General features: G+C 73.8%; 55 protein-coding genes and 1 tRNA gene (2 of these 56 running past the window's edge). 21 read left to right on the top strand and 35 right to left on the bottom strand.

The annotated features are described in order from the left end of the window. The 13 genes from atpD to rpmE all read right to left on the bottom strand — a co-directional run. On the bottom strand, positions 1-294 hold the beginning of the coding sequence (gene atpD / locus ACLQ14_RS13540; RefSeq protein ID WP_425813807.1) for a F0F1 ATP synthase subunit beta. 1,188 nt of this gene lie to the left of the window's left edge; 294 of the gene's 1,482 nt are visible here — the first part of the coding sequence; the start codon lies at positions 292-294; its stop codon lies off the left edge, out of view. 13 nt (positions 295-307) lie between these two features. After that, the gene (locus tag ACLQ14_RS13535) at positions 308-1,204 is read right to left on the bottom strand and encodes a F0F1 ATP synthase subunit gamma (protein ID WP_425813805.1); all 897 of its coding nucleotides are present in this window, start codon (positions 1,202-1,204) and stop codon (positions 308-310) included. A gap of 3 nt (positions 1,205-1,207) precedes the next feature. Continuing rightward, positions 1,208-2,836, bottom strand: coding sequence for a F0F1 ATP synthase subunit alpha (atpA, locus tag ACLQ14_RS13530; protein ID WP_425813803.1), 1,629 nt, complete (start codon positions 2,834-2,836; stop codon positions 1,208-1,210). 79 nt (positions 2,837-2,915) lie between these two features. Next, entirely contained in the window at positions 2,916-3,764 is an 849-nt protein-coding gene (locus tag ACLQ14_RS13525; protein ID WP_425813801.1) for a F0F1 ATP synthase subunit delta, read from the bottom strand. Then, positions 3,761-4,372 carry a F0F1 ATP synthase subunit B gene (locus ACLQ14_RS13520; protein ID WP_425813991.1) on the bottom strand — a complete coding sequence of 204 codons (612 nt, stop codon included), beginning with the start codon at positions 4,370-4,372 and terminating at the stop codon, positions 3,761-3,763. The genes ACLQ14_RS13525 and ACLQ14_RS13520 overlap by 4 nt, the downstream gene beginning before the upstream one ends. Continuing rightward, positions 4,372-4,602, bottom strand: coding sequence for an ATP synthase F0 subunit C (gene atpE, locus ACLQ14_RS13515; RefSeq protein ID WP_425813799.1), 231 nt, complete (start codon positions 4,600-4,602; stop codon positions 4,372-4,374). Before atpE ends, ACLQ14_RS13520 begins: the two co-directional genes overlap by 1 nt. A gap of 92 nt (positions 4,603-4,694) precedes the next feature. Then, positions 4,695-5,498 (bottom strand): F0F1 ATP synthase subunit A, encoded by an 804-nt coding sequence (atpB, locus tag ACLQ14_RS13510; RefSeq protein WP_425813797.1) that lies wholly within the window; start codon positions 5,496-5,498, stop codon positions 4,695-4,697. Positions 5,499-5,755: 257 nt separating this feature from the next. Further along, positions 5,756-6,214: a hypothetical protein gene (locus ACLQ14_RS13505; RefSeq protein WP_425813795.1), complete on the bottom strand. Its 459-nt coding sequence runs from the start codon at positions 6,212-6,214 to the stop codon at positions 5,756-5,758. Next, on the bottom strand, positions 6,211-7,332 hold the full coding sequence (locus ACLQ14_RS13500; RefSeq protein ID WP_425813793.1) for an MraY family glycosyltransferase: 1,122 nt from the start codon (positions 7,330-7,332) through the stop codon (positions 6,211-6,213). The genes ACLQ14_RS13505 and ACLQ14_RS13500 overlap by 4 nt, the downstream gene beginning before the upstream one ends. After that, on the bottom strand, positions 7,329-8,018 hold the full coding sequence (locus tag ACLQ14_RS13495; protein ID WP_425813989.1) for an L-threonylcarbamoyladenylate synthase: 690 nt from the start codon (positions 8,016-8,018) through the stop codon (positions 7,329-7,331). The genes ACLQ14_RS13500 and ACLQ14_RS13495 overlap by 4 nt, the downstream gene beginning before the upstream one ends. A gap of 14 nt (positions 8,019-8,032) precedes the next feature. Beyond that, on the bottom strand, positions 8,033-9,031 hold the full coding sequence (locus ACLQ14_RS13490) for a N5-glutamine methyltransferase family protein (RefSeq protein WP_425813791.1): 999 nt from the start codon (positions 9,029-9,031) through the stop codon (positions 8,033-8,035). Then, on the bottom strand, positions 9,024-10,133 hold the full coding sequence (prfA, locus tag ACLQ14_RS13485; RefSeq protein WP_425813789.1) for a peptide chain release factor 1: 1,110 nt from the start codon (positions 10,131-10,133) through the stop codon (positions 9,024-9,026). Before prfA ends, ACLQ14_RS13490 begins: the two co-directional genes overlap by 8 nt. Before the next feature lie 122 nt (positions 10,134-10,255). Beyond that, positions 10,256-10,474 (bottom strand): 50S ribosomal protein L31, encoded by a 219-nt coding sequence (rpmE, locus tag ACLQ14_RS13480; RefSeq protein ID WP_425813787.1) that lies wholly within the window; start codon positions 10,472-10,474, stop codon positions 10,256-10,258. Positions 10,475-10,642: 168 nt separating this feature from the next. On the opposite strand from rpmE, the gene ACLQ14_RS13475 reads away from it, so the two are divergent. Continuing rightward, a complete protein-coding gene (locus tag ACLQ14_RS13475) occupies positions 10,643-11,893 on the top strand; it encodes a glycosyltransferase family 4 protein (protein WP_425813785.1) in 1,251 nt (416 codons plus the stop codon). Between the two features lie 108 nt (positions 11,894-12,001). On the opposite strand, the gene rho is transcribed toward ACLQ14_RS13475, so the two are convergent. The 4 genes from rho to ACLQ14_RS13455 form a co-directional block, all read right to left on the bottom strand. Beyond that, the gene (gene rho / locus ACLQ14_RS13470) at positions 12,002-14,023 is read right to left on the bottom strand and encodes a transcription termination factor Rho (protein ID WP_425813783.1); all 2,022 of its coding nucleotides are present in this window, start codon (positions 14,021-14,023) and stop codon (positions 12,002-12,004) included. A 296-nt stretch (positions 14,024-14,319) separates the two neighbouring features. Continuing rightward, on the bottom strand, positions 14,320-15,270 hold the full coding sequence (gene thrB, locus ACLQ14_RS13465; protein WP_425813781.1) for a homoserine kinase: 951 nt from the start codon (positions 15,268-15,270) through the stop codon (positions 14,320-14,322). A 26-nt stretch (positions 15,271-15,296) separates the two neighbouring features. Beyond that, positions 15,297-16,397 carry a threonine synthase gene (gene thrC, locus ACLQ14_RS13460; protein WP_425813779.1) on the bottom strand — a complete coding sequence of 367 codons (1,101 nt, stop codon included), beginning with the start codon at positions 16,395-16,397 and terminating at the stop codon, positions 15,297-15,299. Then, positions 16,397-17,752 (bottom strand): homoserine dehydrogenase, encoded by a 1,356-nt coding sequence (locus ACLQ14_RS13455; protein ID WP_425813777.1) that lies wholly within the window; start codon positions 17,750-17,752, stop codon positions 16,397-16,399. Before ACLQ14_RS13455 ends, thrC begins: the two co-directional genes overlap by 1 nt. A gap of 347 nt (positions 17,753-18,099) precedes the next feature. Between ACLQ14_RS13455 and ACLQ14_RS13450 the strand changes: the two genes are divergently transcribed. Continuing rightward, positions 18,100-18,759: a hypothetical protein gene (locus ACLQ14_RS13450; protein ID WP_425813775.1), complete on the top strand. Its 660-nt coding sequence runs from the start codon at positions 18,100-18,102 to the stop codon at positions 18,757-18,759. A gap of 26 nt (positions 18,760-18,785) precedes the next feature. Here the strand turns inward: ACLQ14_RS13450 and ACLQ14_RS13445 are convergent, their stop codons facing one another. From ACLQ14_RS13445 to argS, 4 genes are all read right to left on the bottom strand, one after another. After that, positions 18,786-18,941: a hypothetical protein gene (locus ACLQ14_RS13445; protein ID WP_425813773.1), complete on the bottom strand. Its 156-nt coding sequence runs from the start codon at positions 18,939-18,941 to the stop codon at positions 18,786-18,788. Positions 18,942-18,992: 51 nt separating this feature from the next. Next, positions 18,993-19,907, bottom strand: coding sequence for an alpha/beta hydrolase (locus ACLQ14_RS13440; protein WP_425813771.1), 915 nt, complete (start codon positions 19,905-19,907; stop codon positions 18,993-18,995). An 80-nt stretch (positions 19,908-19,987) separates the two neighbouring features. Next, a complete protein-coding gene (gene lysA, locus ACLQ14_RS13435; protein WP_425813987.1) occupies positions 19,988-21,316 on the bottom strand; it encodes a diaminopimelate decarboxylase in 1,329 nt (442 codons plus the stop codon). 59 nt (positions 21,317-21,375) lie between these two features. Further along, positions 21,376-23,052 (bottom strand): arginine--tRNA ligase, encoded by a 1,677-nt coding sequence (gene argS, locus ACLQ14_RS13430; RefSeq protein ID WP_425813769.1) that lies wholly within the window; start codon positions 23,050-23,052, stop codon positions 21,376-21,378. A gap of 129 nt (positions 23,053-23,181) precedes the next feature. On the opposite strand from argS, the gene ACLQ14_RS13425 reads away from it, so the two are divergent. Continuing rightward, positions 23,182-23,254 (top strand) — tRNA-Arg (locus tag ACLQ14_RS13425). 398 nt (positions 23,255-23,652) lie between these two features. Continuing rightward, on the top strand, positions 23,653-24,396 hold the full coding sequence (locus ACLQ14_RS13420; RefSeq protein ID WP_425813767.1) for a DUF899 family protein: 744 nt from the start codon (positions 23,653-23,655) through the stop codon (positions 24,394-24,396). A 25-nt stretch (positions 24,397-24,421) separates the two neighbouring features. On the opposite strand, the gene ACLQ14_RS13415 is transcribed toward ACLQ14_RS13420, so the two are convergent. Continuing rightward, the gene (locus tag ACLQ14_RS13415; RefSeq protein WP_425813765.1) at positions 24,422-24,934 is read right to left on the bottom strand and encodes a mycothiol transferase; all 513 of its coding nucleotides are present in this window, start codon (positions 24,932-24,934) and stop codon (positions 24,422-24,424) included. A gap of 103 nt (positions 24,935-25,037) precedes the next feature. Between ACLQ14_RS13415 and ACLQ14_RS13410 the strand changes: the two genes are divergently transcribed. After that, complete coding sequence (locus ACLQ14_RS13410; protein ID WP_425813763.1) at positions 25,038-25,682, top strand: hypothetical protein; 645 nt, start codon at positions 25,038-25,040, stop codon at positions 25,680-25,682. Positions 25,683-25,703: 21 nt separating this feature from the next. Here the strand turns inward: ACLQ14_RS13410 and ACLQ14_RS13405 are convergent, their stop codons facing one another. The 3 genes from ACLQ14_RS13405 to ACLQ14_RS13395 form a co-directional block, all read right to left on the bottom strand. Then, positions 25,704-27,104 (bottom strand): D-alanyl-D-alanine carboxypeptidase family protein, encoded by a 1,401-nt coding sequence (locus ACLQ14_RS13405; protein WP_425813761.1) that lies wholly within the window; start codon positions 27,102-27,104, stop codon positions 25,704-25,706. 218 nt (positions 27,105-27,322) lie between these two features. Further along, positions 27,323-28,381, bottom strand: coding sequence for a hemolysin family protein (locus ACLQ14_RS13400; RefSeq protein ID WP_425813759.1), 1,059 nt, complete (start codon positions 28,379-28,381; stop codon positions 27,323-27,325). Beyond that, positions 28,378-29,742, bottom strand: a complete 1,365-nt coding sequence (locus ACLQ14_RS13395; RefSeq protein ID WP_425813757.1) for a hemolysin family protein — start codon at positions 29,740-29,742, stop codon at positions 28,378-28,380. The genes ACLQ14_RS13400 and ACLQ14_RS13395 overlap by 4 nt, the downstream gene beginning before the upstream one ends. Positions 29,743-29,966: 224 nt before the next feature. Here ACLQ14_RS13395 and ACLQ14_RS13390 point away from each other — a divergent pair, with 224 nt between their 5' ends. From ACLQ14_RS13390 to ACLQ14_RS13365, 6 genes are all read left to right on the top strand, one after another. After that, positions 29,967-30,755: a response regulator transcription factor gene (locus tag ACLQ14_RS13390; RefSeq protein WP_425813755.1), complete on the top strand. Its 789-nt coding sequence runs from the start codon at positions 29,967-29,969 to the stop codon at positions 30,753-30,755. Then, the gene (locus ACLQ14_RS13385) at positions 30,752-31,855 is read left to right on the top strand and encodes a HAMP domain-containing sensor histidine kinase (RefSeq protein ID WP_425813753.1); all 1,104 of its coding nucleotides are present in this window, start codon (positions 30,752-30,754) and stop codon (positions 31,853-31,855) included. Before ACLQ14_RS13390 ends, ACLQ14_RS13385 begins: the two co-directional genes overlap by 4 nt. 272 nt (positions 31,856-32,127) lie before the next feature. Next, a complete protein-coding gene (locus ACLQ14_RS13380) occupies positions 32,128-35,973 on the top strand; it encodes a multifunctional oxoglutarate decarboxylase/oxoglutarate dehydrogenase thiamine pyrophosphate-binding subunit/dihydrolipoyllysine-residue succinyltransferase subunit (protein ID WP_425813985.1) in 3,846 nt (1,281 codons plus the stop codon). 166 nt (positions 35,974-36,139) lie between these two features. Next, positions 36,140-37,150: an aldo/keto reductase gene (locus ACLQ14_RS13375; RefSeq protein WP_425813751.1), complete on the top strand. Its 1,011-nt coding sequence runs from the start codon at positions 36,140-36,142 to the stop codon at positions 37,148-37,150. A gap of 11 nt (positions 37,151-37,161) precedes the next feature. Continuing rightward, entirely contained in the window at positions 37,162-38,142 is a 981-nt protein-coding gene (locus ACLQ14_RS13370) for an aldose 1-epimerase family protein (protein ID WP_425813749.1), read from the top strand. A 170-nt stretch (positions 38,143-38,312) separates the two neighbouring features. Then, positions 38,313-38,903 (top strand): GDSL-type esterase/lipase family protein, encoded by a 591-nt coding sequence (locus tag ACLQ14_RS13365; RefSeq protein WP_425813983.1) that lies wholly within the window; start codon positions 38,313-38,315, stop codon positions 38,901-38,903. An 83-nt stretch (positions 38,904-38,986) separates the two neighbouring features. On the opposite strand, the gene ACLQ14_RS13360 is transcribed toward ACLQ14_RS13365, so the two are convergent. Next, positions 38,987-39,616 (bottom strand): helix-turn-helix transcriptional regulator, encoded by a 630-nt coding sequence (locus ACLQ14_RS13360; protein ID WP_425813981.1) that lies wholly within the window; start codon positions 39,614-39,616, stop codon positions 38,987-38,989. After that, entirely contained in the window at positions 39,616-40,458 is an 843-nt protein-coding gene (locus ACLQ14_RS13355; protein ID WP_425813747.1) for a DUF4097 family beta strand repeat-containing protein, read from the bottom strand. Before ACLQ14_RS13355 ends, ACLQ14_RS13360 begins: the two co-directional genes overlap by 1 nt. A 138-nt stretch (positions 40,459-40,596) precedes the next feature. Here ACLQ14_RS13355 and ACLQ14_RS13350 point away from each other — a divergent pair, with 138 nt between their 5' ends. Next, positions 40,597-40,671 (top strand): 50S ribosomal protein bL37, encoded by a 75-nt coding sequence (locus ACLQ14_RS13350; RefSeq protein ID WP_098459088.1) that lies wholly within the window; start codon positions 40,597-40,599, stop codon positions 40,669-40,671. Between the two features lie 90 nt (positions 40,672-40,761). On the opposite strand, the gene rsrA is transcribed toward ACLQ14_RS13350, so the two are convergent. Together rsrA and ACLQ14_RS13340 are read right to left on the bottom strand one after the other, a co-directional pair. Further along, positions 40,762-41,121 carry a mycothiol system anti-sigma-R factor gene (gene rsrA, locus ACLQ14_RS13345; protein WP_425813745.1) on the bottom strand — a complete coding sequence of 120 codons (360 nt, stop codon included), beginning with the start codon at positions 41,119-41,121 and terminating at the stop codon, positions 40,762-40,764. Beyond that, a complete protein-coding gene (locus tag ACLQ14_RS13340; protein WP_425813743.1) occupies positions 41,118-41,798 on the bottom strand; it encodes a sigma-70 family RNA polymerase sigma factor in 681 nt (226 codons plus the stop codon). Before ACLQ14_RS13340 ends, rsrA begins: the two co-directional genes overlap by 4 nt. Positions 41,799-42,085: 287 nt before the next feature. Here ACLQ14_RS13340 and ACLQ14_RS13335 point away from each other — a divergent pair, with 287 nt between their 5' ends. The 4 genes from ACLQ14_RS13335 to rsgA all read left to right on the top strand — a co-directional run bounded on the left by ACLQ14_RS13335 (position 42,086) and on the right by rsgA (position 46,446). Then, on the top strand, positions 42,086-42,589 hold the full coding sequence (locus tag ACLQ14_RS13335) for a DoxX family membrane protein (RefSeq protein WP_425813741.1): 504 nt from the start codon (positions 42,086-42,088) through the stop codon (positions 42,587-42,589). 240 nt (positions 42,590-42,829) lie between these two features. Beyond that, the gene (locus ACLQ14_RS13330; protein ID WP_425813739.1) at positions 42,830-43,927 is read left to right on the top strand and encodes a hypothetical protein; all 1,098 of its coding nucleotides are present in this window, start codon (positions 42,830-42,832) and stop codon (positions 43,925-43,927) included. A gap of 61 nt (positions 43,928-43,988) precedes the next feature. After that, positions 43,989-45,353: a 3-phosphoshikimate 1-carboxyvinyltransferase gene (gene aroA / locus ACLQ14_RS13325; protein WP_425813737.1), complete on the top strand. Its 1,365-nt coding sequence runs from the start codon at positions 43,989-43,991 to the stop codon at positions 45,351-45,353. Between the two features lie 4 nt (positions 45,354-45,357). Then, positions 45,358-46,446 carry a ribosome small subunit-dependent GTPase A gene (gene rsgA, locus ACLQ14_RS13320; protein ID WP_425813735.1) on the top strand — a complete coding sequence of 363 codons (1,089 nt, stop codon included), beginning with the start codon at positions 45,358-45,360 and terminating at the stop codon, positions 46,444-46,446. A gap of 339 nt (positions 46,447-46,785) precedes the next feature. Here the strand turns inward: rsgA and ACLQ14_RS13315 are convergent, their stop codons facing one another. Next, positions 46,786-47,772, bottom strand: coding sequence for a phosphotransferase family protein (locus tag ACLQ14_RS13315; RefSeq protein ID WP_425813733.1), 987 nt, complete (start codon positions 47,770-47,772; stop codon positions 46,786-46,788). A 77-nt stretch (positions 47,773-47,849) separates the two neighbouring features. Here ACLQ14_RS13315 and hisN point away from each other — a divergent pair, with 77 nt between their 5' ends. Then, positions 47,850-48,632 (top strand): histidinol-phosphatase, encoded by a 783-nt coding sequence (gene hisN, locus ACLQ14_RS13310; RefSeq protein WP_425813731.1) that lies wholly within the window; start codon positions 47,850-47,852, stop codon positions 48,630-48,632. Positions 48,633-48,674: 42 nt separating this feature from the next. On the opposite strand, the gene ACLQ14_RS13305 is transcribed toward hisN, so the two are convergent. After that, a complete protein-coding gene (locus tag ACLQ14_RS13305) occupies positions 48,675-49,163 on the bottom strand; it encodes a DUF6912 family protein (RefSeq protein ID WP_425813729.1) in 489 nt (162 codons plus the stop codon). Positions 49,164-49,167: 4 nt separating this feature from the next. Then, on the bottom strand, positions 49,168-50,517 hold the full coding sequence (locus ACLQ14_RS13300; protein WP_425813727.1) for a hypothetical protein: 1,350 nt from the start codon (positions 50,515-50,517) through the stop codon (positions 49,168-49,170). Between the two features lie 71 nt (positions 50,518-50,588). Here ACLQ14_RS13300 and ACLQ14_RS13295 point away from each other — a divergent pair, with 71 nt between their 5' ends. Continuing rightward, positions 50,589-51,524 (top strand): glycoside hydrolase family 6 protein, encoded by a 936-nt coding sequence (locus tag ACLQ14_RS13295; RefSeq protein WP_425813979.1) that lies wholly within the window; start codon positions 50,589-50,591, stop codon positions 51,522-51,524. A gap of 148 nt (positions 51,525-51,672) precedes the next feature. Here ACLQ14_RS13295 and ACLQ14_RS13290 read toward each other — a convergent pair whose 3' ends face one another. Further along, positions 51,673-52,476, bottom strand: a complete 804-nt coding sequence (locus tag ACLQ14_RS13290; protein WP_425813725.1) for an HAD family hydrolase — start codon at positions 52,474-52,476, stop codon at positions 51,673-51,675. A gap of 237 nt (positions 52,477-52,713) precedes the next feature. Beyond that, a complete protein-coding gene (gene guaA / locus ACLQ14_RS13285; RefSeq protein WP_425813723.1) occupies positions 52,714-54,318 on the bottom strand; it encodes a glutamine-hydrolyzing GMP synthase in 1,605 nt (534 codons plus the stop codon). 67 nt (positions 54,319-54,385) lie between these two features. Here guaA and ACLQ14_RS13280 point away from each other — a divergent pair, with 67 nt between their 5' ends. Both ACLQ14_RS13280 and ACLQ14_RS13275 read left to right on the top strand, forming a co-directional pair. Continuing rightward, the gene (locus ACLQ14_RS13280) at positions 54,386-54,661 is read left to right on the top strand and encodes a hypothetical protein (RefSeq protein WP_425813721.1); all 276 of its coding nucleotides are present in this window, start codon (positions 54,386-54,388) and stop codon (positions 54,659-54,661) included. Positions 54,662-54,702: 41 nt separating this feature from the next. After that, complete coding sequence (locus tag ACLQ14_RS13275; RefSeq protein ID WP_425813719.1) at positions 54,703-55,524, top strand: DUF1206 domain-containing protein; 822 nt, start codon at positions 54,703-54,705, stop codon at positions 55,522-55,524. A 19-nt stretch (positions 55,525-55,543) separates the two neighbouring features. Here the strand turns inward: ACLQ14_RS13275 and thiE are convergent, their stop codons facing one another. Then, positions 55,544-56,206, bottom strand: coding sequence for a thiamine phosphate synthase (thiE, locus tag ACLQ14_RS13270; RefSeq protein WP_425813717.1), 663 nt, complete (start codon positions 56,204-56,206; stop codon positions 55,544-55,546). On the opposite strand from thiE, the gene thiO reads away from it, so the two are divergent. Further along, a protein-coding gene (gene thiO / locus ACLQ14_RS13265) for a glycine oxidase ThiO (RefSeq protein ID WP_425813715.1) crosses the window boundary here: on the top strand, positions 56,205-56,375 show its 5' end (the start). It continues 1,182 nt past the right edge of the window; only the first 171 of its 1,353 coding nucleotides appear in the window; its start codon is at positions 56,205-56,207; its stop codon lies beyond the right edge, outside the window. The two genes, thiE and thiO, sit on opposite strands and share 2 nt — an antisense overlap.

Genomic DNA, 56,375 nt, shown 5'->3' with positions numbered 1-56,375 from the left:
CGCCCCCGTGTCGGTGACGACGGCACCGCGGACGAGGCCGTCGGTCGGCTTGAGCGCGATGGCGCGCACGAGCGAGTCGCCGAGGTGCTGCGCGACCTCGAGCTTGAGCGTGAAGGCCTTCTCGCCCTCGCCCTGTGCCGAGAGGTCGATCTCGACCGTCAGCGCGTTGTAGATGTCGGGGATGGCGTCGACGGGGAACTCGATGTCGACGACGGGGCCGATCACGCGCGCGACGCGACCTGTGGCGGGTCCGCTGGCGTGCTGGGCCGTGGCTTCCACGGTGGTGGCGGTCATGATGTCCTCTTCCTCACGACGCAGCGAGTGCGTCGGCGCCCGACACGATCTCGCTGATCTCCTGGGTGATGTCTGCCTGTCGAGCCTGGTTCGCGAGCCGCGTGTAGGTGCGGATCAGGTCCTCGGCGTTCTCTGTCGCGGTGTGCATGGCCCGCTGGCGCGCGGCGAGCTCGGACGCCGCCGCCTGCAGCAGGCAGTTGAAGATCCGGGTGCGCACGTAGCGCGGCAGGATCTCGTCCAGCACCGCCTCCGCGGACGGCGCGAAGTCGTAGACCGGGAGGATCTCACCCTCCTGGGCGGGCACGACCTCCTCGACGACCTCGAGCGGCAGCAGCCGGATCACGCGCGGGGTCTGCGTGACCATGTTGACGAACTGGGTGTAGACGACGTGCAGCTCGCTGACGCCGCCCTGGTCCGCGGGAGCGCGGAACGCGCGCAGCAGCTCGGTCGAGATCTCCTCGGCCGTCTCCGGCGTCGGAGCGTCCGAGCCCCCGGTCCACTGGCCCGCGAGCTCACGCCCGCGGAACGCGTAGTAGGACACGGCGCGGCGACCCGCGACGTAGAGCCGCACGGTCTTGCCCGAGGACTGCAGGTGGTCGATCAGCCGCTCCGTCTCGCGGATCGCCGACGCCGCGTAGGCGCCGGCCATGCCGCGGTCCGACGTGACGACCAGGACGGCGACGGCGTCGGTGTCCGTGCGCGGCGTCGTCAGCGGGTGCGAGACGTTCGCGTGCGTCGCGACCGCGGACACCGCGCGCGTGATCGCGCGGGCGTACGGGGTCGAGTCCGCGACGCGGTCACGCGCCTTGCCGATGCGCGAGGCCGCGATCAGCTCCATCGCCCGGAAGATCTTCTTGAGCGACTGCGTCGACTTGATGCGTGCCTTGTAGACGCGCTGTGAACCTGCCACGGGTCACGCCCTCTTCTGGCGGACGATCTGCTCCTGCTCGACCTCGGGCACCTCGTCCTCGGCGGCGTCGCCGACGAGCGGCGTGCCGTCACCCTTGAGGAACGTCTCGCGGAACGCGTCGACGCCGGCCGCGAGGGCCTCCTCGGTGTCCGACTCGAGCTTGCCCGTCCCACCGATGGTGCTCAGCACCTCGGTGTGGCGGCGCAGGTGGTCCAGCAGCTCCGACTCGAACCGACGCACGTCCTCGAGCGGGACGTCGTCGAGCTTGCCCTTGGTGCCGGCCCAGATGGAGGCGACCTGGTCCTCGACCGGGTACGGCGAGTACTGACCCTGCTTGAGCAGCTCGGTGAGGCGGGCGCCCCGGGTGAGCTGCGCGCGGGAGGCCGCGTCGAGGTCGGACGCGAACATCGCGAACGCCTCGAGCGAGCGGTACTGCGCGAGGTCGAGCTTCAGCGTGCCCGAGACCTTCTTCATGGCCTTGACCTGCGCCGAGCCGCCGACGCGCGACACCGAGATGCCGACGTCGACCGCCGGGCGCTGGTCCGCGTTGAAGAGGTCCGACTGCAGGAAGATCTGGCCGTCGGTGATGGAGATGACGTTCGTCGGGATGTACGCCGACACGTCGTTCGCCTTGGTCTCGATGACCGGCAGACCCGTCATCGAGCCCGCGCCCAGCTTGTCCGAGAGCTTCGCGCAACGCTCGAGCAGGCGGGAGTGCAGGTAGAAGACGTCGCCCGGGTACGCCTCGCGGCCCGGCGGGCGGCGCAGCAGCAGCGACACGGCGCGGTACGCCTCGGCCTGCTTCGACAGGTCGTCGAAGACGATGAGGACGTGCTTGCCGCCGTACATCCAGTGCTGGCCGATGGCCGAGCCGGTGTAGGGCGCCAGGTACTTGAAGCCCGCGGGGTCGGACGCCGGGGCCGCGACGATCGTCGTGTACTCGAGCGCGCCGGCCTCCTCGAGGGCGCCGCGCACGCCCGCGATGGTCGAGCCCTTCTGGCCGATGGCGACGTAGATGCAGCGGACCTGCTTCTCGGGGTCGCCCGACTCCCAGTTGGCCTTCTGGTTGATGATCGTGTCGATCGCGATCGCCGTCTTGCCGGTCTGGCGGTCACCGATGATCAGCTGGCGCTGCCCGCGGCCGATCGGGATCATCGCGTCGATCGCCTTGAGGCCCGTCTGCAGGGGCTCGTGCACCGACTTGCGGTCCATCACGCCGGGAGCCTGGAGCTCGAGCGCGCGGCGTCCCTCGGTGGCGACCTCTCCGAGCCCGTCGATCGGGTGGCCCAGCGGGTCGACCACGCGACCGAGGTAGCCGTCCCCGACGGCGACCGAGAGCACCTCGCCCGTCCGACGGACCTCCTGGCCCTCCTCGATGCCGGTGAACTCACCGAGCACGACGACACCGATCTCGCGCACGTCGAGGTTCAGCGCGAGACCCAGGGTCCCGTCCTCGAAGCGCAGGAGCTCGTTCGCCATGGCGCCGGGCAGGCCTTCGACCTGCGCGATGCCGTCCCCGGCGAGGGTCACACGGCCGACCTCTTCGGCGACCGCGTTCTCGGGCTCGTAGGACTTCACGAAGCTGTCCAGCGCGGCCCGGATCTCGTCGGGCCGGATCGTCAGCTCAGCCATGGGTTCTTCTCCTGTCGTGACCGCACGGGCTGCGCGGCCTGAGTTCTGTCGGGGTGCCGTGAGGCGGTGTGCACCCGGGTCAGCTCACGAGCCGCCGACGGGCGTCGGCGAGGCGCGAGAGCATGGTCGAGTCGATGACGTCCGAGCCGATCTGGATCCGCAGTCCCCCGAGGACAGCGGTGTCGACCGTGACGTTGAGCTGGACCGCGCGACCGTACGCACGCTCGAGGATCCCGGCGAGCCGGTCGAGCTGTGGTCCGGTGAGCTCGACCGCCGTCGTCACGCCCGCGACGAGACGGCGGCGCCGCTCGGCCGCGATGTCCGCGTAGGAGAGCAGGTTGGGCACGAACCGGCGGTGACGCAGGTTCGTCGTCGCGCGCCGCGCGAGCAGCAGCGTGACGTCGTCGACCTTGCCGACGAGCAGCGCGTCGACCAGCGTGACCCGGTTCTCCACCGTGGCCTGCAGGTCGGACAGCGCGGTCCGCAGCTCGCGGTCGCCGGACAGCAGCCGCGTGAGGCGGAACAGCTCGTCCTCGACGGTCTCGAGCGCGCCCCGAGCCTGCGCCGAGGCGAGCACGGCCTCGAGGGCCAGGTGCTCGACGGCGTGGCCGAGGTCGAGCTCGCGGGCCCAGCGGCGCTCGACGAGGTAGCCCGCGAGGTCGCGGACCCGCTCGTCGAACGCGCCGAGGAGCTGGCGCACCACGGCTGCCTTGGCGTCGCCGGGCAGCGACGGGTCCGTGAGCGTGCGACGCAGGCTCCCGGAACCGTCGAGCGCGTCGGAGAGCGCGAAGAGCTGGTCACCGAGCGCCTGCGCGTCCGCGCCGGCCGCGGCGAGCACCGGCTCGAAGCGCTCCTGGGCGCCCGCGAGCGAAGCGCCCGACTCGCCGCGCATGACGGCGTTCGTGGTGCTCGTCGCGTCCGCGGTCATCGCGCGTCCCCACCCGTCGTCGCAGCGTCGGTCGCCTCGACCTCGGCGGCGCCGCTCTCGAGCTCGTCGAGGAAGCGGTCGACCACGCGGGACCGGCGCGCGCTGTCGGCGAGCGACTCGCCCACGATGCGCGACGCGAGATCGGTGGCCAGCTGCCCGACGTCGTTGCGGAGAGAGACCGACGCGGCCTGACGCTCCGCCTCGATCTGGCGCTGCGCGGACTCCGCGATGCGCTGAGCGTCGGCCGACGCCTTGCGGCGGAGGTCGTCCACGATGGCGGACCCCTCGGCGCGCGCCTCCTCGCGGATGGTCGCGGCCTCGGCGCGGGCCTCCTGCAGCTGCTGGTGGTACTGCGCCAGCAGTGCGTCGGCCTCCTCCTGAGACTTCTCGGCCTTCTCGAGCCCGCCCTGGATCTTCTCGGCCCGCTCGTCGAGCACGACCTGGAACTTCGGCAGGACGTACTTGATGAAGACGAAGCCGATCACGAGCACGATGACGACCGACCAGACGATGTCGTACAGCTCCGGGAGGAGCGGGTTCTGGTCGGAACCGGAGTCCTCGGCGGCGAGCGCGAGGCCGCTCGCGGCGGAGGAGAGGTGCGCGCCGATCACTTCAAGAAGAACGGCGTCACGATGCCGAGGAGCGCGAGCACCTCGATGAACGCCAGGCCGATGAAGGTGAACGAACGCAGCTGCCCGGCCATCTCAGGCTGGCGCGCCATGCCCTCGATCGTCTTGCCGAACAGGATGCCGAGGCCGATGCCCGGGCCGATCGCGGCGAGGCCGTACCCGACCGTCGAGAGGCTACCCGTGACGGCGGCGAGGTTCGTCGTGTCCACTGGTTCTGTTTCCTTTCGTCAGCGCGCCGCGCGGCGCGTCGAGTGGTGCGCGACGGCCCGTCCGTCGGCCCGTCGTTGTGTCTGGCGAGCCGTCAGTGCTCGGACTCGATCGACATGTTGATGTACACGGCGGCGAGGATCGCGAAGACGTAGGCCTGCAGGCAGGCCACGAAGATCTCCAGGAGGAACGCCGCGAAGCCGCCGGCGAACGTGACGAGCCCGAAGAACTTGAGCGCGGGCGTCGCGGAGAAGAGCAGGTACTGGGTCGCCGCGAAGCAGAGCGCCAGCAGCAGGTGGCCCGAGATCATGTTCGCCAGGAGCCGGATGACCAGCGTCGCGGGCCGGATCACGAAGACCTGGAGGAACTCGAGCGGCGTCAGCAGGATGTAGATCGGCCACGGCGTGCCGGCCGGGAAGAGGTTGTTCTTGAGGAACTTGGCCACGCCGAACTTCTTGACGCCCGCCCCGAGGTACATCCCGTACACCCAGAGGGCGAAGACGAGCGGAAGGCCGACGACGCCCGTGCCGGCGATGTTGAGGAACGGGATCACGCCCGTGAGGTTGAAGAAGAGGATCCCGCAGAAGATCGTCGTGATCACGGGGACGTACTTCTTGCCCTCCTTCTCGCCGAGGATCTCGTAGACGATCTGGCGTCGGGCGAAGTCGAGCACGAACTCGACGCTCGCCTGGAACCGGCCCGGGACGAGCTTGGCCCGCTTGGCGGCGAGGACGAAGACGAGGAGGAGCGCGGCGAGCGCGATGAACCGGACCAGCATGATCCGGTTGATCTCGAACGGCGTCCCCTCGAAGAGGAACCCGTTCGGGAAGAAGTCGTCCAGGCTCGGGGCATGGAAGCCGTCCGCGGCGAGGGTAGGCGTCGTCGCAAGGAAGGACAAAGCATGCTCCCGGTTGGTCGTGCGGTCCGGACAAGAGTGCAGCCTGTCCCGGTACACACACCTCGAAGGAGGGGATCAGCGTTCACGGGATGGCACGACGTCGGACCTAGGCCGTCATGGATTCGGGCATCATCCTAACCCATGCTGTGCCTCGGTCATGACGAGATCCCGACCCTTCACGGCCGTCCCCGCGCCGATGTGAGCCACCCCACAGGCAGGCCCTCGAACGGGCCAAAGCCCCTTGCCAGAAGGCAAAGTCACTGGGGCTCGACGTACGGGATGCGCGCGCGCTGGTAGTTGACCGTGTCGAGTGCGACGGACCCCAGGACGCCCACCAGGACCACGACCAGGAAGACGGGCTTCGAGTAGAAGTCCTGTCCCTGGAGCACCACGAGCGCGACCACCAGGACGACCATCTTCGCGAGCCACGAGCCCGCCACGATACCCAGCATGGCCGCCGGGGTGCTGTGGGACGACCTCCACATGGACCACACGGTCGTTCCCGAGAAGACGAGCGCCACCGCTGCCCCCAGCAGCGCTCCCCAGACGCCCTCCGAGCCCGCGACGATGCCGCCGACGACGACGCCGACGACCGTCACCGCGGTCAGGAACAGCAGGACGTCCCGCAGCGCGCGCCGGAACAGCGCGGTCGCGGCCTCGGAGCTCACGACCTTGCGCACGGGCTTGGGTGCCGGGGTCTCGTCGGGTCGGCTCATCGGATACCTCCGGGGCTGGTACGGCGGGCGCGCCCGCGCAGCGGGCCGAGGGTCAGGAGGAGGGCGACGGCGACGGCGACCACGAGGCCGACGGCCACCTCGCGCGCGGGCCACACCGCGAGCGCTGCGGCCCCGAACGCGAACACCGCCGTCCACAGGTACATGATGACGACCGCCCGCTGGTGCGAGTGGCCGAGCGCGAGGAGCCGGTGGTGCATGTGCAGGCGGTCCGGGTGGAACGGCGACTTGCCCGCCGCGAGCCGGCGGACCACCGCCATCGTCATGTCGACCAGCGGGAGCAGGATCACCGCGAGCGGCAGGAGGATCGGGATGAACGCGGGAAGCTGCTGCCCCACGGACACCTTCTCCGGGTCGATCTGGCCCGTCACGATGATCGCCGCCGACGCCAGGACGAGCCCGAGCAGCATCGAGCCCGAGTCGCCCATGAAGATGCGCGCCGGATGCATGTTGTAGGGCAGGAACCCCAGGCACACGCCGACCAGGCCGGCCAGCACGAGGGTCGCCCGGTTCGAGTAGTCGCCCGGGTTCTGCGCCTGGGTCAGCAGGTAGGTGTAGAGGAAGAACGCGGTGCCGCCGATCGCGATGATGCCCGCCGCGAGGCCGTCGAGCCCGTCGACGAAGTTCACGGCGTTCATCGCGACGACGATCACGATGACCGTGGCGAAGAGGCTCAGGCGGGCCGACGCGATCGTCACGCCCCCGATCGGCACCGTGATGAGCTGCACGCCCCGCCACGCCACGAACGCGGCCGCCAGGACCTGGCCGACCAGCTTCGTCAGCCAGTCGAGGTCCCAGATGTCGTCGGCCATGCCGAGCGCGCAGACCATGCCCGCGGCGATCACGATCGCCCAGAGCTCCTGGCCGCCGGGGCCCGCGAACGTCGACCGCAGGAACGGCGTGCCCGACGCGAACGTCATGGCCACCGCCAGCCCGCACCACATCGCCAGCCCGCCGAGGCGGGGCGTCGGGATGGTGTGCACGTCACGGTCGCGCACGGCGGTGATCGCGCCCGTGCGCAGCGCGACCCAGTGCGCGAGGGGGACCGTCATGAGCGTGACCGCGAGGGCGACGAGCAGGACGAGCAGGTAGACCCTCACGCGCCCGGGGCCCCCACCCCACCGGCGGCGGTGTCGTCGGTGCCCACCGGCTCGTCGAGGCCGAGCACGCCCGGCACGACGGCCCGCAGCGCCTCGAGCGTCAGCGCGCCCTGGCGCACGACGCGCGGACGTGCGCCCGTCGCGTCCACGATGGTCGATGCGACGCCGCCGGGCGCGCGGCCGCCGTCGAGGTAGAGCGCGACCGGGTCGCCGAGCTGGTCCCGGGCCTCCTGCGCGGTCATCGCGGCGGGGTTGCCGGTCCGGTTGGCGCTCGAGACCGCGAGCGGGCCGGTGCGGCGCAGGAGCGCGAGCGCCACCGGGTGGTCGGGCATGCGCAGCGCGACGGTCCCGTGCGTCTCCCCCAGGTCCCACATGAGCGAGGGCTGCGCCGGGAGGATGATCGTGAAGCCGCCGGGCCAGAACGCGTCCACGAGCGCGCGCGCGTCGTCGGAGACGTCGGTCGCCAGTCCGTCGAGGGTCCGGGCGTCGGGCACGAGGACCGGGGGCGGCATCTGTCGGCCGCGGCCCTTGGCGGCGAGGAGCGCCGCGACGGCCTCGGGGCTGAACGCGTCGGCGCCGATCCCGTACACGGTGTCGGTCGGCAGCACGAGCAGGCCGCCCCGGCCCACGACGTTGACGGCCTCGTCGATCCCGGGGCCCCGCGAGGCCTCGTCGCTCACGTCCATCAGGGTGCTCGAGGTCACGGTGCCCAGTCTCCCACGCCGTCGGCGGTCGCCGTGCGCCGGTTCGCCGGATTCGTCCCGGCCGCCCGCCGCGCGACGACCGCCCGCGGGCGACCGGTGAGGTCGGGGACGGTCCGGGCGTCCAGGAGGACGCCCGTCGCCTCGACGAGCGCACGCACCGCGGTTGCCTGGACCTCGGCGTGCTCCATGACGAACAGCCCGCCGGGCGCCAGCAGGCGTGCCGCCGCGCGCACGACGGCGCCGGGGACCGCCAGGCCGTCGGCCCCTCCCCCGTAGAGCGCGAGGTCGGGGTCGTGGTCGCGGACCTCGGGCTCGCGCGGGACGGCGTCGGGCGGGATGTAGGGCGGGTTCGAGACGAGCACGTCGACCGTGCCGTCGAGCTCGCCGAGCAGCGCCGGGTCGCGGACGTCGCCCAGCAGCGTGCGCTGCGTCCCCGACCCCACCGCCGCGGCGTTCGCCGCCGTCGCGCGGACGGCGGCCTCGGACGAGTCGACCGCGACGACCCGGGCCCCCGGTACCTCGACGTCGACGCTGATCGCGATGACGCCCGAGCCGCAGCACAGGTCGACCACGAGCGGCCCCGCCACGTCCGTGCCCGCGCGTTCCGCGACCAGGCGGGCCGCCTCGTCGACCGCGAGCTGGGCCACGGTCTCCGTCTCGGGGCGCGGCACGAACACGTCGTCGACGACGCGCACCGTGACGTGCCGGAAGACCGCGTGCTCGACGATCCGCTGCAGCGGCTCGCGCGACCGCCGCCGCTCGACGGCCTCCGCCAGCTCCGCGAGGAACCGCGGGGCGTCGTCGTCGGGCACGACCACGCCGGTGGCCGGGAGCCGCACCCACTCCAGGCGCGGGAGGCCCAGGCACCAGGCGACCAGGGCCTCGGCGTCATGGCGCGGCGACGGCACGCCCGCGTCCTCGAGCAGCCCCGCGACCTGCGTGACCAGCCGGCGCAGCCCCACCGCCGACAGGTCGACGGCCCCCTGCTCAGGCATCCGCCGCGCCGCCCGCCGCAGCCAGGCGCGCGGCCTCGTCGGCCTCGATCGCCGACCGGACCACCGGCTCGAGGTCACCGTCGAGCACGTGGTCCAGGTTGTACGCCTTGTAGCCGGTGCGGTGGTCCGCGATCCGGTTCTCCGGGAAGTTGTACGTCCGGATCCGCTCCGACCGGTCCACGGTGCGCACCTGCGAGCGCCGGATGTCCGCGGCCGCCGCGGCCGCCTCCTCCTGCTGCGCAGCCAGGAGGCGCGCCCGCAGCACGCGCATCGCCTGCTCGCGGTTCTGCAGCTGCGACTTCTCGTTCTGCATCGACACCACGATGCCCGTCGGCAGGTGGGTGATCCGCACCGCCGAGTCCGTCGTGTTCACCGACTGCCCGCCCGGTCCCGACGACCGGAACACGTCGATCCGCAGGTCGTTCGGGTCGATCTCGACCTCGCCCGGATCGTCTACCTCCGGGAACACCAGCACCCCCGCGGCCGACGTGTGGATGCGCCCCTGCGACTCCGTCACCGGCACACGCTGGACCCGGTGCACGCCGCCCTCGTACTTCAGGCTCGCCCACACGCCGTCGGCCGGGTCGGCGGGGACACCCTTCGACTTCACCGCGACCTGGACGTCCTTGTACCCGCCCAGGTCCGACGGCGTCGCCTCCAGGACCTCCGTCTTCCAGCCCCGCCGCTCCGCGAACCGCAGGTACATGCGCAGCAGGTCGCCCGCGAACAGTGCCGACTCCTCGCCGCCCTCACCCGCCTTGACCTCCAGGATCACGTCGCGGGCGTCGTCGGGGTCGCGCGGCACCAGCACTCGCCGCAGGCGCTCCGCCGCCGCCGACTCCGCCTCGCGCAGCGCGGGCAGCTCCGCCGCGAGCTCCTCGTCCTCGGCCGCGAGCTCCGCGGCCGCGGCCGCATCGTCCGTCGCGGCACGCCAGGACCGGTACGCCCGCACCACCTGGTTCAGCTCCGCGTAGCGGCGACCCAGCCGACGCGCCCTCGACGCGTCCGCGTGCACCGACGGGTCGGCCAGCTGTCGCTCGATGTCCGCGTGCTCGGACAGCAGCGGCTCCACGGCCTCGAACGGACCGGTCGCTTCAGGCACGGGGGACTCCTCGGTGGGGCGGCGCTGGCAGGGTGCGGACAAAGCAACAGCGCCGGCGGCGACGGCGTCCGACTGTCCCTGGAGAGATTGTCGGACGCCGCGCCACCGGCGCTGCGAGGTCGCTACTTGCCGGCGTCGCGCTTGCCGTAGCGAGCCTGGAACCGGGCCACGCGGCCGCCGGTGTCCAGGATCTTCTGCTTGCCCGTGTAGAACGGGTGGCACGCGCTGCACACGTCGGCGTGGATCTCGCCGCTGTCCGACGTGCTGCGGGTGGTGAACGTGTTGCCGCAGGTGCAGGTGACCTGGGTCGTCACGTACGTGGGGTGGATGTCAGCCTTCACGGTTCTCCTCGGTTCGTTCCCCCCGGGTCGGTCCGCGCGTCTCGCGCGACCGTGAACCGGAGGCAGCCAACGGGTCATTCTGCCAGATCGTCGCTCGTGGTCCCAATCCCCGGGTTGCGGGTCCGGGGCGGGAGGGGCGACGTGGGCGGCGTTCGTAGGATGGGGGCGATGAGCACCACGCCCCGCACCAGCGCCCACGGCACGACCCGCAGCGGGGAGCCCGACCACGTGCCCGCGCCGGAGGAGCGCGCGCCGCTCACGGTCGGGCTGCTGATCGACGACTCGCTCGACCGGCCCGACGGCGTGCAGCAGTACGTGCTCACGCTCGGGGCGTGGCTGGCCGCGCGCGGGCACACCGTGCACTACCTCACGGCGTCGAGCGAACGGACCGACCTCGAGAACCTTCACGTGGTGGGCCGGACGGTGAACGTGCGGTTCAACGGCAACCGGCTCGGCACCCCCCGGCCGGTCCCCCGCGCCGAGGCCCGCGAGCTCATGGAGCGCCTCCGCCTCGACGTGCTGCACGTGCAGATGCCGTACAGCCCCTTCCTCGCGGGGCGGGTCGTGGACGCGGCGACCCGCGAGGAAGGGGCGCGCTCCGCCGTCGTCGGGACGTTCCACATCTACCCGCAGTCGCGGCTCGTGTCCGCGGGCACCCGCGTGCTCGGTGCGCTCGAGCGGAGGCGGCTCGCCCGCTTCGACGCTGTCCTCGCGGTCTCCGAGGCCGCGCAGGAGTTCGCGCAGCAAGCGTTCGGCATCGACGCGCGGGTCGTCGGCAACCCCGTCGACACCGCCCGTTTCGTCCCGCCGCCGGACGCGCCCCTCGTGCCCCACCGGCGCTCCGACGCCGTCCCGCACGTCGCGTTCCTCGGGCGGCTGGTCGACCGCAAGGGCCCGCGCGAGCTCGTGGACGCGCTCGTGCGCCTCCATGACGACGTCCCGGCGCTCGGCTGGCGCGCGACGATCGCGGGCCGCGGGCCGCTCCTCGACAGCCTCCGCGCCGCCGTCGAGCGGGGCGGCGTCGCCGACCGCGTCGCGTTCCCCGGGTTCCTCGCCGAGGAGGACAAGGCGGAGTTCCTGCAGGACGCCGACGTCGTCGCGCTGCCGTCGACCGGCGGCGAGAGCTTCGGCATCTCCGTGGTCGAGGCGCTCGCCGCGTCGCGCGGCGTCGTGCTCGCGGGCGACAACCCGGGCTACCGGACCGTCATGCGCGGCCTCGAGGACCAGCTCGTCGCGCCGCGCGACACCGCCCGGCTCGCGGGCATCCTCGCGACCTGGCTGACGGACCTCGACGACGACGTCACCCGGGAGCAGACCGTCGCCCGGCAGCGCGCCGCCGCCGCCCGGTTCGACGTCGACGTGATCGGCGCGCAGGTCGAGGACGCGTACCGCGCCGCCCTCGCGACCGTCACGCGCTGACGCCGGGACCGCACGCCGGCCCAGCGCTGCGACCACCGTGGGCCGCCGCAGACACGACGACGGCCGCCCGGATCGGGACCCGGGCGGCCGTCGTCGTGTGCGGGGACGTCAGATGGTGCGACCCGCGTCCTCCTCGCCCAGCGACCCGGGGGTCGTCTTCTGGACGTGCAGGAGGAACTCGACGTTGTTCTGCGTCTTCTTGAGCTGGCCGAGCAGGAGCTCGATGGCCTGCTGCTGGTCGAGCGCCCCGAGCACGCGGCGCAGCTTGTAGACGACCTGGAGCTCGTCGCGCGGCATGAGGATCTCCTCGCGCCGGGTGCTCGAGCTGTTGACGTCGACGGCCGGGAAGATCCGCTTGTCCGCGAGCGAGCGGGAGAGCCGGAGCTCCATGTTCCCGGTGCCCTTGAACTCCTCGAAGATGATCTCGTCCATCTTCGAGCCGGTCTCCACCAGGGCCGAGCCGAGGATCGTCAGCGAGCCGCCGTTCTCGATGTTGCGCGCCGCGCCGAAGAACCGCTTGGGCGGGTACAGCGCCGCGGCGTCCACGCCACCGGACAGGATGCGGCCCGACGCCGGCGCCGCCAGGTTGTAGGCGCGCGACAGGCGGGTGATCGAGTCGAGCAGCACGACGACGTCCTGGCCGAGCTCCACGAGACGCTTGGCGCGCTCGATGGCGAGCTCCGCGACGATCGTGTGGTCGGAGGCCGGGCGGTCGAACGTCGAGGCGATGACCTCGCCCTTGACCGTCCGCTCCATGTCGGTGACCTCTTCGGGGCGCTCGTCGACGAGCACGACCATGAGGTGGACCTCGGGGTTGTTAGCCGTGATCGCGTTCGCGATCTGCTGCATGATGATCGTCTTGCCGGCCTTCGGCGGCGCGACGATCAGGCCACGCTGGCCCTTGCCGATCGGGGCGACGATGTCGATGACGCGCGGCGTGAGGCGCGTGTTCTCGGGGTTCTCGAGGCGCAGGCGCTCCTGCGGGTACAGGGGCGTGAGCTTGTTGAACTCGGCGCGCTGCCGCGCCTCGTCGGGCGTCTGGCCGTTGACCGAGTCCAGGCGCACCAGCGCGTTGAACTTCTGCCGGTTGGCGCTGCCACCCTGCTGCTCGCCGTCGCGCGCCTGGCGCACCGCGCCCGTGACGGCGTCGCCGCGCCGCAGCCCCGACTTCTTGACCTGGCCGAGCGACACGTACACGTCGTTCGGGCCGGGCAGGTAGCCGCTCGTGCGGACGAACGCGTAGTTGTCGAGGATGTCGAGGACGCCCGCCACGGGGAGCAGGACGTCGTCCTCGGCGATCTCGACGTCGTCGAGGCTCGCGAGGTCTGCCGGGGCGCCGCCGCGACCGCGGCCGCGCTTGCTGTTGCGGTCGCGGTTGCGCTCACGCGCCCGACGACGCCGGCCGGGCCGGTCGTCGTCCTGCGGCCCGCCGCCGCCCTGGTTCGACCCGGAGCCGGCGTTGCCGCCCTGCTGGCGCTTGTCGCCTCCCTGGCCGCCGCTGTTGCCCTGGCGGTCGCGCTGGCGCTGGGAGCCGTCACCGTCGCGCGACTGGTCGCGCCGGTCCGACTGGCCCGCGTCGTCGCGGCGCTCGGACGCCTCGCGCTTCACGGGGAGGGTGTCGAGCAGGTCGCTGGTGTCGACGTTGCGGGGCGCACCCGCGTCGCGGGCGGAGCGTCGCGAGCGTCGCTCGCCGTTCGCGCCGGAGGTCGTGGCGCGGGCCGAGCCCTCGCCGGAGGGCTCGCCCTCGCCGAGGCGGACCTCGAGCGGGCGGCTCGCGGTCTCGGTCAGCGCGGCCGCGACGGCGACCCGCGCCTTGTCGGTGCCGGCGGACCGCGCGCTACGACGCTCACGCGGAGCGCGCTCGACGTCCCCGGGCGCCGTGTCGCTGGTGTCCGCGGCGCGACGCGTCCGGCGCGCGGGCGCGTCGGCGGTCGGCGCGGAGGCGCTGCCGGACCGGGCCGACGAGATCGCGTCGACGAGGTCGCTCTTGCGCATCTTGGAGGTGCCCTTGACCCCGAGCTCGCCCGCGAGCGCCTGCAGCTCGGGCAGGCGGAGCGCGGACAGCGAGCCGGATCGGGCGGTGCCGCCGCTCGCGCTGGGCGAGGTGGCGGCCGGGTTGGTGTCAGTCACGAAGGACCCTTCCCCTTGATTCGTGCCTGCCGCTCAGAGGGCGGGCACCGGGTGGTCGGTGTGCGAGCCGCGGAGCGGGCTGCACGGGTGAATCCATGAACCAGGCGTACGGCGACGTGTGCTGGTGCTGGAGGAGGTGAATCCGAGGGCACGGTGACCGTGGACGGCCACGTCACTGCACGCATCTGGTAAATCGCGTCGTGTGCGAGGGATCGGCGTCAGTCTAGCACCGGCGCGGTGGCGCCCTGTCCATCTCTCGGGCGGCGACACGCGGTGCGACATGGCCGTCGACCGCCTCAGAGCCGCTCGACGGTCGCGCCGTGCGGGGCGATCGCCGGACGCTCGACGCGCCAGCGACGCAGGTCCACCTCGGCCTCGAGGGCGGCGTCGAGGTCGGGCACCGCGGACGGCGTCGTCAGGACGAGCGCCGTGGGGCCGGCGCCGGAGACGACCGCTGCAAGACCCCGCCGACGCAACGCGTCGACGAGCCGCCATGTTCCCGGCATGACGTCGGCCCGGTACCGCTGGTGCAGCAGGTCGTGCGTCGCGTCGAGCAGGAGGTCGGGCCGGCGCGTGAGTGCCTCGACGAGGAGGGCGGCCCGGCCGGCGTTCGCCGCCGCGTCGGCGTGCGGGACGTGGGTGGGCAGGACGCCGCGCGCGTGACTCGTGGCGAGCCGCGTCGTGGGGATCACGACCGTCGCGACGACGTCGGGGTGGACGTCGAGACGCACCGCGCGCGCGGGCGGCGGGCCGGCGTCAGCTGGGGTGTCCGGGCCGGCGTCGGGCGCCCACGCCACGGTCGCCCCGCCCAGGATCGCCGGCGCCGCGTTGTCGGGGTGCCCCTCGAGCTCCGTGGCGAGCGCGAGCACGGTCGCGTCGTCGAGCGCGGTCGGGTCGGCCACCAGGCCGCGCGCCGCTACGAGCCCGGCGACGGCGGCCGCCGCCGAGGAGCCCAGACCGCGCCCGTGCGGGATCGCGTTGCGGCACACGAGGTGGAGCCCCGTCACGGGCGCGCCGACGGCATCGAGCCCCACGCGGACCGCGCGCGCCACCAGGTGGCTCGCGTCGCTCGGGACCTCGCCGGCCCCCTCCCCCTCGACCTCGACGACGACGTCCGCGGACGCGAGCAGGCGCACCTCGACCTCGTCGTGGATCGCGAGCGCCAGCCCGAGCGCGTCGAAACCGGGGCCGAGGTTGGCGCTCGTCGCCGGAACCCTCACCCGGACGTGGTCGGCACCCAGCCGCATCGCCGTCCTCCTCCGCGTCCCGGCCGCTACTCGAGGCCGAGCGAGGTCGCGATGGAGACGACGTCAGCGCTCACACGCTCGGGCGTGACCTCGCTCCCGTCGGGGGTACGCAGGGCCCACTGCGGGTCCTTGAGCCCGTGCCCGGTCACGGTCACGACGACCCGCGCGCCCGCGGGCACGTGGCCCTCCTGGGCGCGGCGCAGCAGCCCGGCGACGCCCGCGGCGGACGCCGGCTCGACGAACACCCCGACCTCCGCGGACAGGACGCGGTGCGCGGCCAGGATCTCGTCGTCGGACACGGCCTCGATCACACCGGCCGAGTCGTCACGAGCGACCTCGGCCTGCTCCCACGACGCCGGGTTGCCGATGCGGATCGCGGTCGCGATGGTCTCGGGCTGGTCGACCGGGTGGCCGAGGACGATGGGCGCGGCGCCGGCGGCCTGGAAGCCCCACATGGCGGGCGTGCGGGTCGCGACGGCCGGGAGGTCGCCGCCCGGCGCCTCGGGCAGGAGGCCCGCGTACTCGCGATAGCCCTTCCAGTACGCCGTGATGTTCCCCGCGTTGCCGACGGGCAGCGCGTGGATGTCGGGGGCGTCGCCGAGCGCGTCGACGACCTCGAACGCCGCTGTCTTCTGGCCCTCGATGCGGTCGGGGTTGACCGAGTTCACGAGCTCGACCGGGTAGACCTCGGCGAGCTTGCGGGCGACGACGAGGCACTGGTCGAAGTTGCCGTCGACCTGCAGCAGCCGCGCGCCGTGCGCGATCGCCTGGCTCAGCTTGCCCATCGCGATCTTGCCCTCGGGCACGAGCACGACGCAGGTCATGCCGGCCCGGGTTGCGTACGCCGCGGCCGACGCCGACGTGTTGCCCGTCGACGCGCACACGACGGCCTTCGCGCCCCGACCCGCCGCGGCCGAGATCGCGGCCGTCATGCCGCGATCCTTGAACGACCCGGTCGGGTTCATGCCCTCGACCTTGACGTACACGTCCGCGCCCGTGCGCTGCGACAGCGCCGGCGCGGCGACGAGCGGCGTCCCGCCCTCGCCGAGCGTGACCACACGCTCGCGCACGTGCGCGGGCATGCGGTCGGCGTACTCCGTGACGACGCCCCTCCACTGGTGGGCCATCAGACTCCCTCGACTCTCAGGACGGACGTGACCTCGCGCACCGGCGCGAGATCGCGGGCGGCGCGCGTCGTCGACGCGAGCGCCGCCTCGGGCGCGACGTGCGTGGTGATGAGCAGCTCCGCGGACCCGCCGGGGACCGCGGTGGCGTCCTCGGCGTCGGCCTCGCGACGGTCCGCCTCGGGGACCTGGCGCACCGACTCGATCGACACGCCCTGGCCCGCGAACGTGCTCGCGACCTGGGCGAGGACGCCCGGACGGTCGTCGACGACGAGGCGCACCTGGTAGCGCGTCAGTGCGGACTCGTGCGGCAGGACGGGCAGCTCGGCGTAGGTCGACTCCTCGGGGCTCTTGCCGCCGAGGACCCGGTGCCGGGCCGCCGAGACGACGTCGCCCAGGACGGCGGACGCCGTGGGCGCACCGCCCGCGCCGCGCCCGTAGAACATGAGCTCCCCCGCGGCCTCCGCCTCGACGAACACGGCGTTGAAGGCGCCCCGCACGCCCGCGAGCGGGTGGTCGAGCGGGACCAGCGCGGGATGCACGCGCGCCGACACGCCGTCGTCGGTCGCCTCGGCGATCGCGAGCAGCTTGACCGCGTGCCCCGTCCGCGCGGCCCATGCCACGTCCGACGCCGTCACGGAGGTGATCCCCTCCCGGTACACGTCGTCGAGGTGGACCCGTGTGTGGAAGGCGAGGCTCGCGAGGATCGCGGCCTTGGCGGCCGCGTCGTAGCCCTCGACGTCGGCCGTCGGGTCGGCCTCCGCGTACCCGAGGCCCTGGGCCTCCTTGACCGCGTCCTCGAGCTCGAGCCCGTCGGAGGCCATGCGGTCGAGGACGTAGTTGGTGGTGCCGTTGACGATGCCGAGCACGCGTCGGACCTTGTCGCCGGTGAGCGACTCGCGCAGCGGCCGGACGATCGGGATCGCGCCCGCGACCGCGGCCTCGTAGTAGACGTCGACGCCGGCGGCATCGGCCGCCCGGTAGAGCGTCGGGCCGTCCTGCGCGAGGAGCGCCTTGTTGGCGGTCACGACCGAGGCGCCGTGCTCGATCGCCCGCAGCAGCAGCCCGCGGGCCGGCTCGAGGCCCCCCATGAGCTCGACGACGATGTCCGCGCGGGTCACGAGCTCGTCCGCGTCGTCCGTCACGAGGTCCCGGTCGACGACCGGGTCGCGGGGCGCGTGCACGTTGCGGACGGCCACGCCGACGAGCTCGAGCGGCGCACCCACGCGCGCCGCGAGATCGTCGGCCTGCTCGGTCAGGAGCCGCACCACCTGCGTCCCGACGACGCCGCACCCCAGCACGGCGACGCGCAGCGGCGAACGGGCAGGGAGGGCCGGGGTCGTGACGGGCGGAGGCACGCGCACAGGATACGTGGCGCCCACGCTCCGGACGCCGGGCGTCCGCCTGCCGGGCGTCCGACGTCAGGCCCGGCCCGCCGCGCTCGCGCGCGACGCTCGCCGGCCGAGCGCTCGCCGGGCACACTGGGTGGGCAGCGGCCGGAGCGGACCGGCCGACGAGGACGGCAGGGGGCGCCATGAAGCGCTGGTCGAGGATGCGTGCGGCGGCGGTCGCCGTCGCGTTGGCGGTCGCGGTTCCGGGGGGTGCTGCTCACGCGGGCGCACCCGTTCGCGCCGCGGCCACTACGGCGGCGAGGGCGCCCGCGTCGGTCGTTGCTGACTGCGGCCGCACCTGGAAGCTGGATCGCATGGACGGCACCGACGACCCCGGCTACCTGCACGCCCCGGGTACCACGAACGTCGTCCGGAGCCCGGACGGGACGACCACGCTCACCGTCTGGGAGTGCCTGCGTCGACCGCTCGCCTCGGGCCTCGCCGTGCGGGTCTACGGCGGTCCGGAGTCAGGCTCACCGGCGGGCGGCCTCGACGTCCGGCTCTCGCGCGCTGCGCAGTCGTCCCGCATCTACTGGGCGACGTGGAAGCTGCCGTCCCGGTCGCCGAACGGGGCTTACGACGTCACTGCGCTGGTACTGCGCGGTTCCACGGCCGTCGACGAGTTCGACGGCGGCTTCGTCGTCCGCCGGGCGACGCGGCTCCGCCTCGACGCCGGCCCGGAGCCGGCGCGCCCCGGGGGGCGCGTGACGGTGCGCGTGCGTGCGGCGGCTGCGACCGCGACCGGCAGTGCGTGGGCACCCTTCGCAGAGCGGCACGTGAAGCTCTACTTCGACCCCGAGGGAAGCGCGCCGTCGCGACTCGTGCGGACCGTCGCGACCGGCGCCAAGGGGTTGGCCTCGACGTCGTTCCCCGCGCGCCGCGGCGGCACCTGGGTCGCGAAGTTCGGGGGAACTTCCGAGTACTTCGCTCCGTCGACGTCGAACCGGGACCACGTGGCATTCGTTCGCAAGTAGGGTGCCGCCCGCCCCGGAGGCAGGTCTCAGCTGCCGCCCCGGATCGTCCAGACACCGTCGGACGTCACCGTCACCACCGACGGGCCCTTCAAAGCCGGGACGTCGCCCTTGTAGCTGCCGATCTCGTTGACCGCGAGGTTCGGGCCCCTGCGGGCCAGGTTCGACAGGCGAGTCGAACCCATCAGGATGCTCCGGGCGACGAAAACGTGCACTCGGAGGCGCGGTGAGCGTGGTCAGGCCCAGCCCGCCGCGCGCCGCAGGAACGCGCCCGCCCGGTCGGTCGCGGCGACCGCTTCGGGGGCGTCGGCGATCGCCTGGTAGTCGTGGAGCATCCCCTCGCCGACCTCAAGCGTCGCGTCGACGCCCGCGGCGCGCGCGGCGTCGACCAGCCGCTCCGCGTCCGAGTACAGGACCTCTTCAGACCCGACCTGGACGAGCAGCGGGGGCAAGCCGTGCAGCGGTGCGAAGAGGGGAGAGACGAGCGGGTCCGTGAGGTCGGTGTTGCCCGCGTACCCGGTGGCTGTGCGCCGCATGAAGTCGAGCGTGAAGAGCGGGTCGCGGTCCTCCCGCTCCGTCATGGACGTGCCCGAGCACGTGAGGTCGACGAACGGTGACATGAGGTACGCCGCGGCGGGGAGGTCCTCACCGGCGTCCCGCAGCGCGACGAGCAGGGCCGGCACGAGATTGCCTCCCGCCGAGTCGCCCGCCACCACGACCGACGACGCCGGAACCCCCGAGGCGCGCACCGCACCCCAGGCGGCACGGACGTCGTCGAGCCCCGCGGGAAACGGGTGCTCGGGGACGAGGCGGTACTCGGGAACCACGGCACGCGCACCCGTCGCGCCGGCCAGGCGCGCGACGAGCTCGGCGTAGCTGTCGATCGATCCGAGCGTGAAGCCGCCGCCGTGGACGAACAGCAGCACACGGTCGTCGGCCACGCCCGGCGGGACGACCCACGACGCCGGGACGCCTGCGAGCTCGGTCGCCTCGATCCGCACCTCGGGCGGCGCGGGGAAGGGGCGCCCGCCCGGTGCGTAGCTCGCGCGCCGATCCTCGAGCGACGGGCCGTTCGGACCACGCTTGTGCTTGCGCTCGCGGGACTCCGCGATGGTCCGCTCGATGGCAGGGCTCGTCGTCGTGCTCGTCATCCCGGTGCTGCCTCTCCGTCGTGGTGGTGGTGCGCCGCGAGCCTAGAGCGCCCCACCGACAGCGACCGCGACCGCGACGATCAGCCGACGTCGAGTGCGAGCAGGTCGTCGACCGTCTCGCGGCGCACGAGCACGCGCGTCCCGCCGTCGAGCACGGCCACCACGGGCGGCCTCGGCAGCAGGTTGTAGTTCGACGCCATGGACCGCCCGTAGGCGCCGGTCGCGGCGACGGCCAGCAGGTCGCCCGCCCGGACGTCGCCGGGCAGCTCGACGTCGTGCACGACGATGTCGCCGCTCTCGCAGTGCTTCCCGACCACGCGCGCCAGCACGGGCGCCGCGTCCGACGTCCGGTTCGCGAGCTCCGCGTGGTACCGGGCCCCGTAGAGCGCCGGGCGGATGTTGTCGCTCATCCCGCCGTCGACGGACACGTACGTGCGGACGACCGTGGTCCCGGCGCCGTCCTTGCCGTCTCCCGTCACTACGACGGGCTTGACCGTCCCCACCGTGTAGAGCGTCAGGCCGGCCGGGCCGACGATCGCGCGGCCGGGCTCGATCGAGAACCGCGGCAGCGGCGTCCCGAGGCGCGCGGCGATGCCGTCGACGGCGCCCGCGACGTCCTTGGCGACGCGCTCCGGGTCGAGCGCGACCTCGCCGGGCAGGTAGGCGATGCCGTAGCCGCCGCCGAGGTCGACCTCCTCGACCAGCACGCCGGTGGCCTCCGCGAGGTCGGCCCTCAGCTGCAGGACGACGCGCGCGGCGACCTCGAACCCGTCCGGGTCGAGGATCTGGGAGCCGATGTGCGAGTGGATGCCCAGCAGGCGGAGCTCGGGGCGCGCGAGCACGGCCCGCAGCGCCGCGAACGCCGGGCTCTCGGCCCCGTCCGCGCCCGGCGCGACCGAGAGCCCGAACTTCTGGTCCTCGTGCGCCGTCGAGATGTACTCGTGGCCGCCCGCGTGGACGCCCGTGGTCACGCGGACCATGACGGGCGCCGGGTCGCCGCCCCGCGCCGCGACGAGGTCGGCGAGCCGCTCGATCTCGACGAGCGAGTCGACGATGATCCGCCCGACGCCCGCGTCGAGCGCACGCTCGAGCTCGGCGTCCGACTTGTTGTTGCCGTGCAGGCCGAGCTCCGCGCCGGGGACGCCGGCGCGCAGCGCGACGGCGAGCTCGCCGCCGCTCGCGGTGTCGACGCGCAGGCCCTCCTCGCGCGCCCAGCGGGCGACCGCGACCGTGAGCAGCGCCTTTCCTGCGTAGTAGACGTCGACGCCGCTGCCGACCGCGGCGAACGCCTGCTCGAACGCGGTCCGGTAGGCGCGCGCCCGCGAGCGGAAGTCCGCCTCGTCGAGCACGTACGACGGCGTCCCCTGCTCTGCCGCGAGGTCCCGCAGGTCGACACCGCCGACGCTCATCGCGCCGTCGGGACCGCGGACCGCGCCGCACGACCAGGGCTCGGGCAGCGAGCCCGCGCTCACATCCGCTCCGGCGCGCTCACGCCGAGGAGCCCCAGCCCGTTCACGAGCACCTGGCGGGTCGCGTCGTTGAGCCACAGGCGCGTGCGGTGGAGGTCGGTGACCTCCTCGTCGCCCAGCGGCGTCACGCGGGTCGCGGCGTACCAGGAGTGGTAGGCGCCCGCGAGCTGCTCGAGGTAGCGAGCCACACGGTGCGGCTCGCGCAGCTCGGCGGCCTGCGCGACGACGCGCGGGAACTCGGTGAGGACGCCGAGGAGCGCCGACTCGGTCTCGTGCGTGAGCAGCGCGGGGTCGAACGCGTCGCGCGTGACGCCGTGCTCGGCCGCGTTCCGGTCGACGGCGGCCGTGCGGGCGTGCGCGTACTGCACGTAGAACACGGGGTTCTCGTTGGTCGCGCGGGCCAGCAGGTCGAGGTCGAGGTCGATGTTCGTGTCGGACGACGAGCGCACCAGCGCGTACCGGGCCGCGTCGACGCCGACCGCGTCCACGAGGTCCTCGAGCGTGATGACCGTGCCCGCGCGCTTCGACATGCGGACGGGCTGCCCGTCCTTGACCAGGTTGACCATCTGGCCGATGAGGATCTGCAGGTTCTTGCCCGGCGTGTCCCCGAACGCGGCGCAGACGGCCATCATCCGGCCGACGTAGCCGTGGTGGTCCGCGCCGAGCATGATGATGACGTCGTCGAACCCGCGCTCGCGCTTGTCCAGGTAGTAGGCGATGTCGCCCGCGATGTACGCGGCCTCGCCGTCGGACTTGATGACGACCCGGTCCTTGTCGTCGCCGAAGTCCGTGGTGCGCAGCCAGGTCGCGCCGTCCTGCTCGAACATGCGCCCGGCGTCGCGCAGGCGGGCGATGGCCCGGTCCACCGCACCGGACTCGTGCAGCGAGTCCTCGTGGAAGTACACGTCGAAGTCGACGCCGAACTCGTGCAGCGACTGCTTGATCTCGCCGAACATCCGCTCGACGCCGCGCGACCGGAAGACCTCCTGGGCGTCCGCGTCGGGCAGCTCGCGCGGGTCGGGGTCGCCCGCGGCCACGGCGTCGGCGACGACGGCGTTCGCGATCTCCTCGATGTACTGGCCGCCGTAGCCGTCCTCGGGGGCCGGCTCGCCCTTCGCGTTGGCGAGGAGCGACCGCGCGAACCGGTCGATCTGCACGCCGTGGTCGTTGAAGTAGTACTCGCGCTCGACGTCCGCGCCGGAGGCCTGGAGGATCCGCGCGAGCGAGTCGCCGACGGCCGCCCACCGGACGCCGCCGATGTGGATCGGCCCGGTGGGGTTCGCCGAGACGAACTCGAGGTTGATCCGCGTGCCTGCCTCGGCCTCGCCGCGCCCGTAGGCGACGCCCGACTCCAGGATCGTGCGCGCCAGCTCTCCCGCCGCGGCCGCGTCGAGCGTGATGTTGAGGAAGCCGGGGCCTGCGACGTCGACCTTGGCGACGCCCGGCGTGGCCGAGAGGCGTGCCGCGAGGTCCTCCGCGAGCGCCCGCGGCGTCGTCCCGGCCTTCTTGGCGAGCTGCAGCGCGACGTTCGTGGCCCAGTCGCCGTGCTCGCGCTGCCGGGGTCGCTCGACGTGGACGGTGTCGGGCAGGGCGTCGGCAGGCAGGGCCAGCGTGCCGTCGGCCACCGCGGCGGCCAGGGCAGCGCGCAGCGCGTCGGAGAGCTCGGTGGGGGTCACGGGCGCCATCCTATCGGCGGGCACCTCGTCGCTCCGCAGAGATATCTGTCCGACGACGCGCGGCCGGGCTGGTAGTCTCGTGGCCGTGCCGTTCCCGGTGCCCGCGAGGGCACCCGTGACGACGCGTGCGCGCCCGTAGCTCAGTGGATAGAGCGTCTGCCTCCGGAGCAGAAGGTCGTAGGTTCGAATCCTATCGGGCGCACCCCATTCGAGGCCCTGACCAGCAGCGATGCCAGGTCGGGGCCTTGTTCGTCGGCGTGGACGGAGGGATCGCACGCGCGTCCTGAGGATCATGGCCGACCTCCACGTGACCGACCTGGAGGCGGCGGAGGACTTCTGCTCGGGGTATCTCGGGCTCGGTACCGAGGAGCTCGACCTCGGCTGAGTGGCTCGCTTCACCTCGCACGACGCCGCGGCTACGAGATCGTGCACCCCGCTCACGACGGAGCCGTGGGGGGCCCGCCGGTTCTTCGTCCGTTCCCCGGACGGCAACGTCGTCAACGTCGTGCAGCACGACCGCTGACCTCCCTCGATGAGTTCGGGGCCCCGTCAGGGTCGGAGCAGGTGACCGCACCGCCCGACCCGGCCGAGGAGCGCACGATGACCGACACCCCCGTGACCACCCACACCCCGGCGCCCCCGGTCGTCGGACGCGCCGCATGGCGCGACGCCTACACCGAGCTGCTCGTCCAGGAGAAGGCGCACACGCACGCGGGCGATGCCCTGGCCGCGGCGCGCCGCCGGATGCCCATGACCGAGCTGCTCGACGTCGCCGTCGAGGGCGACGACGGCCCGACCCGGCTGCTCGACCTGTTCGGCGACCACGACCAGCTGATCCTCTACAAGCACATGTGGCACGACGGCCAGCCGATCGAGGCGCAGTGCGAGGGCTGCACCCTCACCGTCTGGGACTCGACGCACGACGCCCCGTACCTCGTCTCGCGCGGCATCGCGTTCGCGGTGCTGTTCGAGGGGGCGTGGGCCGAGGCCCGCGAGCTGCGCGACTTCATGGGCTACACCGTCCCGTGCTACTCGGCGCGCGGGATCGAGGACCCCGTGCTCGGCACCGGGTTCGGGGAGTTCCTGTTCCTCCTGCGCCGCGACGGCCGCGTCTACCTCACGTACGCGGTCACGGGCCGCGGGACCGAGGCGATGATGTCGTCGATGCAGCTCATCGACCGCACCGCGTACGGGCGCGGCGAGCGCTGGGAGGACTCGCCGGCGGGCTGGCCCCAGGACCACGACGTCTGCTGGTGGTGGCGCCAGGACGGCCGGCCCGCGGCGCAGTGGACCCGGCCCGGCGCGACCCCCGTCGACCCGCACGCACACCACCACCACGGCTGAGCCCCGGCCGCCCGGTCCGGGCGGCTCAGGACGTCGCGCGCTGCCGGAGCCCCTTGACGTACGACGCCTGACCGAGGTGCTGCGTGGCGTCCCCGACGACGCTCACGAGCCGCACGCCGAGGGTCACCGGCGGGTCCCAGCGCTCGTCCACGACCCGGTCGAGGGCGTCGTCCGTGAGCGTCGCGAGGTACGCCAGCGCCGCAGCCTGCGTCGCGTCCACGTAGCCGCGCAGCAGCTCCGCCGACGCGCGAACCCGGCCGACGTCGTCGGCGGACTGCCCGTAGCCCGTCGCGCCGTCGTCGAACGGGAGCGCGAAGCGGTCGGCCCAGCCGCCCGACGTCCACACCTCGTCGGTGGCGGCGACCTCGGCGACCTGCGCGTCGATGCCACGACCGATGTGCCACACCAGCCAGGCCACCGTGTTGGCGCGGGGGTCCGGGCGCCAGACGAGGGCGTCGTCGTCGAGGCCGTCGAGGAGGCGCGCCACGCCCTCCCCGACCCTGTTGAACGCATCGGTCAGGATGTCCGTCGATCGCATGCCCCCAGTCTGCGACCCTCCCCCGCGACTTGTCAGAACCTGGGCTGGCTCTACCGCCGTGAGATTCTGACGACTCCGGTACCGCGCGCGCTAGGGTCGAGTCGTGAGCGACTCCGGCTACGGCGACTTCGAGTTCGAGCGCCGCTTCGTCGCGCGCGACGTGCCCCGCGCGCTCCTCGAGGAGAGCCCGCCCACCCTGATCGTCCAGAGCTACTACCTCGCCGACGACGGCTACGCGCTCCGCCTGCGGGTCCAGTCGTCCACGGCGCGGGCCGAGCTCGACGCCGGTTCCGACGCCGTCGCGGTCCTCGACGCCCACGCCGACGCGTTCGACTTCTGCGCGCTCACCGCGAAGGGCCCGATGATCGGTGGCACCCGCTACGAGGCCGAGCGCGAGCTCGACGTGAGCATCGGGGTCGAGATGGTGCGTCGCGGCGGGCTCCGCATCGTGAAGAACCGGCACGCCGTCTGGCTCGGCGCCGACGGCTGGGTGATCGACGTGTTCGGCGGCGCGAACCATCCGCTCGTCGTGGCGGAGTGCGAACGCTCGGGACCGGTCGTCGACCTGCAGATCCCGTCGTTCTGCGTCACGGAGGTCACCGACGACCACCGGTTCGCCAACGACGCGCTGGTCCACGAGCCGTTCGCGCGGTGGGCCGCGGGGTTCGAGCGTGAGCTCGACGAGCAGGGGCCCCGGTTCCTCCAGGGCTTCGGCCGGAACCAGGCCCTGCCCGGCGACCAGCGCTGACGTCGCCGACCGGTCAGGCGGTCAGAGCACGCCCATCTTGGTGGTCAGCGGCATGTAGTTGAAGTGCCACGGCTCGTAGGAGCCGCCGCCGCCGGCGCGCGCCCACGTGGGGTTGTCCCAGCCGTACGTCGGGCCGTTCGCGCGCAGCCACTGGTAGATCTCCGCGTTGCCGGTCTCGCTCGAGCAGAAGTCGACCGCGAGGCCCAACCCGTGGTTGGACGTCCCCGGCTCGGCCGCGTACCCGGCGCGGGTCCGCGCCAGCGTGTACTGCTCCGCGATCGGCCGGTACGCGGCCACGAGGCACATGTTCCGGCCGAAGCGGGCCTTGAAGGCGTCGTTCATGGCCGTGATCGCGACAGCCGCGGGGTTCGCGAGGTAGTAGCCCTTCTGCCACAGCTCGCACAGCTGGCTGTCGGGAAGCTGACCGTTGGTGCCCGTCGGCTCGACGCTCGGGTCGCAGTCCGCCAGGGTGTCGCGTCCCTCGCTGCGGCTCGCCACCTGTGCCCGCTGGGCGCCGTCGCCGAGCGAGCGGATCGAGTCGGGGAGCTTCGTCGTCGTCGTGCCGGACGCGGACACCGCGTCGAGGAGGCTGGGACCCTCGGGGCGGCCGCCGTTGTCGACCGAGGAGTCGCCGGTCGCCGCGCCGGTGAGCGGGACCGCGATGGTCGCGACGGCGAGCGACGTCAGGACGGCGACGCGGGGCACCCAGCGGGAACGCTCGCCCCCGGCGCGCGGCTCGCCGCCGGGGCCGGCTGCGGGACCGCGTACGTCGGACCGCCCCGCGCCGTCGCCGGTCGTCGCGGCGGCCGGTGCCAGGAAGAGCGCCTCGAGCTCGGCCGTCTGGACGTGCGGGCGCTCGTCGTGCTCGAGCGGGGGGGCGTCCTGCAGCGGGTGCTCGTGCGCCACCTCGCCGGCGTGGTCGGGGCAGGTGGGCCCGACGACGGACGGCGCCGCGACCGCGGGGATCGGGACCGAGGCCGGGACCGCCCGGCCCGAGCCGGTGACCTCGACGGCCGTGACGCGGGCGACCTGCGGGCCGTGGTGCGTGAAGGGGGCGGCAGGCCAGCCGTTGGCGTGGCCCGGGCCGCGGTTCGGGGCCAGCTCGTCGGGCGTGGCGCCGTCGGCGTGCTGCAGCGGTGCGGGGTCCGGGGCCGCCATCAGCTGGCGGCGCTCGCGGCGGGTCAGGTAAGGCGCCGAGTCCGCGGCGGTGCGCTCCGGCGCGACCGGGGTGGCGGGGCGCGGGGCAAGGGCGCTGGTGCGGGCGACGCCCGCGCTCGCCAGGGACGAGAGTGCCGGCGACGCGTCGACGTGGACCGGGGGCGACGAGGGGGCGCTCACCGCTGGTGCGGCCTGCGCACGCAGAGCCGCCTCCCGCCGTTCACGGCGGGTCAGCAGCGAGGGCGACGACGTCGCGGTCTCCACGGCACCTCCGGGGTACTTCGTCGGACGGGAACGGCTGGAACTTCGACGACGCACACCCGCCGGGAGAACGTGCTCCACGGCCGGTGGCCCCCGCGCCGCGCACAGCCTACGCGATCACGGAACGATAACGGAAGCGCCCGTGACGAACAGGTGCACCGACGGTGTCGGCACGGTGTGGGACGGACGTCCCAGCCAGCGCCTTCACCCCCGCGGGGCCCTCACCGGGGCGCGGCGCGGCGCAGCGTGCCGCCCCGCTGCATGGCGTCCCGGACCTCCCCGACGAGCTCCTCGAGGATGTCCTCGAGGAAGACGACGCCCACCGGCAGCTCGCCGTCGCGCACCAGCGCGAGGTGCGCCCCGGAGCGCTGCATCGCCTGGAGCACCTCCTCGATCTCGTCGTCCGGGCCGGCGACCGCGAGCGGCCGCACGCGCCACGCCGGCACCGGCTCGTCGCGGTCGCCGTTCGTCGCGTACAGGACGTCCTTGAGGTGCAGGTAGCCCACCGGCTCCTCGCCCCGGACGACGGGGAACCGGCTGAAGCCGGTCCGCGTCACCAGGTGCTCGACGTCGTCGGGCGTGCAGCCCTCCGCGACCGTGACGAGGTCCGCGATCGGGATCATCACCTGGCTCGCCGTGCGCTCGGAGAACTCGATCGCCCCGGTGAGCAGGCCCTGCTCGTCGCGCAGGACGCCCTCGGCCGCCGAGTGCTCGACGATGGACTGGACCTCCTCGACGGTGAACGCCGACGCGACCTCGTCGCGGGGCTCGACGCCGGCGAGCCGCACCGCGTGGTTGGCGAGCCAGTTGAGGGCGCCGATCACCGGGCGCAGCGCGCGGGCCAGGAGCACGAGGGGCGGGGCGAACATCATCACCGCCCGGTCGGGCCCTGCGACGGCGAGGTTCTTCGGCACCATCTCCCCGAGCACGACGTGCAGGTACACGACGACGGCGAGCGCGAGGACCAGGGCGATCGGGTGCGCCAGGTCGGGGCTCGCGCCGAGCGCGTGCAACGGGACCTCGACGAGGTGCGCGAGCGCGGGCTCCGCCACGATGCCGAGGCCCGTGGAGCAGACCGTCACGCCGAGCTGCGCGCACGCGAGCATGAGCGACACGTGCTCCATCGCGTACAGCACCGTGCGGGCGCGGACGTTGCCGGCGGCCGCGAGCGGCTCGATCGAGCTGCGGCGGGCGGACAGCACGGAGAACTCGGCGCCGACGAAGAACGCGTTGCCGAGCAGCAGGACGAGGCCGAGGATCAGGCCCGCGGTCGAGCTCATGCCGCTCCCCCGTCCGCGGGCGGGGCGGGCGGGGCCGTGCCGCCTCCGGCGTCCGAGGTCGTCGCGCCGGTCACGCGGAGCTGTTCGACGCGGCGCCCGTCCATGACGTCGACGCGCAGGCGCACGCCCGCGACCTCGACCTCGTCGCCCACCGAGGGCACGTGGCCGAGCTCGGTCATGACGAGCCCGCCCAGCGTCTCGTACGCGCCGGACTCGGGGACCTGCAGGCCCGTCTGCTCGGTCAGCTCGTCGGGACGGAGCTGCCCCTGCACGCGCCAGGACCCGTCGCGCAGGCGCCGTGCGCCGACCTCCCGCGCGTCGTGCTCGTCCGAGACCTCGCCCACGAGCTCCTCGACGACGTCCTCGAGCGTCACCACCCCGGACGTGCCCCCGTACTCGTCGACGACGACCGCCATCTGGAGCCCGAAGCCGCGCAGCTCCACGAGCAGCGGCCCGAGGCCGACGGTCTCGGGGACGCGGGGCGCGTCGACCATGAGGGCGGCGACGGGGACGTCGGCACGCCGCTCGGCCGGCACGGAGACCGCGCGGCGCACGTGCACGAGCCCGACGACGTCGTCGCGGTCCCGGTCGATCACGGGGAACCGGGAGTGCCCGGTCGCGCGGACGACGTCGAGCAGCCGGGCCGCGGAGGCCTCCTTGTGCAGGACGTCCATCCGCAGACGGTCCGTCATGACGTCGACGGCGGTCAGCTCCTCGAGGTCGATCGTGTTGGTGAGCAGGGTCGCGACGCCCTCCTCGAGCGTGCCCTCGGCGGCCGACCGCCGGACCAGCGCCGCGAGCTCGCTGGACGAGCGCGCGCCGGACAGCTCCTCGACCGGCTCGACGCCCACGCGACGCAGCAGCGCGTTCGCCGACCCGTTGAGGACGACGACCACCGGCCGGGCGACCGTGGTGAACCAGCGCTGCAGGGGGACGACGAGCCGCGCCGTCGGGTACGGCAGCGAGAGGGCGAAGTTCTTGGGGATGAGCTCGCCGAACAGCATCGAGAACACGTTCACGACGACGAGCGCGAGGATCCCGGCGAGCGCGACGGCGAGGCCGCGCGCGAGCGCCGTGTGCCCGAGGCCGGCGACGACGAGGTCGTACAGCGCCGGCTGCGCCGTGTAGCCCAGCAGGATCGTGGTGACCGTGATGCCGACCTGGGCCGACGAGAGCTCGGTCGACAGCTCCGAGAGCGCGGCGCGGACGCTGCGGTCGCGGCGGTCGGGTGCGTCACCGTGCGCGGAGCCCTTGAGGACGGCCGGGTCGAGGGTCACGAGCGCGAACTCGCTCGCCACGAACACCGCCGTGCCGGCCGTGAGCACGACGCCGAGGAGAAGGAGGAGCCAGTCGCTCAGCACGCGGCGGCCACCACCTGCGCGTACGACGGCCGCCCCTGGTGGCGCGCTGCGCCGGCGGGGCGGGAGGGACGGAAGGACCTATGTCGTGGGTCGTCACCGTTCATGGTGCGCACCATGCTATCCGGGCGGCACCGCAGCACGTCCACAGCACCTCCGCGTGACCCACAGCCGGCCCCCAGCCGAGCCTCCCGGCGCTTTCGTACCCGTTGTGCCACGCTGTCCCTATGGCACCGAGCTCCCTGCCGTCCGGCCAGCCGGGCGGCCGTCCGAACGTCCCCGCCGGCAACGTCGTCGGGCGGCCCACCCCTCGTCCGACGGGCGAGCCGAACGCGACCGTGCTCGTCGTCGAGGACGAGCCCGCCATCGCGACAGCGATCGCGCAGCGCCTGACGGCCGAGGGCTGGCGGGTCGAGGTCGCGCGCGACGGGCTGTCCGGCGTCGACGCGGCCCTGCGGCTGCGGCCCGACGTCGTCGTCCTCGACGTGATGCTCCCGGGCATCGACGGCCTCGAGGTGACCCGCCGGATCCAGGCCGAGCACCCGATGCCGATCCTCATGCTCACGGCGCGCGACGACGAGACCGACATGATCATCGGCCTCGGCGTAGGCGCCGACGACTACATGACCAAGCCGTTCTCGATGCGCGAGCTGGTCGCCCGGCTCAAGGCGCTCCTGCGGCGCGTGGACCGCGCCGCGCAGGTGGCGGCGTCGCCCGTGGCGCAGCCGCCCATCGAGGTCGGCGACGTGACGATCGACCAGGCGCAGCGGCGGGTCTACCGGGCGGGCGACGAGGTCCACCTCACCCCCACCGAGTTCGAGCTCCTCGTCATGCTCGCGAGCTCCCCCAAGACCGTGCTGACGCGCGAGAAGCTGCTGGCCGAGGTCTGGGACTGGGCCGACGCGTCGGGCACGCGGACGGTCGACTCCCACATCAAGGCGCTGCGGCGCAAGCTCGGGGCGGACCTCATCCGGACGGTGCACGGCGTGGGGTACGCGTTCGAGCCCACGGCATGAGCCGCACCGGCGAGCGCGCCGGGACCCGCCGCGTCCCGGACGTCCGCCCGCTGGACCGGTTCCAGTCGATCCGCATCAAGCTCGGCGTCCTGGTCGCCGCGACGGTGACGTTCGCGGCGTTCGTCACCTGGCTCGGCCTGCGCAACCACCTCGGCCCGAGCCGGACGCTGCCGCTCGCGATCGTCCTCTCGCTGCTCCTCACGCAGGTCCTCGCGCGCGGCATGACCTCGCCGCTGCGCGAGATGACCGCCGCCGCGCGGGGCATGGCCGACGGCGACTACACCCTCCGCGTGACCGCGACGAGCCGCGACGAGGTGGGCCAGCTCGCAGGCGCCTTCAACCAGATGGCGAGCGACCTCGCCGCGTCCGACCAGGTGCGCCGCGACCTGATCGCCAACGTCTCGCACGAGCTGCGCACTCCCGTCGCGGCGCTCCACGCCCAGCTCGAGAACGTCGTCGACGGCGTGACGCCCGCGACGCCCGCGACGCTCCAGCAGGCCCTCACCCAGACCGAGCGGCTCTCGCGGCTCGTCGCGTACCTGCTCGACCTGTCGCGGATCGAGGCCGGCGCCGCCGCGCTCAACTACGAGACGGTGCCGCTCGGCGACTTCCTCGAGGAGGTGGCCGAGTCCGTCTCCATGCTCGACGCCGCCAAGCAGCTCCGTTACGTCGTCGACGTGACGCCCGAGGACCTCGAGCTCGAGGCCGACCCGGTGCGCCTCGACCAGGTGATCACCAACCTCCTGCACAACGCGATCCGGTACTCCCCCCAGGGCGGGCGGGTCCTGCTCGAGGCGACGCTCGCGCCGGGCGGCGACTGGGTCGTCGTCGACGTGGTGGACGAGGGACCCGGGATCGACCCCGAGGACCGCGGGCGCATCTTCGACCGCTTCCAGCGCGGCTCGGCGACGGCGCAGCTCGGCTCCACGTCGACCGGCGGCACGGGCATCGGCCTCGCGATCGTCCGATGGGCCGTCGACCTCCACGGCGGGACGATCGAGGTCGCCGACGACGACGGCGGGGGCGCGCGCATGCGCCTGCGGCTTCCGACCCGGGCGCGCCCGCAGGGTCGGGCACGACGCGACGCGCCGGCGTCGTGAAGTGCGTCACGTTTCGCGCTCCGTCAGTCGGGGAAAGGCCGCCGAATACCGAAAGATGGGCTGTGACAACCCCCCTTTACCACTCCGGTCGAGGAGGATTTGCCCTCCTGTTGCCGCCCGTAGAGCCGGTGTGAAGATCCGCGGGATTGCTCGCGTCGCGGCCCACCGATCCGCCCGTGACACGGCAGGTGAGGGCCTACGCTTGCGGGGAGGGATGCGTCTCTGCGTCCCGACGAGCAGGCACGAAACGTGTGAAAGTGGGCGATCCCCGAGTGTCCCCGAAGGCTGAGTCAGAGTCGATCAGCGCGCTGCGCGCCTCGTTCGGTGCGAACGAGTGGCTGGTCGACGAGCTGTACGACCAGTATCGAGCCGACAAGAACTCCGTCGATCCGGCGTGGTGGGAGTTCTTCGCCGACTACCGTCCGGACGGCGAGGGCGCGACGAGCGGCACCGCCCCGGCCGAGGCCGCGAGCACCAACGGCGCGACCACCAACGGCACCGCGAGCAACGGCACGAGCCACGCGGCCACGGCAGCACCGGCGGCCGCGGCCCCCGCGCCCGCCGCGCCCGCGCCCGCGCCCGCCGCGGCGCCCACCCCGAAGGCCGTCCGACCGGCCGCGGACCCGGCGCTCCCCGCCGAGCCGAGCGCGCCGAGCCCGGCCGCTCCCCCGCGCCCGGTCGCGACCGCGCAGCCGGCCACCGCCCCGTACGCCGACGTCCCGGTCGCACGCTCCGCCAACGCCCTGCCGGCCGAGGCCGCCGACGAGCCCACGAAGCTCCGCGGCCCTGCCGCGCGCGTCGTGACGAACATGGAGGCGAGCCTCCAGGTCCCGACCGCCACGTCGGTGCGCGCCGTGCCCGCCAAGCTGCTCGTGGACAACCGCATCGTCGTCAACAACCACCTCGCGCGGACGCGCGGCGGCAAGATCTCGTTCACGCACCTCATCGGCTTCGCGCTGATCGAGGCGGTGGCCGAGATGCCGTCCATGAACGCGTCGTACACGCAGGTGGACGGCAAGCCCGCCGTCCTCAACCCCGCGCACGTCAACCTCGGCATCGCGATCGACCTGCCCAAGCCCGACGGCTCGCGCCAGCTCGTCGTGCCCGCCATCAAGGGCACCGAGTCGATGGACTTCGCGCAGTTCTGGAACGCGTACGAGGACGTCGTCCGCCGCGCCCGCGGCAACAAGCTCACGGTCGACGACTACAGCGGCGTGACGATCTCGCTCACCAACCCCGGCGGCATCGGCACCGTGCACTCGGTCCCCCGCCTCATGAGCGGCCAGGGTGCGATCGTCGGCGTGGGCGCCATGGACTACCCCGCGGAGTTCGCGGGTGCGTCCGAGGAGCAGCTCGCGCGGCTCGGCGTGTCCAAGGTCGTCACGCTCACGTCCACCTACGACCACCGGATCATCCAGGGCGCCGGCTCCGGCGACTTCCTGCGCCTGATCGGCAACAAGCTGCTCGGCCAGGACGGCTTCTACGACCGCGTCTTCGCGGCCCTGCGGATCCCGTACGAGCCGGTCCGGTGGGCGCGCGACAACAGCACGGACCCCGAGGCGGAGGCCGTCAAGCCCGCCCGCATCGCGGAGCTCATCCACGCGTACCGGTCGCGCGGCCACCTCATGGCCGACACCGACCCGCTGACCTACCGCCAGCGCAAGCACCCCGACCTCGACATCCAGAACCACGGCCTCACGCTGTGGGACCTGGAGCGGACCTTCCCCACCACGGGCTTCGGGGGCAAGCACCAGGACTCGCTGCGCAACATCCTCGGGCTCCTGCGCGACGCGTACTGCCGCACCATCGGCTTCGAGTACATGCACATCGCGGACCCGGCGCAGCGCCGCTGGATCCAGGAGCGTCTCGAGGCCGGCTACGCCCGGACCCCGCGCGAGGACCAGCTGCGCATCCTGCGCCGCCTCAACTCGGCCGAGGCGTTCGAGACCTTCCTGCAGACCAAGTTCGTCGGGCAGAAGCGGTTCTCGCTCGAGGGCGGCGAGTCGGTGATCCCGCTCCTCGACTCGATCCTGTCGCGCGCGGCGGAGAACGGCCTCGACGAGGTCTGCATCGGCATGGCGCACCGCGGTCGCCTCAACGTGCTCGCGAACATCGCCGGGAAGAGCTACGCGCAGATCTTCGCGGAGTTCGAGGGCAACGTGGACCCCAAGTCGGTCCAGGGCTCGGGCGACGTCAAGTACCACCTCGGCACCGAGGGCACGTTCACCGCGGAGTCGGGCGCGCAGACGCAGGTGTACCTCGCCGCGAACCCGTCGCACCTCGAGGCGGTCGACCCGGTCCTCGAGGGCATCGTCCGCGCCAAGCAGGACCGCATCGACCTGGGCGGCGACGGCTTCTCGGTGCTGCCGATCATGATCCACGGCGACGCCGCCTTCGCGGGCCAGGGCGTCGTGTCCGAGGTGCTCAACCTGTCGCAGCTGCGCGGGTACCGCACCGGCGGCACGATCCACGTGATCATCAACAACCAGGTCGGCTTCACGACCGCACCGTCGTCGTCCCGCTCGACGACCTACGCGACGGACGTCGCGAAGGGCTACCAGATCCCGATCTTCCACGTGAACGGGGACGACCCCGAGGCGTGCGTGCGCGTCGCCGAGCTGGCCTTCGCGTTCCGCGAGCAGTTCGACCGCGACGTCATCATCGACATGGTCTGCTACCGCCGCCGCGGCCACAACGAGGGCGACGACCCGTCGATGACGCAGCCGCTCATGTACAACCTGATCGAGGCCAAGCGGTCGGTGCGCAAGCTCTACACCGAGAACCTCGTGGCCCGCGGCGACCTGACGGTCGAGGAGGCCGAGCAGGCCCTCAAGGACTACCAGTCGCAGCTCGAGCGGGTCTTCACCGAGACCCGCGACGGCGGCTTCACGCCGCCCCCGTCGACCGAGCCCGTCGCCGGCCTCGAGCGCCCCGAGTCGCAGCGCGAGGACGCCGGCACGGTGGTCGGCTGGAAGACGGCGGTCAGCCCGGCCGCGCTCGAGCGCATCGGCGCCGCCCAGGTGACGCCGCCCGAGGGGTTCACGGTCCACCCCAAGCTGCAGCAGATGCTCGCCAAGCGGCACGAGATGTCCACGCAGGGCGGGATCGACTGGGGCTTCGGCGAGCTGGCCGCGTTCGGCTCGCTGCTCATGGAGGGCACCCCGGTGCGCCTCGCCGGGCAGGACTCGCGGCGCGGCACGTTCGTGCAGCGCCACGCCGTCCTGCACGACCGCGAGACGGGCGCCGAGTGGACGCCGCTGCTCTACCTGTCCGCCGACCAGGAGAAGTTCTGGGTCTACGACTCGTCGCTGTCCGAGTACGCGGCCCTCGGCTTCGAGTACGGCTACTCCGTCGAGCGGCCGGACGCCCTCGTCCTGTGGGAGGCGCAGTTCGGCGACTTCGTGAACGGCGCCCAGACCGTGATCGACGAGTTCATCTCGTCGGCCGAGCAGAAGTGGGGCCAGAACGCCTCGCTCGTCATGCTGCTCCCCCACGGCTACGAGGGGCAGGGGCCCGACCACAGCTCGGCCCGCATCGAGCGGTTCCTGCAGATGTGCGCGGAGAACAACCTCACGGTCGCGCAGCCGTCGACGCCGGCCTCGTACTTCCACCTGCTGCGCCGCCAGGCCTACGCCCGGCCGCGGCGCCCGCTCGTCGTCTTCACCCCGAAGCAGCTGCTGCGCCTCAAGGCGGCGGCGTCGGGCGTCGAGGACTTCACGAGCGGGACGTTCCGCCCGGTGATCGGGGACGCCACGGCGGACCCGACCAAGGTCACGCGGGTGCTGCTGTCGACGGGCCGGATCTACTACGACCTGCTCGCCGAGCGGACCGCCCGGAACGACGAGACCGTCGCGCTCGTCCGGCTCGAGCAGCTCTACCCCTTCCCGGAGGACGAGATCCGCGACGAGCTCGCCCGCTACGCCACCGACGACGTGGTGTGGGTCCAGGACGAGCCGGAGAACCAGGGCGCCTGGTCGTACGTGCACATCAACCTGCCCGACGACCTCCCGGAGGTCACCGTCGTGTCCCGTCCGGCGTCGGCGGCGACCGCGGCGGGCACGGCGAAGAAGCACAAGGCCCAGGCCGCGACCCTGCTGGAGCAGGCGTTCGGGCGCTGAGCAGCACCTGACGGGGCCCGGCGGCCGGTGCGGTCGCCGGGCCCCGTGCCGTCCGAGCGAGCAGACTGGACGGCGCACACCCCTGCCTGCACCATCGCAGGGGCCATCTGGTCCACGACCTGACACCGCGAGTGCGCGGGCGGGGCCAAGAACGAGGGGAAGACCCGTGGAACACCACCTGCTCGGCCGTACCGGCCGACTCGTGTCCGTGGTCGGGCTGGGGACCTGGCAGCTCGGCACGGACTGGGGAGACGTCAGCGAGGCCGACGCGCACGCCGTGCTCGACGCGGCGCTCGAGGCCGGCGTGACGTTCGTCGACACGGCCGACGTGTACGGCGACGGCCGCAGCGAGCAGCTCGTGGGCTCGTACCTGGCCGAGCGGCCGGACGCGCAGGTCACCGTCGCCACGAAGATGGGCCGGCGCGTCGAGCAGGTCCCCGAGGCCTACACCCTCGAGGCGTTCCGCGGGTGGGTGGACCGGTCGCGCACCAACCTGCGCACCGACCGGCTCGACCTGGTGCAGCTCCACTGCCCGCCCACCGCGGTGTACTCCGACGACGCCGTCTTCGACGCCCTCGACACGCTCGTCGAGGAGGGCGCGATCGCGGCCTATGGGGTGAGCGTCGAGACGACCGCGGAGGCGCTGGCCGCCGTCGCCCGCGCGAACGTCGCGACAGTGCAGATCATCCTCAACGCCTTCCGGCTCAAGCCGCTGGACGAGGTGCTCCCCGCGGCGTCGGAGGCCGGCGTCGGGATCATCGCCCGCGTGCCGCTCGCCTCCGGGCTGCTGTCCGGCCGGTACACCGCGCAGACGACCTTCGCGGAGACGGACCACCGGACCTACAACCGGCACGGCGAGTCGTTCGACGTGGGCGAGACCTTCTCGGGCGTGGACTACGCCACGGGAGTGGAGGCCGCACAGGAGTTCTCCCGGCTCGTGGACGAGCTCGGCGCGCCCGACGACGACGCCCCCCGGCTCACGCCCGCCCAGGCCGCGCTCGCCTGGGTCTGGCAGCAGCCCGGCGTCTCCACCGTGATCCCCGGCGCGCGCAGCGCCGAGCAGGCCAGGACGAACGCGGCCGCGGGCTCGGCGCGCGTCCTCGGCCCGACCTTCGAACGCGGCGTCCGCCGCATCTACGACGAGCGGTTCCGCGCCGCCCTGCACGAGAAGTGGTGACGGTACCCCCGATGACGACACGACCGACGGAGACGACCGAGACGCCGCTGGGCGCCGCCGACCCCACGCCGAGGCACGCGCCGTCGGGCGAGCAGGTCGTGCTCCGCCACGGGCCGCACGAGGCGGTGGTGACCGAGGTCGGCGCCACCCTGCGCGCCTACACGGTGGGCGGCCTCGAGGTCGTCCAGCCCTACGCGGCCGACCAGATCGCCCCCGCGAGCCACGGCGCCGTGCTGGCGCCCTGGCCCAACCGCCTCCGGGACGGCGCCTACACGTTCGACGGCACCGACCACCAGGTGCCGGTCAACGAGGTCGGCCGCATGACGGCGCTCCACGGGCTGGTGTGCTGGGTGCGCTTCGAGGTCTCGGCCCGGACGACGACCGACGCCGAGGACGCGGTCGAGCTGACGCACCGGATCGTGCCGACGTCGGGCTACCCGTTCGACGTCCTGCTCACCGTGCGCTACGCGCTCACCGACGCGGGGCTCACCGTCACGACGACCGCCGCGAACGACGGGACGCAGCGCGCGCCGTACGGCGTCGGCTTCCACCCGTGGCTGTCCACCCGGGGCGCGGCCGTCGACGACTGCACCCTGCGGCTCGACGCCGAGACCCGCGTCACGACCGACGACCGGCTGCTCCCGGTGGGCACCGAGCCCGTCACCGGCCCCTACGACCACCGCGAGGCCTCCACGCTCGCCGGCGCGGTGCTCGACGACGCGTTCGTGGGCGTCCTGCGCGACGCGGACGGCCTCTCGTGGGCCGAGCTCGCCACACTCGACGGCCGCACCACCCGGCTGTGGATGGACGAGACGTTCGGCTCGTGGCAGGTGTGCACGGGCGACTTCATCAACCCGCCCAGCATCCGCCGCAGCGCCGTGGCCGTCGAGCCGCAGACGTGCTACGCCGACGCGTTCCGGACCGGCGAGCTGCTCGTGGTGCTCGAGCCGGGCGCCTCGCACACGTCGCGCTGGGGCCTGGTGCTCGCCTGACGGCTCACCACACGCGTACGGACCGCTCGCTCCCGGGGAACGGGCGGTCCGTACGTCACAATGTGGGGGTGGCGGAAGCGGACGGACGGAGCACGGTGAACCAGAGCAGCACCTCGGGGAACGGCTCCGCCTACGCGGCAGGCGCGCCCGTCGGCGACGACCGCACCGAGCTGCGGGTGTGCGTGGTCGGTGACGAGCTCGTCGCCGGCGCGGGCGACGCGCGTGGCCTCGGCTGGACGGGCCGGGTCGCGGCGCGCACCCGGTTCGACGGCGTCACCGTGGTGATGCCCCTCGCGATCCCCGGCGAGGGCTCGACCGGCCTCTCCCAGCGCTGGGACGCCGAGGCGTCACGCCGCTTCTCGCCCGCCCCCGGCGCGGACAACCGCCTGGTCGTCGCGCTCGGGCGGCACGACGTCGACACCGACCTCTCCCTCGCCCGGAGCCGCCTCAACCTCGCGAACGTCCTGGACGTCGCCGAGCAGCGGCGTCTGCCGACGTTCGTCGTCGGACCGCCGCCCGGGAGCCCCGAGCAGAACGGCAGGCTCGGCGAGCTGTCCGACGCGTACGCCGACGTCGCGAACCGGCGCCGCGTCCCGTACGTCGACACGTTCGGGCCGCTGGTCGGGCACGAGCAGTGGCTCGGCGACCTCGCCACGGGACCCACGGGGATGCCCGGGCAGGCGGGCTACGGCCTCATGGCGTGGCTCGTCCTGCACACCGGCTGGCACCAGTGGCTGGGCCTGCCGGACCCCGCGCTCTGACCGCGCCCCCACGACGGGGCCGGGGAGCCGCAGCCCGGTGAGGAGCGTCACGACCGCCAGCACGGCACACCTCCGGGGACGGGTCAGCGCAGGGTCGCGCGGATCGCCGCGCGCGCGGAGTCGAGGACGGTCCGCGCCGTCTCGACGGTGACGCGCGTCACCGAGTCCACGGCGTCGGCGCGCCGCAGCTCGGCCCGCAGGTCGTCGCGGAAGGCCTGGAGCATGGCGTCGACCTCGCGGCGGGCGCGGTTCGACGCGGCCCGCACCTGCCGCCCGCGCTCGTGGGCGTCCCGCGACGCCCCGGGTGCGCCCTGCCGCGCCTCCTGCCGCGCCTCCTGGGCGGCGAGCGCGAGCTCGGCACGCAGCCCCTGCATCGAGCTGGCGACGTCGTCGCGCAGGGACTGCGCGCGCTCGCGCACGGTGTCGTCGATGCCTCGCTCGAGCCGGGCGACGTCGTCGGCCCGGCTCGCGAGCTCCTCGCGGCCGGCGTCGGTGAGGGCGTAGGGCGCGGTGCGGCCCGACGCGGTCCGCCGGACGAGCCCCTCCTCCTCGAGCCGCGCGAGGCGCGGGTACACCGTGCCGGCACTGGGGCGGTAGGTCCCGCCGAACCGGTCCGAGAGCGCGGTGATGAGCTCGTAGCCGTGCCGCGGACCGTCGTCGAGGAGAGCGAGCAGGTACAGGCGCAGCTCGCCGTGCGCGAAGACGGCGACCATCACGCGTCCCGCCCGTCCGACGCGCCGGGCGCCGTGCCCGCAGCGTCCTCGGGAACCCGTCGCTCGAGGACGGTCAGGTCGCCCGAGACCACGTTGACGACGGCGCTGCCCAGCGCGCGCGGCACCGCCAGCACCGCACCCTTGTGGTGGCGGGCGGACTGCTCGACGCCGTCCACCGTGACCCGGCCGGACGCGGCCGAGAGCTTGAGCGTGAGCCGGGCGACCTCGGGCGCCCGGAGGACGACGTCGCCCGAGACGGCGGAGACCTTCACGGTCCGCGGCGTCGTCGTCAGGTCGAGGGTGACGTCGCCCGACACGGTGCTCGCCGTGACGCCCGGGACGTCGCCGGAGACGGTCGTGGCACCGGACACGCTCGAGACCTCGACCTTGCCCGTGTGGTCCCGCACCACGAGCTCGCCCGACACCGTGCTGACGGTGAGGTCCCCGGTGCACTGGTCGACGACGACCGGACCGCTGACCGTCGAGACCTTGGCGTTCCCCCGCAGGCCCGCGACGAGCCCGTCGGCCTTGACCACGGCGAGCTTCAGCGCGACGTCGGCGGGGACCGTGACCTGGACGTCGGCGGACTCGTCGGAGCGGAAGAGCCGGAGCTTGTCGGCGAAGCCGGCGAAGCCGACGTTGCGGTAGCCGACCTTGAGCGTGCGGCCGGAGACGTCCACCTCGAGCGGGCGCCCGGTGAGCGCGTGGACCTCGACGCGCGAGCCGGGTCCGTCCCCGGCGACCACGTCGATCCGGCCGCGCACGAGCGTGACCTCGAGCGCGTCGACGGTCTCCCCGACCTCGATGGTGGTGGGCTCCGCCACCGTCCAGTGCTGCCCCATGGCTGTCTCCGTCCCTCCGCGTCGAGTGACGCGATATATCTTGTCTCGCCGGACACGTTATATCGCGTCTTTGGCGCTGGCAACCCCCGCCGTGTGGGACCATGGACAGCGAACCCTCACACCTCGAAGGAGACAGCCATGAGCAAGCGCGGGCGCAAGCGTCGCAGCCGCAAGGGCAACGCCGCCAACCACGGCCGTCGTCCCAACGCCTGAGCACTCTCGGGCAGGGCACGGCACGAGGCCCCGGGCTCCTCACGGAGACCGGGGCCTCGTCATGTCCACGGCGGGCGGACGCCCCGCGGCTCAGGCCTCGCGCGCGATGACGCTCGTCACGGAGAACTGCGCGTACAGGCGGGCCCGCAGCGTCGCCGGCGCCCGGTCGGCGCACGACCGGCGCAGCAGCTGACGCACGAGCTCGTCCAGCCCCAGCTCCGCGAGGCACGGGGAGCAGTGGGCGAGGTGCGCGCGCATGCGTACCGCGTCGTCCTCCGTCATCTCCGAGTCGAGGTACTCCCACAGGTGCCCGACGACGTGGTCGCACTCCCCGCCGTCGCCCAGGGCGTGCGGGATCGGCTCGATGCCCTCGGCATCGGCGCCGAGAGCTGCCGAGGCGCGGCCGACGCCTGCGTCGCCACTGCCCTCGACGGGAACGTTGCTGCTCACGACTGTCCTCCTGCGCTCGTCCCCACGAGCCCTCGATCCTGTGCGTAGTCGGCCAGCAGCTCGCGCAGCTGCCGCCGCCCCCGGTGCAGACGCGACATCACGGTGCCGATCGGCGTCCCCATGATCTCCGCGATCTCCTTGTACGGGAAGCCCTCGACGTCCGCGTAGTACACGGCCATCCGCCGGTCCTCGGGGAGCTGCTGGAGCGCCGCCTTGATGTCCGAGTCCGGCAGCCGGTCCAGCGCCTCGGCCTCCGCGGAACGCAGCCCTTGGGAGGTGTGCGACGCCGCGCGCGCGATCTGCCAGTCCTCGACGTCCTCCGCGTTCGACTGCAGCGGCTCGCGCTGCTTCTTGCGGTACGAGTTGATGAACGTGTTCGTGAGGATCCGGTACAGCCACGCCTTGAGGTTCGTGTCCGGCCGGTACTGGTGGAAGGCCGCGTACGCCTTGGCGAACGTCTCCTGCACCAGGTCCTCTGCGTCGGCCGGGTTGCGCGTCATCCGCAGCGCCGCCGAGTACAGCTGGTCGAGGTACGCCAGCGCGTCCCGCTCGAAGCGCGCGGCGCGGGCCGCCTCGTCCTCGGTCGCGGGCGCGCGGTTCGTGTCGTCGGGGTCGACGTCGGGTACGGCGGTGGGCGAGCCCACCGCGGCGGCCGGGTCGGCTGGGGTCTGAGTCATCGTCACCGAGCCTAGTCCTCGACGCTTCGCGCGGCCTGGGAGCGTCACCTGGGGGCCGTCGACGAACTGGTCCGGCCGCACCTGGGGCCGGACGGCGGGACTCTCGAGCACAGCGCACGTCACGTGGGGTGGAACGTCGACCCGGGCGCGGAACATTCCCCGCCGCCACCACGGGTGGGCTCGAACGCCGCGGCGTGAAGGATCATCGATCGATCGTAGGCAGCCGGGGGTGGCCCACCACCTGCGCGCGGGTGGCGTGGCGGCGGGCGGTGCGACAGTCTGGACAGATGCTGCTGCGACACCTCGCCCGCCCGCTCCTGGCCGTGCCCTTCGTGTACGACGGCGTGAGCGCCGCGCTCCGGCCGGCCCCCCACGTCGAGGTCGCCGAGGCGACGCTCGACCAGGTCGGGGCCTTCGTCCCCGGCGTCCGGGAGGCGACGCGCGGCCGGGTCGCCCTGGTCGTCCGTGCGCACGGCGCGCTGACCGCGGTCGCCGGGCTGCTCCTGGCCGTCAACAAGGCGCCGCGGACGGCCGCGCTCGCCCTCGCGGCGCTGACGGCCCCCCTGGCCGTCGCGTACCAGCCGGTGACGCGCGAGCCGGGCCGCAGGGACGAACGCGCCGGCCGGTTCGTCAAGGCGCTCGGGCTCACGGGTGCGGCGCTCCTGGCCGCGGCCGACACCGAGGGCCGGCCCGGTGTCCGGTGGCGCGTCGAGCACGCGCGCGAGGAGCGGCACGTGCGTCATGCCGCGGTCGACGACGCCGTGCGGTCCGCGGTCGCGCACGACGCGTAGGCGGTGCGCGGGCCGGACTGCCTCGCGCCCCGGGAGTGCCGCTCGCAGGTCGCCACGTACGTCACGATTCGGACACGGTTTTGGACCGGATGCGCGCTTTGGTCCTGGCTATATAGGTCGATAAGGGTCATAACCGCCTCAGTCGGTGCGGTTGGGACGGTTCGACGCCTCGGAGCGCTCGCTGTGTTGCCTTAGGCTGCGGTCGCCGTCGACCGACCCAGAGAAGCGAGCTCCGCACCGATGACTGCTGCACGCCGGCACCTGCCGATCGCCACCACCCTCGCCGCACTGACCCTGCTCGGCGTCGCCTCCGCGCCTGCCGCGCTCGCGTCGTCGGCCCTCCCCGCCACGACCGGCCACCACGGCCAGGACGTCTGCCCCGAGGGCGACGGCTGGAAGAAGTTCGACAACCTCACCGGCACCTCCTACGAGGCCAAGGCCGACGCCGGGTACGTGATCGACGCGTACTGCGTGAAGTCCGCGACGACCGTGGCGTACAAGAGCGTGTCGCCGGGCGCCCCCGAGGTCACCGTCACGACGCCCTCGACGAACAGGCGCGGCGTGTCCCAGGACATCAGCCACGTCACGGTCCACGAGGTCAAGGCCGGCCAGTCCGGCTGGGACTGGCGCTACCCCGCGCCGGACGCGGACGGCGTCACCGTCACCTACCCGACCGACCTACCGTCGGGCCAGGCCAACGACGCCAACGTCGCCATCACCAACCTCGACACCGGCGAGCAGCGGACGTTCAACTTCCACAACGACAAGGGCACGTGGAGCGGGACGCACCACTTCAACCCGACCACGCTCCCGGGCTGGCCGGGCTGGAAGCACTACGCGTACACGTGGGTGCAGGTCGCCGGCACCAACTACCACTGGCAGGGCCACGTGGAGTGCGGCGGCAAGCCGACCTCGCACGCCACCAGCAGCCCGAGCACGTCGCCCAGCACCAAGCCCAGCGAGGACACCACCACCACGCCGACGCCGTCGTCCGACGAGTCTTCCGCTGCGACGTCGAGCCCGTCGGCGAGCTCCACGCCCTCCTCGACGGCCCCGTCGCCCAGCCCGTCGACGAGCGCCGCCCCGAGCGCGTCGACGGCGACCACCGAGGCTCCGGCGTCGGGCGTCGCGGACACCACGACCGCCAGCCCCGAGGCGACGACGGTCGTCCTGGCCGCGGGCGGGACGGCCTCCCCCACGACGTCGGCCGCCGCCGTCGCCGACTCGAGCGGCGACCTCGCCGAGACGGGCGCGAACGTGCTCCCGTACGTCATCGGCGCCGTGCTCCTCGTTGCCGCCGGCGGGACGCTCGTCGTCGTCCGCCGCCGCGCCGCCTGAGGCACCGCCCGGCCTGCGGGCGCGCCGATCGGGCGCGCCCGCAGGCCGATAGCCTGATCCCATGACGATCCCGGGGACCGCGCCGCTCACCGCTCTGCCGACCGACGACGCACCCTGGGCCGCGCCCCTCGCGGGCCGCCCGCTCGACGCCACCGTCGAGGTCCCCGGCTCCAAGTCGCTCACCAACCGGCTGCTCGTGCTCGCGGCCCTCGCCGACGGCCCGGGAACCCTGCACGGCGCGCTGCGGAGCCGCGACTCCGACCTCATGGTCGCGGCGCTGCGCGCGCTGGGCGTCCGCGTCGACGTGGACGGTTCCACGGTCCGCGTCGCGCCGGCTCGCCTGCGGGGCGGCGCCGCCGTCGACTGCGGGCTCGCCGGGACCGTGATGCGCTTCCTGCCTCCCGTCGCCGCGCTGGCCGACGGCGCTGTCCGGTTCGACGGCGACGAGGGCGCCCGGGTCCGCCCCATGGCACCCGTGCTCGACGCGCTGCGTGCGCTCGGCGTCGGCGTGGACGACGGCGGCCGCGGCACGCTGCCCTTCACGATCACCGGGACGGGCGCCGTCCGCGGGGGCACGGTCGACGTCGACGCGTCGGGCTCGAGCCAGTTCGTGTCGGGCCTGCTCCTGTCCGGGGCGCGGTTCGACGACGGTCTGACCGTCCGCCACGTCGGCGCGCACCTGCCGTCGCTCCCCCACATCGAGATGACGGTCCTCACGCTCCGCGAGGCAGGCGTCGAGGTCCAGGTCTCGGGGCTCGGCGGGGCGCCCGGCGACGTCCCCACGTGGCGCGTCCTGCCCGGCACCATCGCGGCGCGCGACGTCCGCGTCGAGCCGGACCTGTCGAACGCAGCGCCGTTCCTCGCGGCGGCCCTCGTCGCGGGCGGCACCGTCCGCGTGCCGGGCTGGCCGGCCGAGACGACGCAGCCGGGCGCGCTCGTCCCCGGGCTGCTCGAGCGCATGGGCGGGCGCTGGACGCTCGAGGACGGCGTCCTGGCCGTGACGGGCGACGGCACGGTCCGCGGCATCGACGTCGACCTCTCCCCCGCGGGCGAGCTCGCCCCCACCGTCGCGGCACTCGCCGCGGTCGCCGACTCGCCCAGCCGCCTGCGCGGTGTCGGGCACCTGCGCGGGCACGAGACCGACCGGCTTGCTGCGCTCCGCGCCGAGATCGTCGCGCTGGGCGGCGGCTGCGAGGAGACCGCCGACGGCCTCGTGATCACGCCCGCCCCGCTGCACGGCGGCGTCTGGCACTCGTACGCGGACCACCGGATGGCGACGTCCGGCGCGCTCGTCGGGCTGCGGGTGCCCGGCGTCTCGGTCGAGAACGTGTCGACGACCGCCAAGACCCTGCCCGGGTTCACGGGCCTCTGGTCGGCGATGCTGGACGACGGCGCGCCGACCCCCGGTCCCGACGGACGGGCCTGAGCCCGTGGCCGGCCGCGAGCTCGACGAGTCGGACATCCGGGAGCGCCCGTCGCGCCGCGGCACCCGCCCCCGCACCAAGCAGCGCCCCGCGCACGAGGACGCCCTTCCGGGCCGGGTGACCGCCGTCGACCGCGGCCGGTACACGCTGCTGCTCGACGAGGACGGGTCCGACGAGCGCGTCGTCCTCGCGATGAAGGCGCGCGAGCTCGGCCGCGACCGGGTGGTGTGCGGCGACCAGGTCGACGTCGTCGGCGACACCAGCGGGGACGAGGGCTCTCTCGCGCGGATCGTGCGGATCGCCGAGCGGCGCACCGTGCTCCGGCGCACCGCGGACGACACCGACCCGTACGAGCGGATCGTCGTCGCGAACGCGGACCAGCTCGTCATCGTCACCGCGCTCGCCCAGCCCGAGCCGCGCACGGGGTTCATCGACCGGGCCGTCGTCGCCGCGTACGACGCCGGGATGGACGTGCTGCTGTGCCTCACCAAGGCCGACCTCGCGAGCCCCGACGTGCTGCGCGACCTGTACGAGCCGATCGGCGTCCGCGTCGTCGTCACGCGTCGCGAGCAGCCCGACGCCGCCAGCGGTGCGAGCGCCATCGACGGCGTCGACGCGCTGCGTGCCGCGGTCGCGGGGCGCGTCTCGGTGCTGCTGGGGCACTCGGGCGTCGGCAAGTCCACCCTGGTCAACGCGCTCGTCCCCGGCACCGGCCGCGCGACCGGTCACGTCAACGACGTCACCGGCCGGGGCCGGCACACCTCCACCTCCGCGGTCGCGCTGCGGCTCCCCGTGCCCGACGCCGGCCTTCCGGCGGGCGGTCGCCGCGGCTGGGTCATCGATACGCCCGGGATCCGGTCGTTCGGCCTCGCGCACGTCGACGTCGCCCGTGTGCTGAGCGCGTTCGAGGACCTCGACGCCGTCGCCGTCGAGCGCTGCCCCCGCGGCTGCACGCACCTCGCCGGCGCCCCCGACTGCGCCCTCGACGCCTGGGTCGAGGAGGCGCCCGACGACGCGACGCGCGATGCACGGGAGGCGCGGCTCACGTCGTTCCGGCGGCTCGTCGAGGCGCGGGCGGCCGGCGACCGGGACTGACCTTCGCCGACGGCGACGCTGCGTTCGCCGACGGTGACACGGAGGCGGTGTGGCCCGAACTGGGCGCGGGCTCAAGGTGGGTCGTACGCCGAGCAAGCGGGTCCGGCGTCGAACAAGCAGCGGTTCGGCGCTTGCTCGGCGGCGAAGGTGCTTGCTCGACGACGGCGCCCCCGGGTGGTGAGCGGGACGTTCGGAGCGGGTGGGTTCTGGCAGGTGGTGAAGGACGTCAAGGAGCCGGAAGGCCCCCAGGGGCCTGAAGGCGACGCAGTCCGAACCAGCTGCCCAAACCCACCCGCGGACACCACGTCACCGTCGACGAACCGAACGTCACCGTCGGCGTCAGCAGCCGAGCGCGGCCAGGCGGGGCTCGAGCGCCCAGTGCTCGGGCGGGATCTGCGACCGGTCCAGCCCGCGCCGGTCGATGTCGAGGCGGATCGCGAGGGTGTGCCGCAGGTCGTAGACGGCGTCGCGGACGCTCGCGGCGTCGTCGTCGGCGGTGTCGCCGTAGCCCGCCCGGAAGGCGGCCTCCGCCGCGGCGCCGGCGATGCGGATGCGCGACCACGCCCACTCCGCGCGGGGGTCGCCCCAGCGTGCGGCGTCGTGGTCGAGGACCCCCGTGATCCGGGCCGTGCCGGGGGCCAGCAGCACGTTCGGCCGCCACAGGTCGCCGTGGAGCAGCGCCGGCACGCGGACGACGTCGAGGGCGTCCGCATGCTTGGGGACCGCCGCCTCGGTGCGGGCCACCAGGGTGGGGTCCACGCCGGCGCTGCGGGCGTCGGCGGCGAGCGCGGCCACGTCCTCCGCGACGGCGTCCGACCAGCGCGGATGCACGGGGGCCAGCGCCCTGCCGAACCCGTCGCCCCGGACCGTGTGGAGCGTCGCGCACACCGCGCCGAGGTTGCGGTGGAAGGCATCACGGCCGGCGTCGTCGAGCAGCACGTCCGACGCCGGGACGCCGGGCACGGCGGTGTGGACCACCCAGTCGCGGGCGACGAGCCGGTGCGTGAAGTCCACCGCGACCGTCCGTGCCACGAGCGGGCCGAGCACGGCGACGAACGGGGTCGCCGCGTGCTCGTTGCGCATCGCGTGCCGGTCCGCCGCGCCCTGTGACGACTCCTCCGGCGCGAAGCGCAGGTACGCCTCGCCGCCGTCTGCCAGGTCGAGCCGGAAGGTCACGTTGTACGTGCCGGTCGTCGTGGCCGTCGCCGCACGCACCGCACCCGCGCCGAACGCCTCCTCGCAGGCGGCCGCCACGACGTCGTCGGGCACGTCCCGCTGGAAGCCGGGGGCGGGCCGTTCCGTGCGCCTGATCTGAAGGCCTGGCATGTCCGTCTTCTCCCGTCCTGGCACGTGTCCCCGGCGCGGTGCCGCGGGCGGCGGCGCGCCACCACTACGTTGTCACCATGACCCGCTACGACGACGACCTACGTCTGGCGCACGTGATCGCCGACCAGGTCGACCAACACACGATGTCCCGGTTCAAGGCGCTCGACCTGCACGTCGAGACCAAGCCGGACCGCACGCCGGTCTCCGACGCCGACCGCGACGCCGAGCGGATGATCCGGTCGACGCTCGAGCGGGCCCGCACCCGCGATGCGATCCTCGGCGAGGAGTTCGGGGCGACGGGGTCGTCGCCCCGGCGATGGATCCTGGATCCGATCGACGGTACCAAGAACTTCGTCCGCGGCGTGCCCGTGTGGGCGACGCTCATCGGCCTCGTCGACGGCGACGAGGTCGTCGCCGGGCTCGTGTCGGCGCCCGCGCTGGGGCGGCGGTGGTGGGCGGCGAAGGGCTCGGGCGCCTGGACCGGCAAGTCCCTCTCGGCGGCGACCCGGCTCCAGGTCTCCGGGGTCACCGAGCTCGAGGACGCCTCGCTGTCGTACTCCAGCCTCACCGCCTGGGAGGAGCGCGACCGGCTCGACTCGATGCTCGACCTGCACCGCACGGTCTGGCGCACCCGGGCGTACGGGGACTTCTGGTCCTACGTGCTCGTGGCCGAGGGCGCCGTCGACGTCGCCGCGGAGCCCGAGCTCGAGCTCTACGACATGGCCGCACTCGTCCCGATCGTGACGGAGGCCGGCGGCCGCTTCACCGGCCTCGACGGCAAGCCCGGCCCGTTCAGCGGGAACGCGATCGCGTCCAACGGCCACCTGCACGACGCGGCCCTCGAGTACCTGGGCGACTGACCGCACCCCGCGACGTAGTACGGCCGCCCGTATACCTCGCGGTCAGCGCGGGGCGTCGCCGAGCTCGGTCCAGTCGTACCAGAGCAGGTCCCGGTCGACGACGGCCTGCAGCGCCGCGTCGAGCTCGGCCTCGGCGACCTGACCGACGCGCAGTACGTCGGGGCCGGCGTCGGTCTCGTCGACGTGCACGCACACCACCTGCGCGTCCACGTCCTCGGTGACCTGGACGGTGCTGGGCGAGACGTCGTCGCCGGTGACGGGGGCGTCCCCGACGACACGGTCGGGCACCTCGACGGTCACGACGACGCGGAGCGGCGACGAGGCGCCCTGGAGGACCAGCCCGAGCGAGTCGTCGGCGGCGGCCAGCCAGGCGGCGTACTCGACGCCTTCGTCGTCCTCGTCCGGCAGCTCGGCGCGCAGCGCGGGCGTGACGGCGTGCGCGACGCGCGGGTCGATCGGCCAGGTGGCCCGCGTCGAGGTCGTGGTGACGGAGTCGAGGTCGTCGCGGGTCGCGGGCACGTACAGGCGCATGGCCTCAGTGTGCCCGTTCGAGCGCCTCGCGTCGTACCGGCCCGCCGACGACGGCACCGTCGCCGGCGTCCCGGACCGGCAGGAGCGTGCGGACCGTGCCCGCGAGCGCCGTGAGCGCCGACCGCACGGCGGACGACGGCGCGCACTCGGCGATCACCCGGCCCTCGAGGACGGCCCGGTCGCACGCGGCAGGGTCGTCGGGCAGCAGGACGGGCGAGTCGACGCCCGCGTACCGGGCCAGCACGTCGCCGACGGCCTGCGCGGGCCGGGCGCCCGCCGCGCGTCCGCGGACCCGGTTCGCGACGACGACGCGCGGCGCGAGCACGCCGGCGTCGTCGAGGTCCCCGAGCGCGCGCACGAGGCGCTGGATCCCGACGGGGTCGGCGCCGCCGACCACGACCACGACGTCGGCCGCGCCGAGGGCGGACAGGGTGGCGGCGTTGCGCTGGGGCGCCCGGGTGTCGTAGGTCAGCAGCTCGTCGTGCTCGAGCGAGAACCCGCAGTCGACGACCGTCACGTCGGCGACCTCGCGTGCCCGCTCCCACACGACGTCGAGCGACGACCCCGGCAGCTCGACCCAGCGCGCCGGACGGGTGATGCCGGTGAGCACGCGCAGCCGAGCGAGGACGTAGGGGCTGAGCCGCGCCAGGGCGACGGCGTCGAGCACACCCTGGGCGGCGGCGCGGGACGCGGCGGCGAGCCCGACGGACTCGTCGAGCATCCCGAGGAGCTGGGCGACCACGCCGCCGTAGGTGTCGGCGTCGGCGAGCAGGACCTCGACCCCGGCGTCGACCGGCACCCGGCGACGCCCCGCCCGTCGTCCCGCGCCCGCGAGCTCGGCGGCGAGGTTCACGGCGACCGTCGAGCGCCCGGGCGCGCCCGTCGGACCCCAGACGACGACGACGCTGCCGGACCGCCGCACGAGCGGCGCGTCCTCGAGCTGCGGGAGTGCCCCCGTGTCGGGCCGGGCGGGGTCGCGCAGCGCGTCCCGGACGGTCGCCGCGAGGGTCGCATCGTCGTCGAGCGCCGCACGGAGCGCGAGGACGCGGTCCGGCCCGAGCGCTCGCACGCGCTGCTCCTCGTACGCGACGTCGTCGTGCAGGACGACGACGCGCACAGCCGCCTCGTGGAGCGCGGCGACCGCGGCCCGGTCGAGCCCGGTGAGGTCGCCGGACACGACGGCCACGGCGCCGAGCCCGGCCGCGGACGCGGCGAGCAGCTCGGCCACGTCGGCGCAGCGCCGCACGACGACGGTGCCGGGGTCAGCGGCGAGCGTCGTCGCGACCCGGGCCTCGGCGGGCCCGCGGACCGCGCAGAGGACCGGAACGGGCGTCGTGTCGCCGGGCGCGCTCACTTGCCACCGCCGGGTACGACGGTCACCGTGCCGTCGGCGGCGAGCGCCGCGAGGACCGCCGGCAGGTCGTCCTGCTTCACGAGCACCTGGACCGTGGTCTGCCCGCCCACGGGTTCTTCCTCAACGCGTCGAACTACGAGGCCACGGACCACCTGGTCAAGTACGGCACGTGGATCAGCGACTGCATCTACCTCTCGACGCACTCGACCTGGTACCAGCCGAGCTACTGCGGGAGCCAGTACTACCCGGCGACGCCCAGCGACTTCTCGACCTGGGCGCTCACCGACCAGAAGTACGCCGACGACTTCACCTCGACGGGCCTCTCCCCCGACCCGGCCGCGCAGGCGCACTTCGTGATCGACACCAGCCGGAACGGCGCCGGGCCGTGGACCGCGCCCGCGGGGAACGGCTGGCCCGACCCCCAGGTGTGGTGCAACCCGCCGGACCGGGCCGCCGGGGCGCGTCCGACGCTCAGCACCGGCGTCGCGCTCGTCGACGCGTACCTGTGGATCAAGGTGCCGGGCGAGTCGGACGGTCAGTGCGACCGCGGCACGGGCGACACCGACGCAGCTGGCCGGTCCACCGACCCTGCCCGGGGCGGGAACGCCGACCCCGCCGCCGGAGCCTGGTTCCCGCAGCAGGCCCGCGAGCTCGTCTCGCTCGCGTCGCCCGCCTTCGCGGCGCCGACGTGTCAGGTGACCTACCGGGCGACGAAGGTCACGGCACGCACCTGGGCGGGGACCGTGTCCGTCAGGAACACCGGCACGTCGGCGGAGCGCGACTGGAACCTCACCTGGTCCTACACCGACGGGCAGCGGGTCGTGCTGCCCCTCGGCGCGCGCGTGCACCAGGCCAGCGACGACGTGACCGCCTCCCCGCTGCTGCACACGGTCGCGCTCCGCCCGGGCACGACGACGTCGTTCGCCCTCGCGGGAACGGCCCCGAAGGCGCCGGGCGACCAGCCGATGCTGTTCCGCCTCGACGGGAAGGTCTGCTCCACCCGCTGACCTCCCCCGCCCGCCACCTCCTCGCCGAGAACGGGCTCCGCGTCCGTCCGGATGCCCGGACGGACACGGAGCCCGTTCTCGCCGGGCGCAGAGCCCGTGCTCGACGCGCACGGCGGGGCCGAGCCCGGGCGGACCGGTGCGGGCTCGCTCAGGACGCCGCGACCAGGGCGACGGCCCGCTCGATCACCTGGGCGACGCCGTCGTCCGCGTTGGACGGGCACACCTCGTCGACGACGGCCCGCACCTGCTCCCGTGCGTTGGCGACGGCGAACGAGCGGCCCGCCCAGCCGAGCATCGGCAGGTCGTTGGGAGCGTCGCCGAACGCCCAGACGCCGCGCGACGCGAGCCACCGCGCCAACGTCGACGCCTTGCTCACGTCGGGCCGGGACACCTCCCCCAGGTCGGCGGCGCCCGAGTCCGCCACGACGGCGAGGCGTCCGAACGCGTCGGCCAGCACAGCGTGCAGGTCGGCCCGCGGCCGCCCGGACCGGACCAGCAGCTTGAGCGTCGACTCCGGGAGGCGCTCCTCGAGCCGGTCGACGAACGGAGTCCCGGCCGGGATCGGATGGATCGACTCGTAGTGCCGCTCGAGCGTGATTCCGCCGCTGTGCTCGACGGCGAGCTGCGTGTCCGACAGACCGCCGAGCGCCTCGCGCGCCAGGCCGGCGAGCTCCGCCACGAGAGCAGGGCCCATGCCGTGCTCCTCGCGCACCGCACGGGTCGCCACCTCGACGACGGCGGCCCCGTTGGAGCAGATCGCGATCCCGTGCCCGGCCACGTGGTCAGCCACGTCGTCGAGCCACCGGATGGGCCGGGCGGTCACGAACACGACGTCGATCCCCGCCTCGGCGGCGGCAGAAAGCGCGTCGGCGGTCCGCGGCGACACGGCCCCGTCCGGCCCGAGCAACGTCCCGTCGAGATCGGTCGCGACGACCCGAGGCGCGGTCAGCACATCAGCCCGTCGCGATCCCGACCGAGGCGAGGCACCGCGCACGGCGGAACCCCGCGGGCGTTGTGTGCCGAACCGCGGACCTGTGGACGTGACGGTGTTGCGCCGTGGGGTCCGCGGTGGGTGCGCCGGTCGTGGCGGGCCTGGCGGGAGCCGGAGCGAGGAACGAGCGGAGGCGGATGGAAGACCGGCGCACCCACCCCGGACCCCACGCCCCGACCCACCGGCACCGACTACCCTCTACTCCCACTCGATCGTCGCCGGCGGCTTGCTGGTGACGTCGAGGGTGACGCGGTTGACGTCGGCGACCTCGTTGGTGATGCGGGTGGAGATGGTGGCGAGCACGTCGTACGGCAGGCGCGTCCAGTCGGCGGTCATGGCGTCCTCGGACGACACGGGCCGCAGGACGACGGGGTGCCCGTAGGTGCGGCCGTCGCCCTGGACTCCGACGGAGCGGACGTCGGCGAGGAGCACGACGGGGCACTGCCAGATCTCGCGGTCGAGGCCGGCCTTGGTGAGCTCCTCGCGGGCGATGGCGTCGGCGGCGCGGAGGGTGTCGAGACGGTCCGCGGTGACCTCGCCGATGATCCGGATGCCGAGGCCGGGGCCGGGGAACGGCTGGCGCCAGACGATGACCTCGGGGACGCCGAGCTCGAGCCCGACGGCGCGGACCTCGTCCTTGAAGAGCGTCCGGAGGGGTTCGACGAGCTCGAACTGGAGGTCGTCGGGCAGGCCGCCGACGTTGTGGTGCGACTTGATGTTGGCGGCGCCCTCGCCGCCGCCGGACTCGACGACGTCGGGGTACAGCGTGCCCTGGACGAGGAACTTCACGGTGCTGCCGTCGCCGCCGTCTCGCTCTGCCGCTTCGACGATCTCCCGGGCCGCGTCCTCGAACGCGCGGATGAACTCGCGGCCGATGATCTTGCGCTTGGTCTCGGGGTCGGTGTGCCCGGCGAGCGCGGTGAGGAAGCGCTGCTTCTCGTCGCGGATGACGAGCGTCACGCCGGTCGCGTCGACGAAGTCGCGCTCGACCTGCTCGACCTCGCCCTCCCGAAGCAGCCCGTGGTCGACGAACACGCAGGTCAGCTGGTCCCCGACGGCCTTCTGGACGAGCGCCGCGGCGACGGACGAGTCGACGCCGCCGGACAGCCCGCAGATGACCCGCGCGTCCCCGACCTGGGCGCGGATCGCCGCGACCTGGTCGGCGATGACGTTGCCGGGCGTCCAGTCGGGGGCCAGGCCCGCGCCGTCGTACAGGAAGTGCTCGAGGACGGTCTGGCCGTGCGCGGAGTGCTTGACCTCGGGGTGCCACTGGACGCCGAAGAGTCGCCGGCCGGCGTCCTCGAACGCGGCGACCGGGGACCCGGAGGAGGTGGCGAGCACCTCGAAGCCGTCGGGCGCGCGGTGGACGGCGTCGCCGTGGCTCATCCACGTCGTCTGGTGGTCGGGGGTTCCCGAGAGCAGGACGCCGGCCTCGCAGACCTCGACCTCGGTGCCGCCGTACTCGCGCAGACCGGTCTGGGCGACCTCGCCGCCGAGGGCGCGCGCCATGGCCTGGAAGCCGTAGCAGATGCCCATGACGGGGACGCCGGCCTCGAACAGGGCCGGGTCGACGAACGGCGCGCCCTCCGCGTAGACGGACGACGGCCCGCCCGACAGGATGATGGCCGCCGGGTCCTTCGCGAGCATCTGCTCGACGGACCAGGTGTGCGGCACGATCTCGGAGTACACCTTCGCCTCGCGCACGCGGCGCGCGATGAGCTGCGCGTACTGGGCGCCGAAGTCCACGACGAGGACGGGGCGGGGGGTCACGGGACCGGGGATGTCGGTGGCGGTGGTCGTCACCGCCCCAGGATAGTCGGGCCTGAGCGTCCGGCCGCGACGACCGCTTGCGCCATGGCAAGATGCCGGCATGTCTGGCAACGACGCGAGCATCCACCATGAGCTTCCCGCGGGTCCCGAGCAGGATCGGCCGCGCTGGTCGAGGCGCCTGCTGGGGCGCCTGGTCACGCCCAGCCAGGCCTGGCGGCGCCTGGCGCTCTACCAGATCGTCGTCGCGTGCTGGATCTTCCTCACCGTGGACGGGACGTTCCAGTCGCCCTGGACGTACGCGCTCCTCGTCCTGGCCGTGCTCGGGGAGGCCGAGGCCACCTGGAGGGTCGTCGACGCCTACCGCTACCGCCGGTAACGGCTCGACCCGCACCCGCGTCCCGCCACTAGGGTGACCCCGTGCCCCCCACCGCGGCGTCCCTGACGCGCTCCAGCCGAGACACGGCCCGTTCGATCCGGGGCGGCGCCGCGATGCACGCCGGAGCGCGGGCGGGCTTCGTCGCCGCAGGGGTCGTGCACATCCTGCTGGGAGTGGTCGCCCTCGGGGTGGCGTTCGGCGGTGGGGGATCCGCCGACCAGAGCGGCGCGCTGGCCGCGCTGCGGTCCGAGCCGGGCGGCCCGGTGCTGCTGTGGGTCGTCGTCCTCGCGCTGTGGGCGCTCAGCCTGTTCCTGCTCCTGTCCGCCGCCCTCGTGCGAGGCACCGGCAAGAGCGCCTGGTACCACCGGGGGAAGTACGCGTCGACCGGGATCGCGTACCTCGCCGTCGGCCTCACCGGCGTCGGCGTCGCGCGAAGCGGCTCGTCGAGCAGCGCGGGCAAGACCCGTGCCTGGAGCGCGCGACTCCTCGATGCGCCCGGTGGAAAGGCCCTGCTCGTGGTCGTCGCGCTCGTGGTCCTCGGCGTCGCGGTGTACTTCGTCATGAAGGGCGCCACGCACGGGTACCGCAAGGACATCAGCGTGCCGGCCGGGCTCGCGGGCCGAGCGGTCGAGGCGCTCGCGACCGTCGGCTACGTCGCCAAGGGCGTCGCACTCGCGGTCGTCGCCGTGCTCACCGGCGTCGCCGCGCTCACGTCGGACCCGCAGAAGTCGGCGGGGCTGGACGGCGCCCTCAAGTCCCTCGCCGGCCTGCCGTTCGGCGTCGTGCTCCTCGTCGTGGTCGCGGCCGGCCTCGTCGCGTACGGCTGCTACTTCTTCGCACGCGCGCGGTACGCGCGGCTCTGACCGAACCGCCCGACCCCGGTCAGGGCAGGACCGCGCGCAGCGTGCGGGCGGCGGCCTCCGGGTCGTCCGCGCCCGTGATCGCGCGCACCACGACGACGCGCGTCGCGCCGGCGCCCACGACCTCGGCGACCGTGTCGAGGTCGATGCCACCGATCGCGAACCACGGCGTGACAGGCCGGGTCGCGGCGACCCGCCGCACGAGGTCGAGCCCGACCCCGGGCCGACCCGGCTTCGTGGGCGTCGCCCACACGGGCCCGACGCAGAAGTAGTCCACGTCAGGGTCGGCGTCCGCGGCCGCGGCCTGGGCCTCGTCGTGCGTGGAACGGCCGAGCACGACGTCGGGCCCGACCAGCGAGCGGGCAGTGCGCACCGGCAGGTCGTCCTGGCCGGTGTGCAGGACGGGCGCGCCGGTGAGCTGCGCGACGTCGGCGCGGTCGTTGACGGCCCAGAGCGCGCCGTGCCGGGCCGCGACGTCCGCGACGAGCTCGCACAGCGCGAGCTCTTCGCGAGTCTCGAGCGACCGGTCGCGGAGCTGGACGACGTCCACGCCCCCGCGCAGCGCGGCGTCGAGGAAGCCTTCGAGCTCGGCGACGTCCCGGCCGCCGGGGCGCGCGTCCGTGCACAGGTAGAGGCGGGCGTCGGCGATCGCCTGACGCGCGGGCTGGGACAACGGTGCGGCCATGCGGCGCGAGTGTAGTGTGACGCCTGCACGGGAGCCCCCTCCCGCCCGGTCGTCGGAACCTTCCGACGGGCCGTCCGGGGCCGGGGCTGAGAGGACGCCGGCGAAGGCGTCGACCGTCGAACCTGATCTGGGTCATGCCAGCGAAGGGAGCCTCCCCGTGACCACCCCT

Source organism: Luteimicrobium sp. DT211 (assembly GCF_049844995.1).
Classification (GTDB): Bacteria; Actinomycetota; Actinomycetes; order Actinomycetales; family Cellulomonadaceae; genus Luteimicrobium.
The sequence above is the reverse complement of the archived record's forward strand: the minus strand, read 5'-3'. Positions and strand labels throughout refer to the sequence as shown.

Coding starts and splice junctions, on each gene's coding strand:
- ACLQ14_RS13335 (WP_425813741.1), top strand. CDS start 42,086: ATGCTGCTGCGACACCTCGCCCGCCCGCTCCTGGCCGTGCCCTTCGTG.
- ACLQ14_RS13355 (WP_425813747.1), bottom strand. CDS start 40,458: ATGGGGCAGCACTGGACGGTGGCGGAGCCCACCACCATCGAGGTCGGG.
- ACLQ14_RS13415 (WP_425813765.1), bottom strand. CDS start 24,934: ATGCGATCGACGGACATCCTGACCGATGCGTTCAACAGGGTCGGGGAG.
- ACLQ14_RS13315 (WP_425813733.1), bottom strand. CDS start 47,772: ATGCCAGGCCTTCAGATCAGGCGCACGGAACGGCCCGCCCCCGGCTTC.
- ACLQ14_RS13370 (WP_425813749.1), top strand. CDS start 37,162: ATGACGACACGACCGACGGAGACGACCGAGACGCCGCTGGGCGCCGCC.
- thiE (WP_425813717.1), bottom strand. CDS start 56,206: ATGGCCGCACCGTTGTCCCAGCCCGCGCGTCAGGCGATCGCCGACGCC.
- thrC (WP_425813779.1), bottom strand. CDS start 16,397: ATGGCCCACCAGTGGAGGGGCGTCGTCACGGAGTACGCCGACCGCATG.
- ACLQ14_RS13385 (WP_425813753.1), top strand. CDS start 30,752: ATGAGCCGCACCGGCGAGCGCGCCGGGACCCGCCGCGTCCCGGACGTC.
- thrB (WP_425813781.1), bottom strand. CDS start 15,270: ATGCGGCTGGGTGCCGACCACGTCCGGGTGAGGGTTCCGGCGACGAGC.
- ACLQ14_RS13505 (WP_425813795.1), bottom strand. CDS start 6,214: ATGAGCCGACCCGACGAGACCCCGGCACCCAAGCCCGTGCGCAAGGTC.
- ACLQ14_RS13340 (WP_425813743.1), bottom strand. CDS start 41,798: ATGACTCAGACCCCAGCCGACCCGGCCGCCGCGGTGGGCTCGCCCACC.
- ACLQ14_RS13475 (WP_425813785.1), top strand. CDS start 10,643: ATGAGCACCACGCCCCGCACCAGCGCCCACGGCACGACCCGCAGCGGG.
- ACLQ14_RS13440 (WP_425813771.1), bottom strand. CDS start 19,907: ATGACGAGCACGACGACGAGCCCTGCCATCGAGCGGACCATCGCGGAG.
- hisN (WP_425813731.1), top strand. CDS start 47,850: ATGACCCGCTACGACGACGACCTACGTCTGGCGCACGTGATCGCCGAC.
- ACLQ14_RS13450 (WP_425813775.1), top strand. CDS start 18,100: ATGGACGGCACCGACGACCCCGGCTACCTGCACGCCCCGGGTACCACG.
- ACLQ14_RS13305 (WP_425813729.1), bottom strand. CDS start 49,163: ATGCGCCTGTACGTGCCCGCGACCCGCGACGACCTCGACTCCGTCACC.
- ACLQ14_RS13490 (WP_425813791.1), bottom strand. CDS start 9,031: ATGCCTGAGCAGGGGGCCGTCGACCTGTCGGCGGTGGGGCTGCGCCGG.
- ACLQ14_RS13525 (WP_425813801.1), bottom strand. CDS start 3,764: ATGACCGCGGACGCGACGAGCACCACGAACGCCGTCATGCGCGGCGAG.
- ACLQ14_RS13420 (WP_425813767.1), top strand. CDS start 23,653: ATGACCGACACCCCCGTGACCACCCACACCCCGGCGCCCCCGGTCGTC.
- aroA (WP_425813737.1), top strand. CDS start 43,989: ATGACGATCCCGGGGACCGCGCCGCTCACCGCTCTGCCGACCGACGAC.
- ACLQ14_RS13495 (WP_425813989.1), bottom strand. CDS start 8,018: ATGGACGTGAGCGACGAGGCCTCGCGGGGCCCCGGGATCGACGAGGCC.
- lysA (WP_425813987.1), bottom strand. CDS start 21,316: ATGAGCGTCGGCGGTGTCGACCTGCGGGACCTCGCGGCAGAGCAGGGG.
- ACLQ14_RS13445 (WP_425813773.1), bottom strand. CDS start 18,941: ATGGGTTCGACTCGCCTGTCGAACCTGGCCCGCAGGGGCCCGAACCTC.
- atpA (WP_425813803.1), bottom strand. CDS start 2,836: ATGGCTGAGCTGACGATCCGGCCCGACGAGATCCGGGCCGCGCTGGAC.
- ACLQ14_RS13360 (WP_425813981.1), bottom strand. CDS start 39,616: ATGGTCGCCGTCTTCGCGCACGGCGAGCTGCGCCTGTACCTGCTCGCT.
- ACLQ14_RS13330 (WP_425813739.1), top strand. CDS start 42,830: ATGACTGCTGCACGCCGGCACCTGCCGATCGCCACCACCCTCGCCGCA.
- ACLQ14_RS13400 (WP_425813759.1), bottom strand. CDS start 28,381: ATGAGCTCGACCGCGGGCCTGATCCTCGGCCTCGTCCTGCTGCTCGGC.
- ACLQ14_RS13280 (WP_425813721.1), top strand. CDS start 54,386: ATGTCTGGCAACGACGCGAGCATCCACCATGAGCTTCCCGCGGGTCCC.
- ACLQ14_RS13390 (WP_425813755.1), top strand. CDS start 29,967: ATGGCACCGAGCTCCCTGCCGTCCGGCCAGCCGGGCGGCCGTCCGAAC.